A 57,671-nucleotide genomic window follows, 5' to 3' on the forward strand; every position below is an offset into this window, starting at 1 on the left:
CACCAGTTCGACAAAGTTGAAATGGTTCAGATCGTGCGTCCGGAAGATTCAATGGCGGCACTTGAAGAGATGACTGGTCATGCGGAGAAAGTCCTGCAACTGCTGGGCCTGCCGTACCGCAAAATCATCCTTTGCACTGGCGACATGGGCTTTGGCGCTTGCAAAACTTACGACCTGGAAGTATGGATCCCGGCACAGAACACCTACCGCGAGATCTCTTCCTGCTCCAACGTCTGGGATTTCCAGGCGCGTCGTATGCAGGCACGTTGCCGCAGTAAGTCTGACAAGAAAACCCGTCTGGTTCATACCCTGAACGGTTCTGGTCTGGCTGTTGGTCGTACGCTGGTTGCGGTAATGGAAAACTATCAGCAGGCTGATGGTCGTATTGAAGTACCAGAAGTTCTGCGCCCGTATATGAACGGACTGGAATATATCGGCTAATATCCAACTATTCTGAATCTAAAAAGCGCCTGCGGGCGCTTTTTTTATCTCCCTTTGATACCAAACAAGAATTACAGCTGACTTAAGCGCAATACTACTTTCGAGTGAAAATCTACCTATCCCGTTGATTTTCAAATTATTCGATGTATACAAGCCTATATAGCGTTCCGCTATGAAAATAATTACACAAGACGGTTTGTTACTGGAATCAATCGTAAGCAAGCTTGAGTGAGCCATTATGAAAACGAAAATTCCTGATGCGGTATTGGCTGCTGAGGTGAGTCGCCGTGGTTTGGTAAAAACGACAGCGATCGGCGGCCTGGCGATGGCCAGCAGCGCGTTAACATTACCCTTTAGCCGGATTGCGCACGCTGCTAATAGTGTCGCTCCGGCAAATTCAGACGAAAAGGTGATATGGAGCGCCTGTACAGTTAACTGTGGCAGCCGCTGTCCTCTGCGTATGCATGTAGTGGACGGCGAAATAAAATATGTCGAAACGGATAATACCGGGGATGACAATTACGAAGGACTGCACCAGGTGCGCGCATGCCTGCGTGGGCGTTCTATGCGTCGCCGCGTTTACAATCCCGACCGCCTGAAATATCCGATGAAACGAGTAGGTGCTCGTGGTGAAGGTAAGTTTGAGCGTATTAGTTGGGAAGAAGCCTACGATATCATCGCCACGAATATGCAGCGCCTGATCAAAGAGTACGGCAACGAATCCATCTATCTGAACTATGGCACCGGTACGCTGGGTGGCACCATGACCCGCTCCTGGCCGCCGGGAAATACTCTGGTAGCGCGTCTGATGAACTGCTGCGGCGGTTATTTGAACCATTATGGTGACTACTCCTCGGCGCAAATAGCCGAAGGTTTGAACTATACCTATGGCGGCTGGGCCGATGGCAACAGTCCGTCAGATATCGAAAACAGTAAACTGGTGGTGCTGTTTGGTAACAACCCTGGCGAGACGCGTATGAGCGGCGGCGGGGTGACCTATTACCTGGAGCAGGCGCGGCAAAAATCAAATGCACGTATGATCATTATCGATCCGCGCTATACCGATACGGGCGCCGGACGCGAAGATGAATGGATCCCGATTCGTCCGGGAACAGATGCGGCACTGGTTAACGGTCTGGCGTATGTCATGATTACCGAAAACCTGGTTGATCAGGAATTCCTCGACAAATATTGTGTCGGATACGACGAAAAAACGTTGCCTGCCAGCGCGCCGAAAAATGGTCACTACAAAGCGTATATTCTGGGTGATGGGCCAGACGGTGTTGCCAAAACACCGGAATGGGCCTCGCAAATTACCGGTATTCCGGCAGATAAAATCATCAAACTTGCTCGTGAAATCGGTAGCACCAAACCGGCATTTATCAGCCAGGGGTGGGGGCCGCAGCGCCATGCCAACGGCGAAATCGCCACGCGTGCCATTTCGATGCTGACAATCCTCACCGGGAACGTCGGTATTAACGGTGGTAACAGCGGTGCGCGAGAAGGTTCATACAGCTTACCGTTTGTGCGGATGCCTACTCTGGAAAACCCGATTCAGACCAGCATTTCCATGTTTATGTGGACCGATGCCATTGAACGTGGCCCGGAAATGACGGCACTGCGTGATGGTGTGCGCGGGAAAGATAAGCTGGATGTTCCGATCAAGATGATCTGGAACTATGCCGGTAACTGCCTGATTAACCAGCATTCGGAAATCAACCGTACCCATGAAATCCTCCAGGATGATAAGAAGTGTGAGCTGATTGTGGTTGTCGACTGCCACATGACCTCATCGGCGAAATATGCTGACATCCTGCTACCGGACTGCACTGCCTCCGAACAGATGGACTTTGCGCTGGATGCATCCTGCGGGAATATGTCTTACGTCATTTTCAACGACCAGGTCATTAAACCGCGCTTTGAATGTAAGACTATCTATGAGATGACCAGCGAACTGGCAAAACGTCTTGGCGTCGAGCAACAGTTTACTGAAGGTCGTACCCAGGAAGAGTGGATGCGTCACCTGTATGCCCAGTCGCGCGAAGCGATTCCGGAACTGCCAACCTTTGAAGAGTTCCGCAAACAGGGGATCTTTAAAAAGCGCGATCCGCAAGGGCATCACGTTGCTTACAAAGCCTTCCGTGAAGATCCGCAGGCTAATCCATTGACCACGCCATCGGGCAAAATTGAGATCTATTCACAGGCGCTGGCTGACATTGCCGCCACCTGGGAATTGCCAGAAGGCGATGTGATTGATCCTCTGCCGATCTATACACCGGGCTTTGAAAGTTATCAGGATCCGCTCAACAAACAGTATCCGCTGCAGCTTACGGGGTTCCATTACAAATCTCGTGTTCACTCGACTTACGGTAACGTAGACGTGCTGAAAGCAGCTTGCCGTCAGGAAATGTGGATCAACCCACTTGATGCGCAAAAACGTGGTATCAGTAACGGCGATAAGGTGCGGATCTTTAACGATCGTGGTGAAGTCCATATTGAGGCGAAAGTGACGCCACGAATGATGCCGGGCGTGGTCGCATTGGGCGAAGGTGCCTGGTATGACCCGGATGCGAAACGTGTCGATAAGGGCGGTTGTATTAACGTACTGACCACTCAACGTCCGTCTCCTCTTGCCAAGGGGAATCCATCACATACGAACCTTGTTCAGGTTGAAAAGGTGTAAGGAGTAACCGATGACAACCCAGTATGGATTTTTTATTGATTCCAGCCGTTGCACCGGTTGCAAAACCTGCGAGCTGGCCTGTAAAGACTACAAAGATCTGACGCCGGAAGTTAGTTTCCGCCGCATTTATGAATATGCTGGTGGAGACTGGCAGGAAGATAACGGCGTCTGGCATCAAAACGTATTTGCCTACTATTTGTCGATTTCATGCAACCACTGCGAAGATCCGGCTTGTACCAAAGTCTGCCCAAGCGGTGCGATGCATAAACGTGAAGATGGTTTTGTCGTTGTCGATGAAGATGTGTGTATTGGCTGTCGTTACTGCCATATGGCCTGCCCGTATGGCGCACCGCAGTACAACGCAACCAAAGGCCATATGACCAAATGTGATGGTTGTTATGACCGCGTCGCAGAAGGTAAAAAACCGATCTGCGTTGAATCTTGCCCGCTACGGGCGCTGGATTTCGGTCCTATCGACGAGCTGCGTAAAAAACACGGCGATCTGGCGGCTGTTGCGCCGTTGCCGCGTGCGCACTTCACCAAACCGAATATTGTGATCAAACCTAACGCCAATAGCCGTCCAACCGGGGATACCACAGGCTATCTGGCAAACCCGAAGGAGGTGTGAGATGGGAAGTGGATGGCATGAATGGCCGCTGATGATCTTCACGGTCTTCGGGCAATGTGTGGCGGGCGGTTTTATCGTTCTGGCTTTGGCACTGCTCAAAGGTGACCTGCGAGCTGAAGCCCAGCAGCGTGTTATCGCCTGCATGTTTGGCTTATGGGTTCTGATGGGCATTGGGTTTATCGCCTCTATGCTCCATCTTGGCTCACCAATGCGCGCCTTTAACTCGCTTAACCGGGTAGGGGCTTCAGCACTGAGTAACGAAATCGCCAGCGGTTCAATCTTTTTTGCCGTAGGCGGAATCGGCTGGTTGTTGGCGATGCTGAAAAAATTGTCACCGGCATTACGCACGCTTTGGCTGGTGGTGACGATGGTTCTCGGCGTGGTCTTTGTCTGGATGATGGTGCGTGTCTATAACAGCATCGATACCGTACCGACCTGGTACAGTATCTGGACGCCGATGGGCTTCTTCCTGACCATGTTTATGGGCGGCCCGTTGCTGGGTTACCTGTTGCTGAGCCTGGCTGGCGTCGATGGATGGGCGATGCGTCTGCTGCCTGCAATTTCCGTGTTGGCACTGGTGGTGAGTGGCGTGATGTCAATAATGCAGGGCGCAGAACTGACAACCATTCATAGTTCAGTGCAACAGGCTGCCGCACTGGTGCCTGACTACGGTGCGCTGATGTCCTGGCGGATTGTGCTTTTGGCCGTGGCACTGTGCTTGTGGATTGCACCACAGGTGAAAGGCTTTCAGCCTGCGGTGCCTCTGCTTTCCGTATCATTCATCCTGCTTCTCGCAGGGGAATTAATCGGCCGCGGGGTATTCTACGGTTTGCATATGACCGTTGGCATGGCCGTTGCCAGTTAAGGTGTAATAACCGGGGTTTCGGCCCCGGTTATCTCTTATTTCTGTTTCGTTAACGTGTCATAACTGGTCATCAAATTACGATAATCAGGAATGTGATTAGAGAACAACGTTGCCAGTCCCTCAATATCGTTACGCCAGTCGCGGTGCAGTTCACAAGCCACGCCGAACCATGTCATCAATTGAGCGCCAGCTTGTGACATACGATCCCACGCTGAATGCCGGGTAATCTCGTTAAAGGTTCCAGAAGCGTCGGTTACCACAAAGACATCAAACCCTTCTTCAATAGCCGAAAGCGCCGGGAATGCTACGCAAACCTCGGTTACCACCCCTGCAATAATCAGTTGTTTTTTACCTGTCGCTTTAACTGCTTTGACAAAATCTTCGTTATCCCAGGCGTTAATATTTCCAGGACGCGCAATATAAGGCGCATCCGGAAACTGTGCTTTCAGCTCGGGGACTAATGGGCCGTTAGGGCCGGTTTCAAAACTGGTGGTGAGAATGGTGGGGAGATTGAAATATTTTGCTAAGTCACCCAGCGCCAGCACGTTATTTTTGAATTTGTCGGGGTCAATATCCCGCACAAGGGAAAGCAAACCAGCCTGGTGATCAACTAACAAAACAGCAGCATCATTTTTATCGAGACGAACATACGGTTTGGTCATTCTCTTCTCCTTTCGAGAGTCAGTGGTACGCCTGAAATCGTTCAGACGCGATGCGTTGCCCTGAAAGCATAGACGGGAAATTCAGGTTTGCTGTGACCATGAAATTTTTCGACTGAACTAACCATATGAACTTTATGTTAGATCAATAAAAACAATTAGATGAGACTGATTATCTTTTCGTTATTAGTGTTATGAATGAGTAATATAAATCGATAATACAGCCGCTGCGTTATGTACGTATTTTCACCCATTGACAATGTTTTTGGCGGTGGCATGATGCGCATGAAATTTGAACTTCCTCACGGTTTTCATTCATGTCCACGTATACCCGGCCTGTCATGCTTTTGCTGTCTGGCCTACTTTTGTTGACTCTGGCGATCGCGGTGTTAAATACACTCGTGCCGCTATGGCTCGCCCAGGTACACTTGCCCACATGGCAGGTAGGCGTCGTCAGTTCGTCTTATTTTACTGGCAACCTGGTCGGTACTTTACTGACAGGGTATGTCATTAAACGCTTTGGGTTTAATCGCAGCTATTACCTTGCTTCCTTCATTTTTGCTGCGGGCTGTGCCGGGCTTGGCTTGATGATTGGCTTCTGGAGCTGGCTTGCCTGGCGTTTCGTTGCAGGCGTTGGTTGCGCAATGATTTGGGTTGTGGTGGAAAGCGCGCTGATGTGCAGTGGGACGTCCCGTAACCGTGGGCGGCTGCTTGCTGCGTATATGATGGTTTATTACGTGGGGACGTTTTTAGGCCAGTTACTGGTCAGCAAAGTGTCGACTGAGCTGATGGCCGTGTTACCGTGGGCAACGGGTTTGATACTGGCAGGCATCTTACCGTTGTTGTTTACTCGTATTCTGAATCAGCAAACGGAAAAACATCCGGCTACGCCGATTACATCAATGCTTAAACTCCGCCAGGCACGGCTTGGGGTCAATGGCTGTATTATCTCCGGGATTGTCCTGGGATCTCTGTATGGTCTGATGCCATTGTATCTTAACCATCAGGGGATCAATAACGCCAGCATCGGTTTCTGGATGGCTGTACTGGTCAGCGCAGGAATCCTTGGGCAGTGGCCTATTGGGCGTCTGGCGGATAAATTTGGTCGTCTACTGGTACTGCGCGTTCAGGTTTTTGTTGTCATTCTTGGTAGTATTGCAATGTTAAGCCAGGCTGCGATGGCGCCTTCATTGTTTATTCTCGGTGCTGCGGGGTTCACGCTGTATCCGGTAGCGATGGCCTGGGCTTGTGAGAAGGTTGAACATCATCAACTGGTGGCGATGAATCAGGCTTTACTGCTGAGTTATACAGTCGGTAGTCTGCTTGGTCCGTCTTTTACCGCCATACTGATGCAGAATTTTTCCGATAAACTGTTATTTATTATGATTGCCAGTGTGTCATTTATCTACTTGTTGATGCTGCTGCGTAACGCCGGTCATACACCCAAACCTGTCGCTCATGTGTAAATGAATTAGTGTAGAGTGTGAACATGCTGTATCGCACTCTGTTTTTTTGTTTCCTCTATACAACTTGCTTTTATCAAATTTCATTTATGGAAAAATAAATTGTGCAGCAGGTTATAATTTTTCATTCCGCTATTTTCGTACTTCTTCTTAGCCGCGCATAATCCCTCGTTTTACCGATATCTATTAAAAAAATAGCGAAGGATCGATCTATGGCTGGGAACGTTCAGGAAAAACAGTTGCGCTGGTACAACATTGCACTGATGTCTTTTATTACGGTTTGGGGATTTGGCAATGTTGTTAATAATTATGCCAACCAGGGGTTGGTCGTTGTTTTTTCATGGCTGTTTATATTTGCGCTCTATTTTACACCATATGCATTGATTGTCGGTCAGTTGGGGTCGACTTTTAAAGATGGGAAAGGCGGAGTCAGTACCTGGATTAAACATACAATGGGCCCCGGATTGGCTTATCTTGCCGCGTGGACCTATTGGGTGGTGCATATACCCTATCTGGCACAAAAACCACAGGCTATTCTGATTGCGCTCGGCTGGGCGATGAAAGGTGACGGTTCGTTAATCAAAGAATATTCAGTCGTAGCGTTACAGGGGTTAACGCTGGTGCTGTTTGTCTTCTTTATGTGGATCGCTTCACGTGGTATGAAATCGCTGAAAATCGTCGGTTCTGTGGCAGGGATTGCGATGTTTATCATGTCGCTCCTGTATGTGGCGATGGCAGTAACTGCACCTGCGATTACTGAAGTGCATATTGCGACCACGAACATTACCTGGGAAACGTTCATTCCCCATATCGATTTTACCTACATTACCACTATTTCAATGCTGGTTTTCGCGGTTGGCGGTGCAGAGAAGATTTCTCCCTACGTTAATCAAACGCGCAACCCAGGAAAAGAATTTCCAAAAGGGATGCTATGCCTGGCGGTGATGGTTGCGGTTTGTGCCATTCTGGGCTCTCTCGCAATGGGGATGATGTTTGACTCGCGTAATATTCCTGATGACTTAATGACTAACGGTCAGTATTACGCTTTTCAGAAGCTGGGCGAGTATTACAACATGGGGAATACCCTAATGGTGATTTACGCTATTGCAAATACCCTGGGACAAGTCGCCGCTCTGGTGTTCTCCATCGATGCTCCTCTGAAAGTGTTATTAGGTGATGCGGATAGTAAATATATTCCTGCCAGATTGTGCCGGACCAATGATTCAGGTACCCCGGTTAATGGTTATCTACTGACCCTGGTGCTGGTGGCGATTCTGATTATGCTACCAACACTGGGTATTGGTGACATGAATAATCTCTACAAATGGCTGCTAAATTTGAACTCAGTAGTGATGCCACTGCGTTATTTGTGGGTGTTCGTGGCGTTTATTGCAGTAGTTCGCCTGGCGCAGAAATATAAGCCGGAATATGTCTTTATTCGTAATAAGTCTCTGGCGATGACTGTCGGGATTTGGTGTTTTGCCTTTACTGCTTTTGCCTGTTTGACGGGGATCTTCCCGAAAATGGAAGCCTTCACTGCAGAGTGGACCTTCCAGCTAGCGCTGAATATCGCTACACCATTTGTGCTGGTGGGGTTGGGGTTGATATTCCCGCTGTTGGCTCGTAAAGCGAATACGAACTAATCATTGTGGTTAGTTCTGCAGAATGAAGCGCGGAATAACAAAGCGGCAACTCATTAAAGTTGCCGCTTTACGGGGAAATTAGAACATCACCTTATGACCATATTGCTCAAGAATACCTTTCACGCGTTCCATGGTCTCTTTTTTCGGTGGTTTAACACCGTCGAGTTTATACTCTTCACCCATCGCCACCCATTTGTGTTTGCCCAGCTCGTGATAGGGGAGAAGCTCGATTTTCTCAACGTTGCCCATATCACGGGTAAATTCACCGAGGCGATGCGCTGAATCGTCATCGTCAGACCAGCCTGGGACAACAACGTAGCGGATCCAGACCTTCACATTTTTGTTCGCCAGATATTTGGCGAACTCCAGCGTACGATGATTGGAAACGCCGACCAGATTCTGGTGGATCTCGTCGTTCATCTGTTTGAGATCGAGCATTACCAGATCGGTCACTTCCAACAGTTCATCAATCACTGGATCGTAACGACGAACAAAACCGTTGGTGTCCAGGCAGGTATGAATGCCTTCTTTTTTGCAGGCGCGGAACCAGTCACGAACAAATTCAGCTTGCAGGATTGCCTCACCGCCGGATGCGGTAACGCCACCGCCTGAAGCATTCATAAAGTGGCGATAGGTCACCACCTCTTTCATTAGATCTTCAACGGTAACTTCTTTGCCGCCATGCGTGTCCCAGGTGTCGCGGTTATGGCAATACAGGCAGCGCATCAGGCAGCCCTGGAAAAAGGTGATAAAGCGAATACCCGGGCCGTCTACGGTTCCACAGGATTCAAAGGAGTGAATGCGACCAATAACTGACATTGCGGTGTTTCTCCAGATGTGGCCCATCTGAGGCCGTGTTGGTGCGCAGCTCGAAGGCTACGTCGAGTCTGTTTTGGCAGTTACCCTAAAGTATAGATAGCTGACAAAAAAGGCTCACTTGCTAAAAAAGGCCCCACTTTCGTGGAGCCTTTATTGTACGCTTTTTACTGTAAGATTTCAGTCAAATCTAATTACATAGATTGAGTGAAGGTACGAGTAATAACGTCCTGCTGCTGTTCTTTAGTCAGCGAGTTGAAACGTACTGCGTAGCCAGATACACGGATGGTCAGCTGCGGATATTTTTCCGGGTTTTCCATCGCGTCGAGCAGCATTTCACGGTTCATCACGTTAACGTTCAGGTGCTGACCACCTTCGATGGACGCTTCGTGGTGGAAGTAACCATCCATCAGACCAGCCAGGTTGGTCTTACGAACTTCGTCGTCTTTACCCAGTGCGTTCGGAACGATAGAGAAGGTGTAAGAGATACCATCTTTAGCGTAAGCGAACGGCAGTTTAGCAACGGAAGTCAGGGAAGCTACAGCACCTTTCTGGTCACGGCCGTGCATCGGGTTAGCACCCGGTCCGAACGGCGCGCCAGCACGACGACCGTCTGGGGTGTTACCAGTTTTCTTACCATACACAACGTTAGAAGTGATGGTCAGAACAGACTGAGTCGGGATAGCGTCACGGTAGGTGTGCAGTTTCTGAATTTTCTTCATGAAACGTTCTACCAGGTCAACAGCCAGGTCATCTACACGCGGATCGTTGTTACCAAACTGCGGGTATTCGCCTTCGATTTCGAAGTCGATAGCCAGACCGTCTTCGTCACGAATCGGTTTAACTTTCGCATATTTGATTGCAGACAGGGAGTCAGCAGCAACGGACAGACCAGCGATACCACACGCCATGGTGCGGATAACGTCACGGTCGTGCAGCGCCATCAGAGAGGCTTCGTAGCTGTACTTGTCGTGCATGTAGTGGATGATGTTCAGTGCAGTGATGTACTGTTTAGCCAGCCAGTCCATGAAGTGATCCATGCGCTCCATCACTTCATCGTAGTTCAGAAGGTCGCCTTTGATCGGTTCAGACTTCGGACCAACCTGCATTTTCAGTTTTTCGTCAACGCCGCCGTTGATTGCGTACAGCATGGTTTTCGCCAGGTTTGCACGCGCACCGAAGAACTGCATTTGTTTACCAACGATCATCGGGCTTACACAGCAAGCGATAGCGTAGTCATCGTTGTTGAAGTCCGGACGCATCAGGTCATCGTTCTCATACTGCAGAGAAGAGGTGTCGATGGACACTTTAGCGGCGAATTTCTTGAAGTTCAGCGGCAGTTTTTCAGACCACAGAATGGTCATGTTCGGTTCCGGAGACGGACCCATGGTGTACAGGGTGTTCAGGAAACGGAAGCTGTTTTTGGTAACCAGGGTACGACCGTCGAGGCCCATACCACCGATAGATTCGGTTGCCCAGATCGGGTCGCCAGAGAATAGTTCATCGTACTCCGGAGTACGCAGGAAGCGAACCATACGCAGTTTCATGACCAGGTGGTCAACCATTTCCTGCGCTTCTTGTTCGGTGATCTTGCCAGCTTTCAGGTCACGTTCGATGTATACGTCCAGGAAGGTGGAGGTACGACCGAAGGACATTGCAGCACCGTTCTGAGACTTAACAGCAGCCAGGTACCCGAAGTAAGTCCACTGGATAGCTTCCTGAGCGTTGGTAGCCGGACCAGAAATGTCGTAGCCGTATTTCGCAGCCATTTCTTTCATCTGACCCAGAGCGCGGTGCTGTTCAGCGATTTCTTCGCGCAGACGGATAGTCTGTTCCAGGTTTACGCCGTTTTCCAGATCAGCCTGCAGAGAGGTGAACTGTGCCAGTTTGTCTTTCATCAGGTAGTCGATACCGTACAGCGCAACGCGACGGTAGTCACCGATGATACGACCACGGCCATATGCATCTGGCAGACCGGTCAGAACACCAGATTTACGGCAACGCAGGATGTCCGGAGTGTAAACGTCGAACACGCCCTGGTTGTGAGTTTTACGGTATTCAGTGAAGATTTTTTTGATCATCGGATCCAGTTCGCGGTTGTACGCTTTGCAGGAACCTTCGATCATTTTGATACCACCGAACGGGATAAGAGCACGTTTCAGCGGAGCTTCAGTCTGCAGACCAACGATTTTCTCAAGCTGCTTGTTGATGTAGCCAGCGTCGTGAGAGGTGATGGTGGAAGCAACAGCGGTGTCAAAGTCAACTGGCGCGTGAGTGCGGTTTTCCAGTTTAACGCCTTCCATTACTTTGTCCCACAGGGTGGTGGTCGCTTCAGTAGCGCCAGCCAGGAAGGACTCGTCACCCTCGTACGGAGTGTAGTTTTTCTGAATGAAGTCACGGACGTTTACTTCATTCTGCCAGTCACCTTTGGTAAAACCTTCCCAGGCTGTGGCTAACTTTTCATTAAGCTCGGACATGTAACACCTACCTTCTTAAGTGGATTTTTTATTTACTACGTACTTCGACAACCATTAATGGTGATCGTTTTCACGCAGGTAAATGACCCAGTATGTCAACCCAACCAACAAACCACCGCCGATAATATTACCGATCGTAACCGGAATCAGGTTATCAGTGATGAAGTTCATCACGGTCAGGTGAGAAAAATTTTCCGGTGCAGAACCGACAGCGGTCCAGAATTCCGGAGATGCGAAGTCGCGGATTACAATACCCATCGGGATCATAAACATGTTTGCGATACTGTGCTCAAAACCGCTGGCAACAAACATCGCGACCGGCAGCACCATGATAAACGCTTTGTCCATCAGGCTGCGGCCAGAATAACTCATCCATACTGCCAGACATACCATCAGGTTTGCCAGGATACCAAGACAGACGGCCTCAATAAAAGTATGGTGCACTTTGTGGTCGGCGGTTTGTAGGACGTTTAGTCCCCATTGACCATTCGCGGTCATATATTCGCCAGAAAGCCACATTAAAAGTACAAACAGCAGTGCGCCGACCAGGTTGCCAAAATAGACATTTAGCCAGTTTTTCGCCAACTGGCCCCAGGTGATGCGCCCACTCGCCTTGGCAACAACAATCAACACTGTGGAAGTAAAGAGATCGGCTCCGCAGACAACACAAAGAATCAGCCCCAGAGAGAAGCAAATGCCGCCAACCAGTTTTGCCATGCCGAAGGGCATTGTGCCTGTGCCAGTGGTTGCTGTGATATAGAAGACGAATGCGATTGAGATGAAAACACCGGCGGTAATCGCCAGATAGAAAGTCTTAAGCGGATGTTTCGTTGCTTTATAGACACCTGCCTCTTCGGCCACTTTGGCCATTGCAGCAGGAAGTAAAAGATCAAAAGGGTTGTCAGCTTTCACACTAACTCTCTCTTTATTAAGTCGGCGACGAGATACTAACAAAGCATTATAGATGAGAAATTGATATAGATCATATCTCGCCTGGCTTATAGGCCCGTAACTCGCATGGTTTTTATGCAAATACGGAGTAAATATTTGATTATCCAAATAAAAATAAATTTTAAAAATTAACAAATGAGTTGAATTTTTTCCGCATCCTCCGCTAAAAAAGTTAATTAAAAGGGAGCACCAGGCGAATAAAGTAACAATATCGATCGTATTTATTAAATACAAATTACCGATATTTAACTTTATAATTACAATTATTTTATTAATGCAAATATATGTAAAGCGGGGCATTAAAAAAACGCCCCGTAATATAACTCAGACGAATCATTAAGCCTACATTGCGTAGGCTATTTGATTTTATTTTGCCCAGAATGCTGCTTTGGCGCGCTGCAGCTTTTCGTAGGCCTTCAACAACGACTGATGCGCAGCAAACGCGTGAAGATCGCTATCTACTGGTTGTAGGCCATAAAATGCCGCTTCGCCGCTCATTGCCGCACTGGCGGCTTCTACGGCATCTGCGCCGTACATGCGAACAAACGCATTCAGATATTGCAGTGGCTGGCGATCTTCTTCCTGCGCCAGTAATAACAACGTTTGCAGGCAACGATAATAGTTGGCGCGTTCCGGACTAAATACTGATGAGTTAAATTCCATCGTCCATTCGGTCCAGACCAGAGCCTGTTCCAGATCGCCACCAGCCAGCGCCAGCATGGCTTTTAATTCACCGATACGCAGAGTGTACCAGCCGTTATCCGGTCCGGTCGCCAGACCCAGCAGCTCACGCACGCGGGTAAAGTCATCAAAACCTTCTTCATCCAGTTGCTCGATGAGGTTCAGGTAATCTTCCTTTTCCCACTCGCTACCGGGCAGTGACAGGATTGTTTCCCGTAAATGGCTGCCCATACCGTTATTTGCCAGCCATAAATCTTCAGCCGGATAAATATCGGACATGCCAGGCACGATAATTCGGCAAGCGTAGACACCCAGATGCTCGTAATCGGCAATATAAACTTCTTTATCTTCCTTTTTGAAGATAGCCATCAGCGTGGCGAACTCTTCTTCAGTGGTGCCGGAGAAGCTCCAGTCCACAAACGGATAATCGGCATCCTGCTTGAACAGGTCCCAAGAGATCAAACCGCTGGAGTCGATAAAGTGCGTTTCGAGGTTAGTATGTTCAGCGACTTCTTCATCATCGAAGGTTGGCGGAGTAAATACATCCAGGTCCTTAAGACCACGCCCCTGAAGCAGTTCGGTTACGGTACGTTCTAGTGCAACGCCAAAATCAGGATGCGCGCCGAAAGAGGCGAAACAGGTGCCGTTAGCTGGATTGAACAGTACCACGCAGATCACCGGATATTGACCGCCAAGCGAACCATCATAAGCAAAGATTGGGAAACCTTCTGCTTCCAGTGTTTCGATGGCTTCAACCACCGCTGGGTAACGCGCCAGCACGTCTGCCGGGATCTCTGGCAGGCTGATGCTTTCAGCAATAATGCGGTTTTTCACGTAGCGTTCGAAAACTTCAGACAATCCCTGAACGCGTGCTTCGTTGCGGGTATTACCTGCGGACATACCGTTGGAGACATACAGGTTACCAATGATATTCATCGGAATATAAACGGTCTGATTGTCGGACTGACGCGTAAACGGCAGGCCGCAAATACCACGATCTTCGTTACCGGATTGCAGGTCAATCAGCATGCTACCGGTCAGTTCATTTTCCGGATCGTAAAATGCGCGCAGACGGTCATCGAGCAGCCCATCTGGCACATCGTCATTTTCGGTCAGCGGGAACCATTTTTCGTTGGGATAATGCACGAACGGACCGTTGGCGATGGTTTCGCCCAGCCAGAAGTCTGCAAAAAAGTAGTTGGTTGAGAGACGCTCGAAATATTCACCGAGGGCAGATGCCAGCGCCGCTTTTTTGGTTGCGCCTTTACCGTTGGTAAAACACAGTGCGCACTCTTTGTCACGAATATGTACAGACCAGACGTTAGGCACGGGATTCAGCCAGGAGGCCTCTTCAATCTGAAAACCGAGGTCGGAGAGTTTTTGCTGGAAGCGAGCGATGGAATCTTCCAGTGCGGCATCTTTGCCGGGGATAAATGTTTGCGTCATGAAAATCACTTTAGTCGTACGGAAAGCGCGCAATAATACGGGTTTTATCTCAAAGGTGCTATCACCGCCGCCACGCTGATGAACTGTTAGCTATGCTTTTAGCGGATAAACTACGATAAGAGCATAAAAATGAAGGCGTTCGATCTCCACCGTATGGCATTCGATAAAGTGCCTTTTGATTTCCTTGGCGAAGTTGCACTCCGTAGTCTCTATACCTTTGTGTTGGTCTTTTTGTTTCTCAAAATGACAGGGAGACGCGGCGTGCGGCAAATGTCGCTATTTGAAGTATTAATCATTCTGACGCTGGGGTCGGCGGCGGGGGATGTGGCGTTTTATGACGATGTGCCAATGGTCCCGGTGCTTATCGTCTTTATTACTCTGGCGTTGTTATACCGCCTGGTGATGTGGTTGATGGCGCACAGTGAAAAACTGGAAGATTTGCTGGAAGGTAAACCGGTTGTCATTATTGAAGATGGCGAGCTGGCCTGGTCGAAACTCAATAACTCCAACATGACGGAATTTGAGTTCTTTATGGAACTACGGTTGCGTGGCGTGGAACAACTGGGGCAGGTACGTTTGGCTATTCTCGAAACCAACGGGCAAATTAGCGTCTATTTCTTTGAAAATGACAAAGTAAAACCGGGCTTACTTATTTTACCCAGTGACTGTACTCAGCGTTACAAAGTGGTGCCAGAGTCGGCGGACTATGCCTGCATCCGTTGCAGTGAAATCATTCATATGAACGCGGGGGAAAAACAATTATGTCCGCGCTGTGCAAATCCAGAATGGACGAAGGCAAGTCGGGCAAAACGGGTGACTTGACAGTAAAAACATCGGCTTTTTGCTAATAACTCGAGAGATTCTTTTGTGTGATGCAAGCCACATTTTTGCCCTCAACGGTTTTACTCATTGCGATGTGTGTCACTGGATGATAAAACCGATAGCCACAGGAATAATGTATTACCTGTGGTCGCAATCGGTTGACCGCGGGTTAATAGCAACGCAACGTGGTGAGGGGAAATGGCTCAAATCTTCAATTTTAGTTCTGGTCCGGCAATGCTACCGGCAGAGGTGCTTAAACAGGCTCAACAGGAACTGCGCGACTGGAACGGTCTTGGTACGTCGGTGATGGAAGTGAGTCACCGTGGCAAAGAGTTCATTCAGGTTGCAGAGGAAGCCGAGAAGGATTTTCGTGATCTTCTTAATATCCCCTCCAACTACAAAGTATTGTTCTGCCACGGCGGCGGTCGCGGTCAGTTTGCTGCTGTACCGCTGAATATTCTTGGTGATAAAACCACCGCAGATTATGTTGATGCTGGTTACTGGGCGGCAAGTGCCATTAAAGAAGCGAAAAAATACTGCACGCCAAATGTCTTTGACGCCAAAGTGACTGTTGATGGTCTTCGTGCGGTTAAGCCAATGCGCGAATGGCAACTCTCTGATAATGCTGCTTATATGCATTACTGCCCGAATGAAACCATTGATGGTATCGCCATCGACGAAACGCCAGACTTCGGCAAAGATGTGGTGGTCGCTGCCGACTTCTCTTCAACCATTCTTTCCCGTCCGATTGACGTCAGCCGTTATGGAGTAATTTACGCTGGCGCGCAGAAAAATATCGGCCCGGCTGGCCTGACAATCGTCATCGTTCGTGAAGATTTACTGGGCAAAGCGAATATCGCTTGTCCGTCGATTCTGGATTATTCCATCCTCAACGATAACGACTCCATGTTTAACACGCCGCCAACGTTTGCCTGGTATTTGTCTGGTCTGGTCTTCAAATGGCTGAAAGCGAACGGCGGTGTGGCTGCAATGGATAAGATCAATCAGCAAAAAGCAGAACTGCTGTATGGGGTGATCGATAACAGCGATTTCTACCGCAATGATGTGGCGAAAGCTAACCGTTCGCGGATGAACGTGCCGTTCCAGTTAGCAGACAGTGCGCTTGACAAGCTGTTCCTCGAAGAGTCTTTTGCCGCTGGTCTTCATGCTCTGAAAGGCCACCGTGTAGTCGGCGGAATGCGTGCTTCTATTTATAACGCCATGCCGCTGGAAGGCGTTAAAGCACTGACAGACTTCATGGTTGAGTTCGAACGTCGTCACGGCTAATGCCGACATTTTGCGTAATCCCCACAGCCAGACTGTGGGGTTTTTATTTATGTTGTAGAGAGTTGAGTTCATGGAATCCCTGACGTTGCACCCCATCGCCCGTGTCGATGGCACTATTAATCTGCCCGGTTCCAAGAGCGTTTCTAACCGCGCTTTATTGCTGGCGGCATTAGCACACGGCAAAACAGTATTAACTAATCTGCTGGATAGCGATGACGTGCGCCATATGCTGAATGCATTAACGGCGTTAGGGGTAAGTTACACGCTTTCAGCCGATCGTACGCGCTGTGAAATCATCGGTAACGGCGGTTCATTACACGCAGAAAGCGCGCTGGAGTTGTTCCTCGGTAATGCGGGGACTGCGATGCGCCCGCTGGCGGCGGCACTTTGTCTGGGAAATAATGATATCGTCCTGACTGGCGAGCCTCGCATGAAAGAGCGCCCGATAGGTCATCTGGTGGATGCGCTGCGACAGGGTGGGGCGAAAATTACTTACCTGGAACAAGAAAATTACCCACCGCTGCGTTTACAGGGTGGTTTTGTGGGAGGCAACGTAGAAGTTGATGGCTCCGTTTCCAGCCAGTTCCTGACCGCACTGTTAATGACAGCGCCTCTTGCGCCGAAAGATACAGTTATTCGTATTAAAGGTGATCTGGTTTCTAAACCTTATATCGATATCACGCTCAACCTGATGAAAACGTTTGGTGTTGAGATTGAAAATCAGCACTATCAACAATTTGTCGTAAAAGGGGGGCAGTCTTATCAGTCTCCGGGGACTTATTTGGTAGAAGGCGATGCATCTTCGGCGTCTTACTTCCTGGCAGCAGCAGCAATCAAAGGTGGCACCGTAAAAGTGACCGGCATTGGACGCAACAGTATGCAGGGCGATATTCGATTTGCTGATGTACTGGAAAAAATGGGGGCGACCATTAGCTGGGGCGATGATTATATTGCCTGCACGCGTGGTGAACTGAACGCTATCGATATGGATATGAACCATATTCCCGATGCGGCGATGACCATTGCCACGACGGCGTTATTTGCAAAAGGCACAACCACGCTGCGCAATATTTATAACTGGCGCGTAAAAGAAACGGATCGCCTGTTCGCGATGGCAACAGAGCTACGTAAAGTCGGTGCAGAAGTTGAAGAGGGGCACGATTTCATTCGCATAACGCCACCGGAAAAACTGAACTTTGCCGAGATCGCGACATACAATGATCACCGGATGGCGATGTGTTTCTCGCTGGTGGCATTGTCAGATACGCCAGTGACGATTCTTGACCCCAAATGTACGGCTAAAACCTTCCCGGATTACTTCGAACAACTGGCGCGGATAAGCCAATCCGCCTGAATGAACATCGGGCGATAAAAAAACAAAACTTTCTTTATCAAAACGTCGACACATTGCCGGCGTTTTTTTTCGGACCTTGTGAGTCATTTTGAACAGTGGTAACGTCGATTATCAATGTAAGTTATTGATACATAATATTTATATATGATTAATCAACGGATGATTCACATGAAGAATACTAAATTACTGCTGGCGATTGCGACTTCTGCAGCACTACTGACAGGGTGTCAAAATACGCACGGTATTGATACCAATATGGCTATCAGCTCCGGTTTAAATGCCTATAAAGCGGCAACGTTAAGCGACGCTGATGCAAAAGCCATTGCCAATCAGGGCTGTACCGAAATGGACAGCGGCAATCAAGTTGCAAGCAAATCCAGCAAGTACGGTAAACGTCTGGCAAAAATCGCCAAAGCATTGGGTAACAACATTAACGGTACGCCGGTCAACTATAAGGTTTATATGACCAGCGACGTTAACGCATGGGCGATGGCAAACGGCTGTGTCCGAGTCTACAGTGGGCTGATGGACATGATGAACGACAACGAAATTGAAGGCGTTCTGGGTCATGAACTGGGACACGTTGCATTGGGTCACTCACTGGCTGAAATGAAAGCATCTTATGCGATCGTTGCCGCACGCGATGCAATTTCCGCCACCAGCGGTGTTGCTTCCCAGCTTTCTCGCTCGCAACTGGGCGATATTGCAGAAGGCGCTATCAATGCTAAGTACTCCCGCGATAAAGAGTCTGAAGCAGATGATTTCTCCTTTGATCTGCTGAAGAAACGTGGCATTAATACCCAGGGACTGGTCGGTAGCTTTGAAAAACTGGCCAGCCTGGATGGCGGTCGTACTCAGTCTATGTTTGACTCTCATCCGCCATCAGCAGAGCGTGCACAGCACATCCGCGATCGTATCGCCTCCGGTAAGTAAATCATTGTCATCTTTCGGGCTGGTCTTTCGCCAGCCCGCTATAATTGCGCAATAAATCCCCATCTGAATACAGACAAAACTGGTTTTTGCACACAACGTTAACGATTTGTGGCGCCGACGCGTATAATGCGCGCGGTTATGTTAACGGTACGCCTGTTTTAAGGAGATAAAGATGACGGCAATTGCCCCGGTTATTACCATTGATGGCCCAAGCGGTGCAGGGAAAGGCACCTTGTGTAAGGCTATGGCGGAAGCGTTGCAATGGCATCTGCTGGACTCGGGTGCAATTTATCGCGTACTGGCACTGGCGGCATTACATCACCATGTTGATGTTGCGTCGGAAGATGCGCTGGTGCCGCTGGCATCCCATCTGGATGTGCGTTTTGTGTCGACCAATGGCAATCTGGAAGTGATCCTCGAAGGGGAAGATGTCAGCGGCGAAATTCGTACTCAGGAAGTGGCGAATGCTGCTTCACAAGTCGCTGCATTCCCACGCGTTCGTGAAGCATTATTGCGTCGCCAACGCGCATTCCGGGAGTTACCCGGTTTGATCGCCGATGGTCGCGATATGGGGACAGTGGTATTCCCTGATGCGCCAGTAAAAATTTTCCTTGACGCCTCCTCGGAAGAACGTGCGCATCGCCGCATGCTACAGTTGCAGGAGAAGGGCTTTAGTGTTAACTTTGAGCGCCTTTTGGCCGAGATCAAAGAACGCGACGACCGCGATCGTAATCGCGCGGTAGCGCCCCTGGTTCCGGCAGCCGATGCTTTAGTTTTGGATTCCACCACCTTAAGCATTGAGCAAGTGATTGAAAAAGCGTTACACTACGCGCGCCAAAAATTGGCTCTCGCATAAGCGACCGAATTTGCAGTACCCCCGTTGCAATGGAATGACAGCGGGTATGTTAAACAACCCCATCCGGCACGGAGCCAGGTGGACGTTAAATATAAACCTGAAGATTAAACATGACTGAATCTTTTGCTCAACTCTTTGAAGAGTCCTTAAAAGAAATCGAAACCCGCCCGGGTTCTATCGTTCGTGGCGTTGTTGTTGCTATCGACAAAGATGTAGTACTGGTTGACGCTGGTCTGAAATCTGAGTCTGCCATCCCGGCTGAGCAGTTCAAAAACGCCCAGGGCGAGCTGGAAATCCAGGTAGGTGACGAAGTTGACGTTGCTCTGGATGCAGTAGAAGACGGCTTCGGTGAAACTCTGCTGTCCCGTGAGAAAGCTAAACGTCACGAAGCCTGGATCACGCTGGAAAAAGCTTACGAAGATGCTGAAACTGTTACCGGTGTTATCAACGGCAAAGTTAAGGGCGGCTTCACTGTTGAGCTGAACGGTATTCGTGCGTTCCTGCCAGGTTCTCTGGTAGACGTTCGTCCGGTGCGTGACACTCTGCACCTGGAAGGCAAAGAGCTTGAATTCAAAGTAATCAAGCTGGATCAGAAGCGCAACAACGTTGTTGTTTCTCGTCGTGCCGTTATCGAATCCGAAAACAGCGCAGAGCGCGATCAGCTGCTGGAAAACCTGCAGGAAGGCATGGAAGTTAAAGGTATCGTTAAGAACCTCACTGACTACGGTGCATTCGTTGATCTGGGCGGCGTTGACGGCCTGCTGCACATCACTGACATGGCCTGGAAACGCGTTAAGCATCCGAGCGAAATCGTCAACGTGGGCGACGAAATCACTGTTAAAGTGCTGAAGTTCGACCGCGAACGTACCCGTGTATCCCTGGGCCTGAAACAGCTGGGCGAAGATCCGTGGGTAGCTATCGCTAAACGTTATCCGGAAGGTACCAAACTGACTGGTCGCGTGACCAACCTGACCGACTACGGCTGCTTCGTTGAAATCGAAGAAGGCGTTGAAGGCCTGGTACACGTTTCCGAAATGGATTGGACCAACAAAAACATCCACCCGTCCAAAGTTGTTAACGTTGGCGATGTAGTGGAAGTTATGGTTCTGGATATCGACGAAGAACGTCGTCGTATCTCCCTGGGTCTGAAACAGTGCAAAGCTAACCCGTGGCAGCAGTTCGCGGAAACCCACAACAAGGGCGACCGTGTTGAAGGTAAAATCAAGTCTATCACTGACTTCGGTATCTTCATCGGCCTGGACGGCGGCATCGATGGCCTGGTTCACCTGTCTGACATCTCCTGGAACGTTGCAGGTGAAGAAGCAGTTCGTGAATACAAAAAAGGCGACGAAATCGCTGCAGTTGTTCTGCAGGTTGACGCAGAACGTGAACGTATCTCCCTGGGCGTTAAACAGCTCGCAGAAGATCCGTTCAACAACTGGGTTGCTCTGAACAAGAAAGGCGCTATCGTAACCGGTAAAGTAACTGCAGTTGACGCTAAAGGCGCAACCGTAGAACTGGCTGACGGCGTTGAAGGTTACCTGCGTGCTTCTGAAGCATCCCGTGACCGCGTAGAAGACGCTACCCTGGTTCTGAGCGTTGGCGACGAAGTTGAAGCTAAATTCACTGGCGTTGATCGTAAAAACCGCGCAATCAGCCTGTCTGTTCGTGCGAAAGACGAAGCTGACGAGAAAGATGCAATTGCAACTGTTAACAAACAGGAAGATGCAAACTTCTCCAACAACGCAATGGCTGAAGCTTTCAAAGCAGCTAAAGGCGAGTAATTCTCTGACTCTTCGGGATTTTTATTCCGAAGTTTGCTGAGTTTACTTGACAGATTGCAGGTTTCGTCCTGTAATCAAGCACTAAGGGCGGCTACGGCCGCCCTTAATCAATGTAGCAACAGCAGCCGTTAAATTTGCCTTTAAGGAACCGGAGGAATCATGACCAAGTCAGAATTGATAGAAAGACTTGCCACCCAGCAATCGCACATTCCCGCCAAGACGGTTGAAGATGCAGTAAAAGAGATGCTGGAGCATATGGCCTCGACTCTTGCGCAGGGCGAGCGTATTGAAATCCGCGGTTTCGGCAGTTTCTCTTTGCACTACCGCGCACCGCGTACCGGACGTAATCCGAAGACTGGCGATAAAGTAGAGCTGGAAGGAAAATACGTTCCTCACTTTAAACCAGGTAAAGAACTGCGCGATCGCGCCAATATTTACGGTTAAGTTTTAGTAAAACTTGAACGCTGAAAAAGCACCTGTCGGGTGCTTTTTTCATTTCTGCAATATGGTTCTGGAAGCTGTCTCGCAGAGTTGTGTACAGTTTTAATCATCCTGCTAAATTCTTCTGAACGTGCCTCGGGCAACGCAAAACTCCCGCCAGACAACCACTAAACAAAGTTGCACACTTTCCAAAAACAGGGAGGAGTGCATGAAAATAACGACAGTTAGCCTGTGCATAATTTGCGGGATTTTTCCGCTGCTGATTTTGCCGCAGTTGCCTGGGACATTAACTCTCGCGAGTCTGACTGTATTCGTCTGCGTACTGGCATTGATTCCTGTTAAAGTCGTCCGTTATTTCACGCTGACATTGCTGTTTTTTCTTTGGGGCGTGTTGGCGGCGAAGCAAATTCTGTGGGCAGGAGAAAACTTAACTGGCGCGACGCAGGATGCAGTCGTCGAGATTACCGCCACTGACGGCATGACCACGCATTACGGGCAAATTACTCATCTACAAGGGCGGCGGTTATTTCCCGCGCCAGGCATCGCGCTATATGGCGAATATTTGCCACAATCGGTATGCGCTGGGCAACGATGGTCGATGAAACTCAAAGTGCGTGCTGTTCATGGTCAACTTAATGATGGCGGCTTTGACAGCCAGCGTTATGCCATTGCCCAGCATCAGCCACTTACCGGACGTTTTCTGCAAGCAAGCGTCATTGAACCAGGTTGTAGCCTACGTGCGCAATATCTGGCATCCCTGCAAACGACGCTGCAGCCGTATTCATGGCAGACGGTGATGCTCGGCTTAGGAATGGGTGAACGGTTATCGGTATCTAAAGAAATTAAAAATATAATGCGCGATACCGGTACGGCACATTTAATGGCGATATCGGGTTTACACATCGCTTTTGCAGCATTACTGGCTGCGGGGCTAATTCGTGGCGGGCAAATTTTCCTCCCCGGGCGTTGGATTTACTGGCAGATGCCATTAATCGGTGGAGTTTGCTGCGCTGCTTTTTATGCCTGGCTTACCGGTATGCAGCCGCCTGCATTGCGTACCGTGGTGGCGCTTGCGACCTGGGGAGCGCTCAAATTGAGCGGCCGGCAATGGAGTGGTTGGGATGTGTGGATATGCTGCCTGGCAGCAATTCTGCTGATGGATCCTGTCGCTATCCTCTCGCAAAGTTTGTGGCTCTCTGCCGCAGCGGTGGCAGCGCTGATATTTTGGTATCAGTGGTTTCCCTGCCCAGTCTGGCCATTGCCGCCTGTATTGCAATCTATTGTTTCACTTATCCATCTGCAACTTGGTATAACACTCCTGCTCATGCCGGTGCAAATAGTCATATTTCATGGCGTTAGTCTGACTTCATTTATAGCAAATTTGTTCGCTATTCCCTTAGTGACATTTATTTCGGTTCCGTTGATCCTCGCCGCGATGGTTGTGCATTTAAGCGGGCCATTAATCCTGGAACAAGGTATATGGTTTCTTGCCGATCGGTCCTTAGCTTTACTTTTTTGGGGGTTAAAGATTTTGCCTGAAGGGTGGATAAGCATTGCTGAACGTTGGCAATGGCTATCATTTTCGCCCTGGTTATTACTGGTGATATGGCGACTAAACGCATGGCAAACGTTGCCTGCGGTGTGTATGGCTGGAGGAATTATAATGTGTTGGCCACTGTGGCAAAAACCACGGTCTGATGAGTGGCAAGTTTATATGCTTGATGTCGGGCAAGGGTTGGCAATGGTGATCGCTCGAAATGGTAAAGCGGTTCTCTATGATACAGGGCTCGCCTGGCCGGAGGGGGACAGTGGGCAACAACTGATTATTCCCTGGCTCCGCTGGCATGACCTTGAACCGGTAGGGGTTATTCTTAGTCATGAACATCTTGATCATCGGGGTGGACTGGACTCGATATTACATGCCTGGCCGACGTTATGGGTCAGAAGCCCCTTAAACTGGGTGCATCATCAGCCCTGCGTGCGTGGCGAAGCGTGGCAGTGGCAAGGATTGCAGTTTAGTGTGCACTGGCCTTTGCAAGGGAGTAACGAAAAGGGAAATAACCATTCCTGTGTGATTAAGGTTGATGATGGAACACATAGCATTCTTTTGACTGGCGATATTGAAGCCCCCGCTGAACAAAAAATGCTAAGTCATTACTGGCAACAGGTTCAGGCAACTTTGATTCAGGTACCCCATCACGGTAGCAATACCTCGTCATCAGTGCCATTGATTCAGCGGGTAAATGGAAAAATGGCACTGGCATCGGCATCACGCTATAACGCATGGCGATTGCCCTCCAGTAAAGTTAAACTTCGCTATCAACTACAAGGATATCAATGGGTTGATACCCCACATCAGGGGCAAATAACGGTCTATTTTTCAGCGCAAGGTTGGCGGGTAAGCAGCCTAAGGGAGCAAATTTTACCTCGTTGGTATCATCAGTGGTTTGGCGTGCCAGTGGATAACGGGTAGAATATGCGGCTATTTCAACAAATGCTGGTTTTTTGAATGCATAACGACAAAGATCTCTCTACGTGGCAGACATTCCGCCGACTGTGGCCAACCATTGCGCCTTTTAAAGCGGGTCTGATCGTGGCGGGCATAGCGTTAATTCTCAACGCAGCCAGCGATACCTTCATGTTATCGCTCCTTAAGCCGCTTCTCGATGATGGCTTTGGTAAAACAGATCGCTCCGTGCTGATGTGGATGCCGCTGGTAGTTATCGGCCTGATGATTTTACGTGGTATCACCAGTTATATCTCCAGCTACTGTATCTCCTGGGTATCAGGAAAAGTGGTCATGACCATGCGTCGACGTCTGTTCGGCCACATGATGGGCATGCCAGTGTCATTTTTTGACAAACAGTCAACCGGGACACTGCTTTCACGTATTACTTACGATTCTGAACAGGTTGCTTCGTCGTCTTCCGGCGCGTTGATTACGGTGGTGCGTGAAGGTGCTTCCATTATCGGTCTGTTCGCCATGATGTTCTATTACAGCTGGCAGTTGTCGATCATTTTGATTGTGCTGGCACCGATCGTCTCGATTGCGATTCGTATCGTATCGAAGCGTTTTCGCAGCATCAGTAAAAACATGCAGAACACTATGGGGCAGGTGACCACCAGTGCTGAACAGATGCTGAAAGGCCACAAAGAAGTATTGATTTTTGGCGGCCAGGAAGTAGAAACAAAGCGTTTTGATAAGGTCAGCAACAAGATGCGTTTGCAGGGGATGAAGATGGTTTCTGCTTCTTCCATCTCTGACCCGATCATTCAGCTGATCGCCTCTCTGGCGCTGGCATTTGTTCTCTACGCTGCGAGCTTCCCAAGCGTGATGGATAGCCTGACTGCCGGTACGATTACTGTCGTCTTCTCTTCGATGATTGCACTGATGCGTCCGCTGAAATCGCTGACCAACGTTAACGCCCAGTTCCAACGCGGGATGGCAGCATGTCAGACGCTGTTTACCATTCTGGATAGTGAACAGGAGAAAGACGAAGGTAAACGCGAGATTGAGCGAGCTACTGGCGACGTCGAATTCCGTAATGTCACTTTTACCTATCCGGGGCGTGAAGTCCCTGCGCTGCGTAATATCAACCTGAAGATCCCGGCAGGGAAAACAGTGGCTCTGGTAGGGCGTTCGGGGTCGGGTAAATCGACCATCGCCAGCCTGATCACCCGTTTTTATGATATCGATGAAGGCGAGATCCTGATGGATGGTCACGATCTGCGCGAGTACACACTGGCGTCTTTACGTAACCAGGTTGCTCTGGTGTCGCAGAATGTCCATCTGTTTAATGACACGGTTGCCAACAACATTGCTTACGCCCGCACTGAACAGTACAGCCGTGAGCAGATTGAAGAAGCGGCACGTATGGCCTACGCCATGGACTTTATCAATAAGATGGATAACGGTCTTGATACGGTGATTGGTGAAAACGGCGTGTTGCTTTCTGGCGGTCAGCGCCAGCGTATTGCCATTGCCCGTGCCTTGCTGCGTGATAGCCCAATTCTGATTCTGGATGAAGCCACCTCGGCGCTGGACACCGAATCCGAACGCGCGATTCAGGCTGCGCTGGACGAGTTGCAGAAAAACCGTACCTCACTGGTGATTGCCCACCGCTTGTCTACCATTGAAAAGGCTGACGAAATTGTGGTCGTCGAGGACGGGATCATTGTGGAACGCGGTACGCATAACGATTTGCTTGAGCACCGTGGAGTCTACGCGCAACTTCATAAAATGCAGTTTGGCCAATGATCGAAAAAATCTGGTCTGGTGAATCTCCTTTGTGGCGGTTATTGCTGCCACTCTCCTGGTTGTATGGTCTGGTGAGTGGTGCTATCCGTCTTTGCTATAAACTAAAACTGAAGCGCGCCTGGCGTGCCCCTGTACCGGTTGTCGTGGTTGGTAATCTCACCGCAGGCGGCAACGGAAAAACTCCGGTGGTAGTCTGGCTGGTGGAACAACTACAAAAACGCGGTATTCGTGTTGGCGTAGTGTCCCGGGGCTATGGCGGTAAAGCCGAGTCGTATCCGCTGTTATTGTCGGCAGATACCACCACCGCACAGGCGGGCGATGAACCGGTGCTGATTTATCAGCGTACGGGTGCACCTGTTGCAGTTTCTCCTGTCCGTTCAGATGCGGTAAAAGCCATTCTTGCGCAATATCCCGATGTGCAGATTATCGTGACTGATGACGGTTTACAGCATTATCGTCTGGCGCGTGATGTGGAAATCGTCGTCATCGATGGCGTGCGTCGCTTTGGCAATGGCTGGTGGTTGCCGGCGGGGCCAATGCGCGAGCGCGCGGGGCGCTTAAAATCGGTTGATGCGGTAATCGTCAACGGCGGTGTCCCCCGCAGCGGTGAAATCCCCATGCATCTGCTGCCGGGTCAGGCGGTGAATTTACGTACCGGTACGCGTTGTGACGTTGCTCAGCTTGAACATGTGGTGGCGATGGCGGGGATTGGGCATCCGCCGCGCTTTTTTGCCACGCTGAAGATGTGCGGTGTACAACCGGAAAAATGTGTGCCGCTGGCCGATCATCAATCTTTGAATCATGCGGATGTTAGCGCGTTGGTAAGCGCCGGGCAAACGCTGGTAATGACTGAAAAAGATGCGGTGAAATGCCTGGCTTTTGCAGAAGAAAATTGGTGGTATTTGCCCGTTGACGCACAGCTTTCAGGTGATGAACCAGCAAAACTGCTTGCGCAACTAACTTCGCTGGCTTCTGGCAACTAGTTACGCCGCGGCAGCGTTCGATTGATGGAGTCATGAATGTCGCTGCCGCACCTCTCCCTTGCTGATGCGCGTAATCTTCACCTTGCCGCGCAAGGCCTGTTAAACAAACCCCGCCGTCGAGCGTCGTTGGAAGATATTCCGGCAACGATCTCCCGTATGTCTTTGCTGCAAATCGATACCATCAATATTGTTGCCCGTAGTCCATATCTGGTGCTTTTCAGTCGTCTGGGAAATTATCCTGCGCAGTGGCTGGATGAGTCTCTGGCGTGTGGCGAATTAATGGAATACTGGGCGCATGAAGCCTGCTTTATGCCGCGTAGCGATTTTCGTCTTATTCGCCACCGCATGCTGGCACCTGAAAAAATGGGCTGGAAATACAAAGATGCCTGGATGCAGGAACATGCGGCGGAAATTGCACAGTTAATTCAGCATATTCATGATAAGGGGCCGGTACGTTCAGCCGATTTTGAGCATCCTCGTAAAGGGGCGAGCGGCTGGTGGGAGTGGAAGCCGCATAAACGTCATCTGGAAGGGCTCTTTACCGCCGGAAAGGTGATGGTGATTGAACGGCGCAACTTCCAGCGCGTTTATGATTTAACCCACCGTGTCATGCCTGACTGGGATGATGAGCGCGATCTCGTTTCGCAAACAGAAGCGGAAATCATCATGCTGGATAACAGTGCGCGCAGCCTGGGAATATTTCGCGAACAGTGGCTGGCGGATTACTACCGGCTGAAACGTCCGGCGCTGTCGGCGTGGCGCGAAGCGAGGGCTGAACAGCAGCAAATCATTGCTGTGCATGTTGAAAAATTGGGTAATCTTTGGCTGCATGCTGATTTGCTGCCGCTACTCGAACGTGCGCTCGCCGGAAAGCTCACTGCAACGCACAGCGCGGTACTTTCGCCTTTTGATCCTGTTGTCTGGGATCGTAAACGGGCAGAGCAACTTTTTGATTTTAGCTACCGGCTGGAGTGCTACACGCCAGCGCCCAAACGCCAGTATGGTTATTTCGTTCTACCGTTATTGCATCGTGGGCAATTAGTTGGGCGAATGGATTCTAAGATGCATCGCCAGACTGGCATCTTTGAAGTGCTCTCTCTCTGGTTACAGGATGGGGTAAAACCAACAGTGACCCTTCAAAAAGGGCTGCGTCAGGCGATTACTGATTTTGCTCACTGGCAGCAGGCAACGCGAGTGACAATAGGGCGCTGCCCGCACGGTTTCTTTACCGATTGCCGCACCGGCTGGGAAATAGACCCCGACGCATAAATGATTATGATAAGATTTATGCATTCATAACCCGATCCATCCGGAGGAACTATGGATCATCGTCTGCTTGAAATCATTGCCTGCCCGGTTTGCAATGGCAAACTTTGGTATAACCAGGAAAAACAAGAGCTTATTTGCAAACTAGACAACCTGGCTTTTCCGCTGCGCGATGGCATTCCAGTGCTGCTGGAAACGGAAGCCCGCGTGCTGACTGCTGATGAGAGTCAATCATGAGTTTTGTGGTCATTATTCCCGCGCGCTACGCTTCCACGCGTCTGCCAGGTAAGCCGCTGGTCGATATTAACGGCAAACCCATGATTGTTCATGTACTCGAACGCGCGCGCGAATCAGGTGCCGAGCGCATCATCGTCGCAACCGATCATGAGGATGTCGCCCGCGCTGTTGAAGCTGCTGGCGGTGAAGTATGCATGACGCGTGCAGATCACCAGTCAGGTACAGAACGCCTGGCGGAAGTTGTCGAAAAATGCGCGTTCAGCGACGACACGGTGATTGTGAATGTGCAGGGTGATGAACCGATGATCCCCGCGACAATCATTCGTCAGGTTGCCGATAACCTTGCCCAGCGTCAGGTTGGAATGGCGACCTTGGCTGTGCCTATCCACAGTGCGGAAGAAGCCTTTAATCCGAATGCGGTTAAAGTTGTTCTCGACGCCGAAGGTTATGCGCTCTACTTCTCGCGCGCCACCATTCCGTGGGATCGTGACCGTTTTGCGAAAGGTCTGGAAACCGTAGGAGATAACTTCCTGCGCCATCTCGGCATTTATGGCTATCGTGCAGGTTTTATCCGCCGCTATGTTAACTGGCAGCCAAGCCCGTTAGAACATATCGAAATGCTAGAGCAGCTTCGTGTGCTGTGGTATGGAGAAAAAATCCATGTTGCTGTCGCCCAGGAGGTTCCTGGCACCGGTGTAGATACTCCCGAAGATCTTGAGCGTGTTCGCGCTGAAATGGCTTAATTTTTCCCCACGACACTCCATCTCAATTTTGGGAGGAGTGTCGTAGCGTTACGATTCTCTTCATTTTTTCCCTTCAACAATTGATCTCATTCAGGTGACATCTTTTACATTGGCGCTCATTATGAAAGCAGTAGCTTTTATGAGGGTAATCTGAATGGAACAGCTGCGTGCCGAACTAAGCCATTTACTGGGCGAAAGATTGAGTCGTATAGAGTGTGTGAATGAAAAAGCAGACACAACTCTGTGGGCGTTGTATGACAGCCAGGGAAACCCGATGCCGCTCATGGCGCGAAGTTTTTCTACCCCGGGGCAGGCCAGACAGCTGGCATGGAAAACCACCATGCTGGCTCGGAGCGGGACTGTTCGCATGCCGACTATCTATGGCGTGATGACGCATGAAGAACATCCCGGTCCCGATGTCTTGTTGCTGGAGCGGATGCGCGGTGTTTCTGTGGAAGCTCCCGCAAGAACGCCAGAGCGCTGGGAACATCTGAAAGATCAAATTGTTGAAGCGTTGCTGGCCTGGCACCGTCAGGACAGCCGCGGATGTGTTGGCGCGGTTGACAATACTCAGGAAAATTTCTGGCCCTCATGGTATCGGCAACATGTTGAAGTGCTATGGACCACGCTCAATCAGTTCAATAACACCGGTCTAACGATGCAGGATAAGCGTATCCTGTTTCGCACCCGCGAATGTCTGCCGGTGTTGTTTGAAGGTTTTAACGATAATTGTGTGCTGATTCACGGCAATTTCTGTTTGCGTAGCATGCTGAAAGATTCCCGTAGCGATCAGCTCCTGGCGATGGTCGGACCGGGGTTAATGCTCTGGGCGCCGCGTGAGTATGAATTATTCCGGTTGATGGATAACACCCTGGCGGAAGATTTGCTCTGGAGTTACCTGCAACGCGCGCCAGTGGCGGAGTCTTTCATCTGGCGGCGTTGGCTGTATGTGTTATGGGATGAAGTTGCGCAACTGGTCAACACCGGACGATTTAGTCGGCGCAACTTCGATCTGGCATCAAAATCACTCTTGCCGTGGCTCGCCTGACGAACCTTTCAGCCACTGCCAGATGCGGCCAAGCGTTTCATAGCCAACGCGGTCGCTATGCATCAACCAGACCGGAGACGGGATTGCCCGTTCCCACGGATTAAGCGGCGAGTCGATTGCCAACTGGTTAGCCGGGGCTGGCAGCGGATTTAGCCCTTCCTGCTGAAAAAAGATCATCGCGCGCGGCAAATGGGACGCAGATGTCACCAGCAGGAAAGGGGCATCGCCAATCGCCTGTTTCACTGCGGCAGCTTCTTCTTCGGTATCTTTTGGTAAATCCAGTGTGATAATTTGCTCGCGTGGGACACCCAGCGATTGCGCCACTCTGGCACCTACTTCCGCTGTACTCACCGTATTGGTTTTTGCTACGCCTCCCGTGAAGATCAGCTTTGATCCCGGATTTTCGCGCCATAAGCGAATACCTTCATTCAGGCGCGGCAGACTGTTATTGATTAAATTAGAGCTCGGTGCCCACTGCGGGTTCCAGGTATAACCACCTCCGAGCACCACGATATAGTCCACTTTTTGCGAATTATTCCATGTCGGATAGGTGCTTTCGATGGGACGCAGCAGGCGGTCGGCTACCGGTTGCAAACTCAATAACAAGAGCGCCAGCCACCCAATGCTAATAAAAATCTTCCCGGTTTTTTGAAAACGGCTAAACCACAACAGCGCCAGGCCAGCGCCAATAATCAACAACATTAGCGGAAGTGGCAGCAACATATTGCCAATCACTTTTTTCAGTGTAAAAAGCATCCTTTCTGGTTCCTTTTTTGACCATATAGCAAGGGATCGCCAGCGATATTACACCAGACGGGTTCATTCTCGCCGTGGCTGTGACAAAATAGCGTCTTTATCAGAAAACGTCTTAGCCAACCGGTGGAGAAAGCAATGCAGGATCGCAATTTTGATGATATTGCGGAAAAGTTTTCCCGTAACATTTACGGCACCACCAAAGGGCAGCTTCGACAGGCTATTCTGTGGCAGGATCTCGATCGCGTGCTGGCGGAAATGGGCCCGCAAAAACTGCGTGTGCTGGATGCTGGCGGTGGAGAAGGGCAGACCTCAATCAAAATGGCCGAGCGCGGGCATCAGGTCATTTTATGCGATCTCTCTGCGCAGATGATCGACCGCGCAAAACAGGCGGCAGAAGCAAAAGGTGTGAGCGACAACATGCAATTTATACATTGCGCCGCTCAGGATGTTGCTTCACATTTGGAAACGCCCGTTGATCTGATATTGTTCCATGCGGTGCTGGAGTGGGTGGCCGATCCCCGCAGCGTATTGCAGACCCTGTGGTCCGTGTTGCGTCCAGGCGGCGTGTTGTCATTAATGTTCTACAATGCGCACGGCTTGCTGATGCATAACATGGTCGCCGGGAATTTTGATTACGTGCAGGCGGGAATGCCGAAAAAGAAAAAACGGACGCTTTCGCCAGATTATCCACGCGACCCGGCGCAGGTTTATCTGTGGCTGGAAGAAGCTGGTTGGCAAATTATGGGTAAGACAGGCGTTCGCGTGTTTCATGATTATCTGCGTGAAAAGCACCAACAGCGCGACAGCTATGAAGCATTACTTGAATTAGAAACGCGTTATTGCCGTCAGGAACCGTATATTACCCTGGGGCGTTATATTCATGTCACCGCGCGCAAACCGCAGAGCAAGGATAAAGTATGAGTGAATTATCCCAGACAGTCCCCGAACTGGTTGCCTGGGCCAGAAAAAATGACTTCTCCATCTCGCTGCCGGTAGACCGACTCTCTTTTCTGCTGGCTGTTGCCACGCTGAATGGCGAGCGTCTTGATGGTGAGATGAGTGAAGGCGAGCTGGTGGATGCGTTCCGCCATGTGAGTGATGCGTTTGAGCAAACCAGCGAAACCATCGGCGTGCGCGCCAACAACGCGATCAACGATATGGTACGTCAACGTCTGCTGAACCGCTTTACCAGCGAGCAGGCGGAAGGGAATGCTATTTATCGCCTGACGCCGCTCGGCATCGGCATTACTGACTACTACATCCGTCAGCGCGAGTTTTCTACGTTGCGCCTTTCTATGCAGTTGTCGATTGTGGCGGGTGAGTTAAAACGTGCAGCCGATGCCGCCGAAGAGGGCGGTGATGAATTTCACTGGCACCGCAACGTCTATGCGCCGCTGAAATATTCGGTAGCGGAAATTTTCGACAGCATCGACCTGACGCAACGTCTGATGGACGAACAGCAGCAGCAGGTGAAGGACGATATCGCTCAGTTGCTGAATAAAGACTGGCGGGCGGCGATCTCCAGCTGTGAATTGTTGCTTTCGGAAACTTCCGGAACCCTGCGTGAATTGCAGGATACGCTGGAAGCCGCAGGCGACAAACTCCAGGCCAATCTGTTGCGCATTCAGGATGCGACGATGACCCATGACGACCTGCATTTTGTCGATCGTCTGGTGTTCGATCTGCAAAGTAAGCTCGATCGTATTATCAGCTGGGGCCAGCAATCCATCGACTTGTGGATTGGCTACGATCGCCACGTACACAAATTTATTCGTACCGCTATCGATATGGATAAAAACCGCGTCTTTGCCCAGCGTTTACGCCAGTCGGTACAAACCTATTTTGATGAGCCGTGGGCGCTGACTTACGCCAATGCCGATCGTCTGCTGGATATGCGTGACGAAGAGATGGCACTGCGCGATGAAGAAGTGACCGGGGAACTTCCGCCAGATTTAGAGTACGAAGAGTTTAACGAGATCCGCGAACAACTCGCCGCGATTATCGAAGAGCAGCTCGCTGTCTATAAAACCAGACAAGTACCGCTGGATCTTGGTCTGGTGGTACGCGAATATCTGGCGCAGTATCCGCGTGCGCGTCATTTTGACGTCGCACGTATTGTTATTGATCAGGCGGTACGCCTCGGCGTAGCGCAAGCAGACTTCACCGGACTGCCAGCGAAATGGCAGCCGATTAATGATTACGGAGCCAAGGTACAGGCGCATGTCATCGACAAATATTGAACAAGTGATGCCGGTTAAGCTGGCGCAGGCGCTGGCGAATCCGTTATTTCCGGCGCTGGATAGCGCCTTACGTTCAGGCCGCCATATTGGCCTCGACGAACTGGATAATCATGCTTTCCTGATGGATTTTCAGGAATATCTGGAAGAGTTTTACGCGCGTTATAACGTGGAGTTAATCCGTGCGCCGGAAGGTTTCTTCTATTTACGTCCACGTTCCACCACCATCATCCCACGTTCCGTATTGTCTGAACTGGACATGATGGTCGGTAAAATCCTCTGTTATCTCTATCTCAGCCCGGAACGGCTGGCGAACGAGGGGATTTTTACTCAGCAGGAACTGTATGACGAACTGCTCACCCTGGCCGATGAAGCAAAATTGCTGAAACTGGTGAACAATCGTTCTACCGGTTCAGACGTTGACCGCCAGAAGTTGCAGGAAAAAGTACGCTCTTCGCTCAACCGTCTGCGTCGCTTAGGCATGGTGTGGTTTATGGGCCACGACAGCAGCAAGTTCCGCATTACCGAATCGGTGTTCCGCTTTGGTGCCGATGTGCGTGCGGGCGACGATCCGCGTGAAGCACAACGTCGTCTGATTCGCGATGGTGAAGCAATGCCGATTGAAAATCACCTGCAACTCAATGACGAAACTGAAGAGAGTCAGCCAGATAGCGGAGAGGAAGAATAATGATTGAACGCGGTAAATTTCGCTCACTGACGCTGATTAACTGGAACGGCTTTTTTGCCCGAACTTTTGACCTGGATGAGCTGGTTACGACGCTTTCCGGCGGTAACGGGGCGGGCAAATCCACTACTATGGCGGCATTTGTTACGGCGCTCATTCCCGACCTGACCCTGCTGCATTTCCGTAACACTACGGAAGCCGGGGCTACCAGTGGTTCGCGCGATAAAGGTCTGCACGGTAAGCTGAAAGCGGGCGTCTGTTATTCGATGCTCGACACTATTAACTCGCGCCACCAGCGCGTGGTGGTCGGTGTGCGTCTGCAACAGGTTGCCGGACGCGATCGTAAAGTGGATATCAAGCCGTTTGCCATTCAGGGACTGCCGATGTCGGTGCAGCCGACACAGCTGGTGACCGAATCCCTGAACGAACGTCAGGCGCGCGTGCTGCCGCTTAACGAGCTGAAAGACAAGCTCGAGGCGATGGAAGGCGTGCAGTTTAAACAGTTCAACTCCATTACCGATTACCACTCGCTGATGTTCGATCTGGGCATCATCGCGCGTCGTCTGCGCTCAGCGTCTGATCGTAGTAAATTTTATCGTCTGATCGAAGCCTCGCTGTATGGCGGGATCTCCAGCGCCATTACCCGTTCTCTGCGCGACTACCTGCTGCCGGAAAACAGTGGCGTGCGTAAAGCGTTCCAGGACATGGAAGCGGCGCTGCGTGAAAACCGCATGACGCTGGAAGCGATTCGTGTCACCCAGTCGGACCGTGACCTGTTTAAGCATCTGATCAGCGAAGCCACCAACTATGTGGCGGCGGACTACATGCGTCACGCCAACGAGCGCCGTGTTCATCTCGATAAGGCCCTGGAGTTTCGTCGCGAGCTACATACTTCGCGTCAGCAACTGGCGGCGGAGCAGTACAAACACGTCGATATGGCGCGTGAGCTGGCAGAGCACAACGGTGCCGAGGGCGATCTGGAAGCGGATTATCAGGCGGCCAGCGATCACCTGAACCTGGTGCAAACCGCACTGCGTCAGCAGGAGAAGATCGAACGTTACGAAGCAGATCTCGATGAGCTGCAGATCCGTCTGGAAGAGCAAAACGAAGTGGTGGCAGAAGCCATCGAACGCCAGGAAGAGAACGAAGCGCGCGCAGAAGCCGCCGAACTGGAAGTGGACGAGCTGAAAAGCCAGCTTGCCGACTACCAGCAGGCGCTGGACGTCCAACAAACGCGCGCGATCCAGTACAACCAGGCGATTGCTGCGCTTAATCGTGCCAAAGAACTGTGTCATCTGCCGGACTTAACCGCCGACAGCGCCGCAGAATGGCTGGAAACCTTCCAGGCGAAAGAGCTGGAAGCGACTGAAAAAATGCTCTCTCTTGAGCAGAAAATGAGCATGGCGCAAACCGCGCACAGCCAGTTTGAGCAGGCTTATCAGCTGGTGGTTGCAATCAACGGCCCGCTGGCGCGTAACGAGGCGTGGGATGTCGCCCGCGAACTGTTGCGCGAAGGGGTCGATCAGCGTCACCTGGCAGAGCAGGCTCAGCCACTGCGGATGCGCTTAAGCGAACTGGAACAGCGTCTGCGCGAGCAGCAAGAAGCTGAGCGTCTGCTGGCAGATTTCTGCAAACGTCAGGGCAAGAATTTTGATATCGACGAACTGGAAGCCCTGCATCAGGAACTGGAAGCGCGTATTGCCTCTCTTTCTGACAGCGTTTCCAACGCCCGTGAAGAGCGTATGGCACTGCGTCAGGAACAGGAACAGCTGCAATCCCGTATTCAGAGCCTGATGCAGCGTGCGCCGGTTTGGCTGGCAGCGCAAAACAGCCTCAATCAGTTGAGCGAGCAGTGCGGTGAAGAGTTCACCTGCAGCCAGGATGTCACCGAATATCTGCAACAACTGCTGGAGCGTGAGCGCGAAGCGATTGTTGAACGTGATGAAGTGGGCGCGCGCAAAAACGCTGTCGATGAAGAGATCGAACGTTTAAGCCAGCCAGGCGGCTCTGAAGACCAGCGTCTGAATGCGCTGGCGGAACGCTTTGGCGGCGTGCTGCTGTCAGAAATTTATGACGACGTTAGCCTGGAAGATGCGCCGTACTTCTCGGCGCTGTATGGCCCGTCTCGCCACGCCATTGTGGTGCCGGATCTGTCTCAGGTGGCCGAACAGCTGGAAGGCTTAACCGATTGTCCGGAAGATCTCTATTTGATCGAGGGAGATCCGCAGTCGTTCGATGATAGCGTGTTCAACGCCGATGAGCTGGAAAAAGCGGTGGTGGTGAAAACCGCCGAGCGTCAATGGCGTTACTCGCGCTTCCCGGAAGTGCCGCTGTTTGGTCGCGCGGCGCGTGAAAGCCGGATCGAAAGCCTGCACGCCGAGCGCGAATTGCTCTCTGAACGCTTTGCTACGCTCTCCTTTGATGTTCAGAAAACCCAGCGACTGCATCAGGCATTCAGCCGCTTTATTGGCAGCCATCTGGCAGTGGCGTTTGAGTCCGATCCAGAAGCCGAAATTCGCCAACTGAACAGCCGTCGTGTCGAACTGGAGCGGGCGTTGAGTAATCATGAAAATGATAACCAGCAGCAGCGAATTCAGTTTGAGCAGGCGAAAGAGGGCGTTGCGGCACTGAACCGTATCCTGCCGCGTCTCAACCTGTTGGCGGATGACTCACTGGCGGATCGTGTCGATGAAATCCGCGAACGTCTTGATGAAGCTCAGGAAGCCGCGCGTTTTGTTCAGCAGTTTGGCAATCACCTGGCGAAACTGGAGCCGATCGTTTCTGTGTTGCAGAGCGACCCGGAACAGTTCGAACAGTTAAAAGAAGATTACGCGTATTCTCAGCAGATGCAGCGCGATGCCCGTCAACAGGCATTTTCCCTGACTGAAGTGGTACAGCGTCGTGCGCACTTTAGCTACTCTGACTCGGCAGAAATGCTTAGTGGGAACAGCGATCTCAACGAAAAACTGCGCGAACGTCTGGAGCAGGCGGAAGCGGAACGTACTCGTGCTCGTGAATCGTTGCGCGGACACGCTGCGCAGTTGAGTCAGTACAACCAGGTGCTGGCTTCGCTGAAAAGTTCTTACGACACCAAAAAAGAGCTGCTTAACGATCTACAACGAGAACTGCAGGATATCGGCGTGCGTGCCGATAGCGGGGCAGAAGAGCGGGCGCGTATTCGCCGTGACGAACTGCATGCGCAACTGAGCAATAACCGTTCACGCCGCAATCAACTGGAAAAAGCGCTGACCTTCTGCGAAGCGGAGATGGACAACCTGACCCGCAAACTGCGCAAGCTGGAACGTGATTACTTTGAGATGCGCGAGCAGGTAGTGACCGCCAAAGCGGGCTGGTGTGCGGTAATGCGCATGGTGAAAGATAATGGCGTTGAACGCCGCTTACACCGTCGCGAGTTGGCTTATCTCTCTGCCGATGATTTACGTTCCATGTCGGATAAGGCGTTAGGTGCGCTGCGTCTGGCGGTGGCGGATAACGAACATCTGCGCGACGTGCTGCGCATGTCGGAAGATCCAAAACGACCTGAGCGCAAAATCCAGTTCTTCGTGGCGGTTTATCAGCATCTGCGCGAACGTATTCGCCAGGATATTATTCGTACCGATGATCCGGTGGAAGCTATCGAGCAGATGGAAATCGAACTTAGCCGTCTGACCGAAGAGTTAACTTCTCGCGAACAGAAACTGGCGATCAGCTCCCGCAGTGTGGCGAACATCATTCGCAAAACCATTCAGCGCGAACAGAACCGTATCCGCATGCTCAACCAGGGCTTGCAGAGCGTATCGTTCGGTCAGGTGAACAGCGTGCGTCTGAACGTGAACGTGCGTGAAACCCACGCCATGCTGCTTGACGTGCTTTCAGAACAGCATGAGCAACATCAGGATCTGTTCAAGAGCAACCGCCTGACCTTCTCGGAAGCTCTGGCAAAACTGTATCAGCGACTTAACCCACAAATTGATATGGGCCAGCGCACGCCGCAGACCATTGGTGAAGAACTTCTGGATTACCGTAACTACCTGGAGATGGAAGTTGAGGTTAACCGTGGTTCCGATGGCTGGCTGCGCGCGGAGTCTGGCGCACTGTCGACCGGTGAGGCTATCGGTACGGGTATGTCGATTCTGGTGATGGTAGTACAGAGCTGGGAAGATGAATCTCGCCGCCTGCGCGGTAAAGATATCTCTCCTTGCCGTCTGCTATTCCTCGATGAAGCTGCGCGACTGGACGCCCGTTCTATCGCTACGCTGTTTGAATTGTGTGAACGTTTGCAAATGCAGCTCATCATCGCGGCACCTGAAAATATCAGCCCGGAGAAAGGCACCACCTATAAACTGGTGCGTAAAGTCTTCCAGAATACCGAACACGTTCACGTAGTCGGCCTGCGAGGATTTGCGCCGCAACTCCCTGAAACGCTTCCAGGAACGGACGAAGCGCCTTCTCAGGCAAGTTAAGTTCAAGGCGGCAGCGATGCCGCCTTTTTTTTCGAAAAACTCCGTTTCTGCACTAAAAAAATGCCGCATTATGGCGCGCTTTTCTTTAAACTTCTTTACATTAGGTTGTGTAAAAACGTACCGACGTTTATATACTGAAGGTAAGCCTGATAAGTAACAGGCTTGCTCGTCATACTTTCATGAGTATTGGCGTTGTAAAGGCAGTTAAGATAAAACAGCCTGGCTATTCAGAGTATGATAAAAACAGGGGGCAAGGGATGTTGCTTAACATGATGTGTGGTCGTCGGCTTTCGGCAATCAGTTTGTGCCTGGCCGTAACATTCGCTCCACTGTTCAGTGTGCAGGCTGATGAGCCTGAGGTTATCCCTGGTGACAGCCCGGTGGCTGTAAGTGAACAGGGAGATGTACTGCCGCAGGCGCAAGCCACGGCAATAATGGCGGGGATCCAACCGCTACCTGAAGGTGCGGCAGAAAAGGCCCGCACGCAAATTGAATCACAATTACCTGCAGGTTATAAGCCGGTTTATCTTAACCAGCTTCAACTCTTGTATGCAGCACGCGATATGCAGCCGATGTGGGAAAATCGTGATGCAGTTAAAGCTTTCCAGCAGCAGTTGGCGGAAGTGGCGATTGCCGGTTTTCAACCGCAGTTTAACAAATGGGTGGAGTTACTGACTGACCCTGGCGTTAACGGTATGGCGCGCGATGTGGTGCTATCGGATGCAATGATGGGGTATCTCCATTTCGTCGCAAACATTCCGGTCAAAGGTACCCGCTGGCTGTACAGTAGTAAACCTTATGCGCTCTCAACACCGCCGCTCTCGGTCATTAACCATTGGCAGGTGGCGCTGGATAACGGTCAATTGACCACGTTTGTCTCAGGGTTGGCACCACAGCATCCGCAATATTCAGCAATGCATGAATCTTTGCTGACCTTATTGAGTGATTCCAAACCGTGGCCGCAACTGACCGGTAAAGCAACGCTACGCCCTGGTCAATGGAGTAACGACGTCCCGGCGCTGCGCGAGATTTTGCAGCGTACAGGTATGCTCGAAGGTGGGCCGAAAATAGCACTGCCGGGTGATGAAACATCGACAGGCGCGGTAGTTAGTCCGTCTGCCGCTGCAATCGAAACAGTCGAAACTAAGCCGATGGATAAGCAAACTACAGCTCGCAGTAAACCTGCGCCAGCCGTCCGAGCTGCCTATGATAATGAGCTGGTGGAAGCTGTGAAACGTTTTCAGACATGGCAAGGCTTAGGGGCAGATGGCTCCATTGGCCCGGCAACGCGAGACTGGTTAAACGTCACGCCTGCACAGCGAGCGGGCGTGCTGGCGCTCAATATCCAGCGATTGCGTTTGCTGCCATCCGAGCTTTCTACTGGCATCATGGTTAACATTCCGGCCTATTCGCTGGTCTATTATCAGAACGGTAATCAAGTGCTGGATTCACGGGTCATTGTCGGTCGTCCCGATCGCAAAACGCCGATGATGAGCAGTGCCTTAAACAATGTGGTGGTAAACCCGCCGTGGAACGTACCACCGACGCTGGCACGCAAAGATATTCTGCCAAAGGTGCGTAACGATCCTGGTTATCTTGAAAGCCATGGCTATACGGTTATGCGCGGCTGGAACAGCAAAGATGCGCTTGACCCGTGGCAGATTGACTGGTCGACGATCACAGCATCGAATTTGCCGTTCCGCTTCCAGCAAGCTCCTGGCCCGCGAAATTCGCTAGGACGGTATAAATTTAATATGCCGAGTTCAGACGCTATCTATTTGCATGACACGCCGAATCACAATCTTTTCAAACGTGAAACGCGCGCGTTGAGTTCTGGCTGTGTGCGGGTGAATAAGGCGTCGGATCTGGCAAATATGCTGCTGCAGGATGCTGGCTGGAATGACAAGCGTATCTCCGATGCTCTGAAGCGGGGTGATACCCGTTACGTTAATATTCGTCAATCGATACCGGTTAATCTTTACTATCTGACCGCCTTTGTTGGTGCAGATGGTCGTACCCAATATCGTACAGATATTTACAATTATGATCTGCCTGCACGATCCAGCTCGCAAATTGTCTCAAAAGCGGAACAATTAATCAGATAAATGAAGTAGTTCGGGAAAATCTGTTGTCGTAATAATTGGCATGTTCGGGGGCTATTCTCTGTAGTCCCCGTCGCTGCTGGGGGTGAGTCATCTTGACGTCAGCTTTATGGGCGGTTAAGGTGCCTCTTGTGCGCCAGAAGTGCATATAAACGATAACATTGACCTGTAGACTTGATTATCATGGACAAATTCGACGCTAATCGCCGCAAACTACTGGCGCTTGGTGGCGTTGCACTTGGTGCCGCCATCCTGCCGACGCCTTCATTTGCGACACTCTCTACCCCACGTCCGCGCATTTTGACACTTAACAATCTCCATACCGGAGAGTCAATTAAGGCGGAGTTTTTCGATGGCAGAGGCTATATTCAGGAAGAATTGGCAAAACTAAACCATTTTTTCCGCGATTTCCGCGCGAACAAAATAAGGTCCATCGACCCAGGATTATTCGACCAGTTATATCGCCTGCAAGGGTTGTTAGGCACTCGCAAGCCAGTACAGCTCATTTCTGGCTACCGTTCTATTGACACCAATAATGAATTACGCGCCCACAGCCGTGGAGTAGCAAAGAAAAGCTATCACACTAAAGGGCAGGCGATGGACTTCCATATCGAAGGTATTGCGTTAAGCAATATACGCAAAGCAGCGTTATCTATGCGCGCAGGTGGTGTAGGATATTACCCACGCAGTAACTTTGTGCATATTGATACCGGGCCAGCGCGGCATTGGTAACAATCGCTTAACGAAACAGGGGCAGTATGAACTATCGTATTATTCCGGTCACCGCATTTTCCCAGAACTGTTCATTGATCTGGTGTGAGCAAACTCGCCTGGCCGCACTGGTCGATCCGGGCGGCGATGCGGAAAAAATCAAACAGGAAGTTGACGCCAGCGGACTGACGCTAATGCAGATCCTGCTGACGCATGGTCATCTGGACCACGTTGGCGCAGCGGCGGAACTGGCACAACATTACGGCGTGCCAGTGCTTGGCCCGGAAAAAGAAGATGAGTTCTGGCTGCAAGGCTTGCCTGCGCAGAGTCGCATGTTTGGCCTGGAAGAGTGTCAGCCATTAACGCCAGATCGCTGGCTGAATGAAGGCGACACTATCAGCATAGGGAATGTGACTTTACAGGTGTTACATTGCCCAGGGCATACGCCAGGCCATGTGGTTTTCTTTGATAATCAGGCAAAACTGTTGATTTCTGGCGACGTCCTTTTTAAAGGCGGAGTAGGGCGCAGTGACTTCCCACGGGGCGATCACAATCAACTGATTTCTTCAATCAAAGATAAATTGCTGCCATTGGGGGATGACGTGACATTTATTCCGGGTCACGGACCATTATCCACTCTTGGTTATGAGCGCCTGCATAATCCCTTCCTGCAAGACGAAATGCCCGTCTGGTAAAAGCACATAAAAAAGCCCGCTTTCAATGCGGGCCTGGATTTCTGGCAAAGTGCGCTTTGTTTATGCCGGATGCGGCGTAAACGCCTTATCCAGCCTACAAATTAGTGCAAATTCAAAATATTGCAGGGGATGCGTAGGCCTGATAAGCGTAGCGCATCAGGCAATGTTGCGTTTATCATCAGTCTCAGCCCGCTTTCAACGGGCTTCATTGGTTTTAACGCTTACAGCACAGCCACAATCGCTTCGCACAGCGGCGCCATGTTATCTGGCGTCATTCCGGCCACGTTTACGCGACCAGAAGCAACAGCATACACGCCAAACTCTTCACGCAGACGCAGTACCTGTTCTTTTGTCAGGCCACTGAAAGAGAACATACCATTCTGTTTGATGATAAAGCTAAAGTCGCGGTTTGCGCCTTTCTCCTGCAGTGTATTAACAAATAACTGACGCATACGCTGAATGCGCTGGCGCATATCGGTCAGCTCTTGTTCCCAGATCGCACGCAAAGCCTCGTTGCTCAGGATCGTAGCAACAACCGAAGCCCCGTGAGCCGGTGGGTTAGAATAGTTTGCGCGAATTACTGCTTTCATCTGGCTGAATGCACGATCGACAGTTTCACTGTCTGTGGCAACCAGAGTACAAGCGCCAACACGCTCGTTATACAGGCCAAAGTTCTTAGAGTAGGAACTGGCGACGATCAGCTCTTTATGCAGAGCCGCGAAAGCGCGCAGACCTTCAGCATCCTCTTCCAGACCACGGGCGAAACCCTGGTAAGCGAAGTCAAATAGCGGCAGCCAGCCTTTCTCAACAGAAAGCTGCGCCAGTGTTTGCCATTGCTCCAGTGTAGGATCGATGCCGGTAGGGTTATGGCAGCAGCCGTGGAACAGGACAACGTCACCAGCCTGAGCTTCGTTCAGACTGTTAACTAAAGCGTCGAAGTCCAGAGTGTGATTTTCCGCATCGTAATAAGCGTATTCACGAACTTCCAGACCCGCAGAGTTAAATACGCTCTTATGGTTTGGCCAGCTTGGGTTGCTCACCCACACGCGCTTAACGCTGGTATTTTTTGCCAGGAAATCGGCGGCTACACGTAATGCACCGGTACCACCTGGGGTCTGGGCTGTACGTGCGCGTTTGTCATTGATTAAGGCGCTACCTTTACCAAACAGCAGTTCCTGGGTACAACGACCAAATTCAGGAATACCGTCAATGCCGAGGTAGTTTTTGGTGGTTTCATTTTCGAGCAGATACTGTTCAGCCTTTTTAACGCTGGTCAATACCGGGGTTTTGCCCGTCTCATCTTTATAGACACCAATCCCGAGGTTAATTTTGCCGGGACGTTCATCGGCACGAAACAGATCGGCCAGGCCCAGAATCGGGTCGGCAGGAGCGGCGGTAATGTTCTCAAACATGACGAGGTTCCATTATGGTTACAGAAGGGAAGTCCGCTATCAGGGTAACGGGAGATTTACAAAATTCCAACTATTACTGATGAAAACGCAGGCTGTTTTTTCAAGACGTGAGATTGCTCTGGAAGGCATAAAAAAACAGGACCAAAGTCCTGTTTTTTCGGCATTTAACAAAGAGGTCTGCTATTAGAACTGGTAAACGATACCTACAGCAACGGTATCATCAGAACCTACGCCCAGTTTGTTGTCAGAATCGATCTGGTTGATGATGTAGTCAACATAGGTGGACATGTTTTTGTTGAAGTAGTAGGTTGCGCCCACTTCAACGTAGTTCACCAGATCAACATCACCGATGCCTTCTACGTCTTTTGCTTTAGATTTGGTGTAAGCGATGGACGGACGCAGACCAAAGTCAAACTGGTATTGCGCAACTAATAGAACGTCTTGCGTTTTGTTGGCAAAGCCGCCAGTGATCGGGGTGGCGTTACGGGTTTCACCGTAGTTCGCTGCCAGGTAGATGTTATTTGCATCATACTTCAGGCCAGTTGCCCACTGTTCAGCTTTTTTACCCTGGCCGAGAGGCTGAGCTTCTTGCAAGTTGGTGCGGTCAGCAGCACCATAAGCACCAACGATACCAAAGCCTTCGAATTCGTAGCTGATGGAGCCGCCAACACCGTCGCCGTTAGAACGACGTGCGGTGTCACGTTCGTTTTTACCCAGGTACTGAACAGCAAAGTTCAGGCCGTCAACCAGACCAAAGAAGTTGGAGTTACGGTAAGTTGCAACGCCGCCAACACGACCAACGAAGAAGTCATCGCTGTATGCGGTATCACCACCGAACTCTGGCAGCATATCGGTGTAGCCCAGTGCGTCATAAACAACACCATAGTTACGACCGTAATCGAAAGAACCTACGTCAGCGTATTTCAGACCAGCGAATGCCAGACGGGTTTTGTTGCCAGTTTGAGCGTCAGCACCTTCAGAGTTGTTACCCTGGAAGTTGTATTCCCACTGACCGTAACCGGTCAGATCGGAATTGATTTGAGTTTCCCCTTTAAAACCAAGACGGGCATAGGTCATGTCACCATTGCCACCGTAACTGTTTTCACCGTTATCCTTGGAAAAATAATGCAGACCGACAGCTTTGCCGTACAGATCTACTTTGTTGCCATCTTTGTTATAGATTTCTGCAGCGTTTGCAGTACCTGCTACTAACAGAGCAGGGACAATCACTGCCAGAATATTGCGCTTCATCATTATTTATTACCCTCATGGTTTTTTTTATAACACCTGCCACTGCCGCCAATAAATTCTGTCAATGAATCTTTACGGAACTATTGATGAGAGTTTGGTGTTTTATGTATCTGCAGGCATCTTTCCATTCAAACTAACGTTTCGCTACCGTGAAAGTGCTACAAAGATAAAGATGTAGTTACAAAAAGCAAAAATGTGTAACCAATAGTAAAATTTAAGGAACTTTGTGAACGCCGTCATATTTCCATTGGACTTTAATGATATTTGCAGTGGATTTGATCTATTTATATGATTTCCTTATATTTAAATTAACTAAACGAAAATTTTCTTTCTGATCATTTTTCCCCGCAGCCTCACTGAATCACGCTTTCAGGCGTCCAGAAAGCCAAAAATAAGTATAAAAATTGTGCTATCAGCTAAGAAATTGCTAATCCGCAATAAGACTGTGGGTTAATTTTTTGTTCGCAAATATTTCAGAGAAATATTCCGTAACAGGAAGAGGGGCCTTGAGGGGTTGCAAATAGATTGATTGACTTAACAAACAGATAACTTGACAGAAGGGGATAAAAAAGAGCCAGCGTGCGCTGGCTCTTTCAGGAAGTGAATTAGAAGCTGGCGTTACGCGGGGTACGTGGGAAAGGAATCACGTCACGCACGTTCTGTACGCCGGTCACGTAGGCAATGAGGCGTTCAAAGCCAAGACCGAAACCGGAATGTGGAACAGTACCGTAGCGACGCAGATCGCGATACCACCAGTAATCTTCTTTGTTCAGGCCCATCTCCAGCATACGCTCATCCAGCACGTCCAGACGCTCTTCACGCTGCGAGCCACCAATGATCTCACCGATGCCCGGGGCCAGAACGTCCATTGCTGCAACGGTTTTACCGTCTTCGTTAAGGCGCATGTAGAACGCTTTAATGTCTTTCGGATAGTTTTTCACGACTACCGGCGCTTTAAAGTGTTCTTCTGCCAGGTAACGTTCATGCTCGGAAGAGAGATCCACGCCCCAGTAAACCGGGTTTTCAAACTTCCTGCCGCAGTTTTCGAGAATGGTCACTGCTTCGGTGTAATCAACCTGGGCGAAGTCTGCGTCAATGAAGCGTTCCAGACGTGAAACGGCATCTTTATCTACGCGTTCAGCGAAGAATTTCATATCGTCAGCGCGTTCTTCGAGAACCGCTTTGAAGACGTATTTCAGCATGGCTTCAGCCAGACCGGCGATATCGTTCAGGTTAGCAAACGCGACTTCTGGCTCCAGCATCCAGAATTCCGCCAGGTGACGGCTGGTGTTGGAGTTTTCTGCACGGAAAGTCGGGCCAAAGGTATAAATTTTGGACAATGCGCAAGCGTAGGTTTCGCCGTTCAACTGGCCAGATACGGTCAGGAAAGACTCTTTACCGAAGAAGTCTTTGTCGAAATCCACTTTGCCCTGATCGTTACGTGGTAGGTTTTCCAGATCCAGCGTTGAAACGCGGAACATTTCGCCAGCGCCTTCGGTATCAGATGCGGTAATCAGTGGCGTTGAAACCCAGAAGAATCCCTGCTCGTTAAAGAAGCGATGCAGCGCCTGTGCCAGCGTGTGGCGAACGCGCGCAACAGCGCCAATCAGGTTGGTACGCGGACGCAGGTGAGCGACTTCACGCAGATACTCAATGCTGTGGCGTTTTGCTGCCATCGGGTAAGTATCTGGATCTTCAACCCAACCAGCGACTTCAACGTTGCTGGCCTGAATTTCAAATTGTTGCCCCTGGCCCGGCGACGCCACGACTTTACCCGTCACAATGACCGAGCAACCGGTGGTCAGACGCAGGACGTCTTCATTGTAATTGGGCAGAGAATTATTGATGACAGCCTGTACAGGATCAAAGCAGGAACCGTCATAAACGGCGAGGAAGGAGATGCCAGCTTTTGAATCTCGGCGGGTACGTACCCATCCGCGCACGGTGACTTCGCTGTCAACGGCTACGCGGCCCTGGAGTACGTCGGCTACAGGCACAACGCTCATAATATTCTCTCTGTTAATAGTCGGAAAAAATAAACACTTGTCCACCCGTCAATGGGGGGGATACCTATGTTACCTGGCATCTGCAATCAGACAAGCAGAATTCGCAGATGGGACAAAAGATTTCGGAATAAAAGGCAAAAAAGGGAGCCGTTATGGCTCCCTGATGATATTAACTGGCTTTTTTAATGTGCGGAAGGTCGAACGCTTTACGCAGCGCACGGACAAACGCTTTGTCGTGGCAGATAGTTTTGCCAGGACTGTCAGAAAGTTTCGCCACCGGTTTACCGTTACACTCCACCAGCTTAATCACAATATTCAGTGGTTTGACCTGGGGAATATCGCATGTCAGGCGTGTACCGATACCAAAACTTAATTGCACACGGGAAGAGAAGTGGCGATAAAGCTCGACCGCTTTGCGTAAATCCAGATTATCAGAGAAAACCAGCGTTTTGCTCTGCGGATCAATTCCCAGCTTCTCATAATGTGCAATAGCTTTTTCGCCCCATTCTACCGGGTCCCCGGAATCATGGCGAAGTCCCTGGTAACGACTGGCAAATTCCACGCCGAAATCACGCAGAAAAGCATCCATAGTAATGCAGTCGGTTAACGCAATGCCAAGTTGGTCAGGATATTCTTCCAGCCATGCGGCAAGGGCGGCACGTTGGCTGTTGGCAAGATTCGGGCTGATTTGTTGATGCGCCTGGAACCATTCATGCGCCTGCGTTCCCATCGGTGTGAGGGAAAGTCGACGCGCCAGATCGTAATTACTGGTGCCAACGAACCAGGGTTCCTGTTGCAAACGTTTAACGATGGTTTCTTGTACTTCGCGGGAAAAACGGCGGCGAGTGCCGAAATCCATCAGATGGAAGCGCGACATCTCGAGATCGGCAGTTAATGCCGAAAAGTCGACTAATTTGCTTTCCAGCGTATCGAGAGCTTGCGCAACGTCGGCCTGCGGTGAGCGATAGCGATGTACCAGTTCACTGATGACCGCCAGCAGAGGAACTTCCCAGAGGATGACTTCACGCCACGGGCCGCTTAAACGAATATCCAGCTTACCGTTATCGTTGGTGACGGTGACCTGTTCCGGGTTAAAGCGGAACTCGCGCAGCCAGTTGAGATAGTCGGCCTTAAAAAAAGGCAGGGCAGAGAGCCATTGATATTCATCATCTTGCAGGCGCAGGTGCTGCATCGCCTGAACCTGTTCACGAATAGCATCGGCATAAATACCCAGCAGATCGTCACCTCGGCAACGAAACTCCGCCGCGACATGCACATCATAATAGTGATGAAACACGGCTTGCTGCATATGCAACTTATAAGCATCTGTATCCAGCAACGAGTGCAGAACAGGAGAAGCGAATTGTGTCATAGGTGCGCAGTAGCGTCCTCGTACGGGAGCGTTTAGTACAATAAACATCTTCAGGAACTGCTGGAGTATACCTTGTTTCGCAATTTATTGAACCCCGATCACACCATATGCCACCTTTATGGTCGATGGCATTGCGCGCTGTATGTTATAAAAATGTAGCAATAAAAGCGTTTGTACCTGAAAAGATGAAGATTCTGCGTAGCGAGATTTATGCAACAGGAATAGACTGAACACCTGACTCTATAAAAGATGCTAAAGGTTATTTATGACTCAACAGCCACAAGCCAAATACCGTCACGACTACCGTGCGCCGGATTACCAGATTACTGATATTGACTTGACCTTTGACCTGAACGCGCAAAAGACGGTGGTTACCGCGATCAGCCAGGCTGTCCGTCATGGTGCATCCGATGCTCCGCTTCGTCTGGACGGCGAAGACCTTAAACTGGTCTCTATTCATATTAACGGTGAGCCGTGGACAGCCTGGAAAGAAGAAGAGGGCGCACTGATCATCAGTAATTTACCGGAACGTTTTACGCTCAAGATTGTTAATGAAATTAGCCCGGCGTCTAACACTGCGCTGGAAGGGCTTTATCAGTCAGGCGATGCGCTCTGCACCCAGTGTGAAGCTGAAGGTTTCCGGCATATTACGTACTATCTCGATCGCCCGGATGTGCTGGCGCGTTTTACCACCAAAATTATTGCTGATAAAACCAAATACCCGTTCTTGCTTTCCAATGGTAACCGTGTTGCGCAAGGCGAACTGGAAAATGGGCGTCACTGGGTACAGTGGCAGGACCCATTCCCGAAACCGAGTTATCTGTTTGCGCTGGTAGCAGGTGACTTCGATGTACTTCGTGACACCTTCACTACCCGCTCCGGTCGCGAAGTGGCGCTGGAGTTGTATGTGGATCGCGGCAATCTTGACCGTGCGCCGTGGGCGATGACCTCGCTGAAAAACTCCATGAAGTGGGATGAAGAACGCTTTGGTCTGGAATATGACCTCGACATTTATATGATCGTTGCAGTGGATTTCTTCAACATGGGTGCAATGGAGAATAAAGGCCTTAATATCTTTAACTCCAAATATGTGCTGGCGCGTACCGACACCGCAACCGACAAAGATTATCTCGACATCGAGCGTGTCATCGGTCATGAATATTTCCATAACTGGACCGGTAACCGCGTTACCTGCCGTGACTGGTTCCAGCTCAGTCTGAAAGAAGGCTTGACCGTTTTCCGCGATCAGGAGTTCAGTTCTGACCTTGGTTCCCGCGCAGTTAACCGTATCAACAACGTACGCACCATGCGCGGGTTGCAGTTTGCGGAAGACGCCAGTCCAATGGCTCACCCAATCCGTCCGGATATGGTCATTGAAATGAACAACTTCTACACCCTGACCGTTTACGAGAAGGGCGCGGAAGTGATTCGTATGATCCACACCCTGCTGGGCGAAGAAAACTTCCAGAAAGGGATGCAGCTCTATTTCGAGCGTCATGATGGTAGTGCTGCGACCTGCGACGATTTTGTTCAGGCGATGGAAGATGCGTCAAATGTCGATCTTTCCCATTTCCGTCGCTGGTACAGTCAGTCCGGTACGCCGATTGTGACCGTTAAAGACGACTACAATCCGGAAACTGAGCAGTACACTCTGACCATTAGCCAGCGCACACCAGCCACGCCGGATCAGGCTGAAAAACAGCCGCTGCATATTCCGTTTGCTATTGAATTGTATGACAACGAGGGCAAAGTAATCCCGTTGCAGAAGGACGGTCATCCGGTCAATTCGGTGCTGAATGTCACTCAGGCGGAACAGACTTTTGTTTTTGATAACGTCTACTTCCAGCCTGTGCCTGCGCTGCTGTGCGAATTTTCCGCACCGGTGAAACTGGAATATAAATGGAGCGATCAGCAACTGACCTTCCTGATGCGCCATGCACGTAATGATTTCTCTCGTTGGGATGCCGCGCAAAGCCTGCTTGCAACCTACATCAAATTGAACGTCGCCCGTCATCAGCAAGGGCAGCCGCTATCTCTGCCAGCACATGTTGCAGACGCTTTCCGTGCGGTGCTGCTCGATGAGAAGATCGACCCGGCGCTGGCGGCAGAAATCCTGACGCTGCCTTCCGTCAATGAGATGGCAGAACTGTTTGATATCATCGACCCGATTGCCATTGCTGAAGTGCGCGAAGCTCTCACCCGTACTCTGGCGACTGAACTGGTGGATGAGTTGCTGGCTATTTACAACGTGAATTACCAGAGCGAGTACCGCGTTGAGCATGAAGATATTGCGAAACGTACTCTGCGTAATGCCTGCCTGCGCTTCCTTGCTTTTGGTGAAACGCATCTGGCTGACGTGCTGGTGAGCAAGCAGTTCCACGAAGCCAACAATATGACCGATGCGTTGGCGGCGCTCTCGGCGGCGGTTGCTGCGCAGTTACCATGTCGTGACGCGCTGATGCAGGAGTACGACGATAAGTGGCATCAGGACGGTCTGGTGATGGATAAATGGTTTATCCTGCAAGCCACCAGCCCGGCGGCGAATGTGCTGGAGACGGTGCGTGGTCTGTTGCAGCATCGCTCATTTACCATGAGTAACCCGAACCGCATTCGTTCGTTGATTGGTGCGTTTGCGGGCAGCAACCCGGCAGCGTTCCATGCCGAAGATGGCAGCGGTTACCAGTTCCTGGTGGAAATGCTTACCGACCTGAACAGTCGTAACCCGCAGGTGGCTTCGCGTTTGATTGAACCGTTGATTCGCCTGAAACGCTACGATGCCAAACGCCAGGCGAAAATGCGCGCGGCGCTGGAGCAGTTAAAAGGGCTGGAAAATCTCTCTGGCGATCTGTACGAGAAAATAACTAAAGCTCTGGCTTGATACAAACATGCCTGATGCGACGCTGACGCGTCTTATCAGGCCTACAAACCCGTTGAAATTGCTGGTTTTGTGGTTCAGTTCATTCACGCCGCATCAGGCAACCGTGTCCAACTGCCTGATGCGACGCTTGACGCGTCTTATCAGGCCTACAAACCTGTTGAAATTTCTGGTTTTATGCGCCGCATCCGGCATATTAACCATGACGCCGAATCGGTTGTTCAGAATGCCCACGCTGCATCACCCGCTGCAACACTTCCGCTTCCAGTTCCGCTAATCGTACCGACCCTAACCGGCGCGGACGGGGAATATCTACTGTTAAATCCAGACCAATTTTTCCTTCTTCAATCAACAGCACCCGGTCAGCCATTGCAACCGATTCGCTAACATCATGCGTCACCAGCAGGACGGTAAAGCCGTGCTCCTGCCAAAGTGACACAATTAAATCCTGCATCTCCAGTCGAGTCAGGGCATCCAGCGCGCCAAGCGGTTCATCGAGCAACAATAAACCTGGTCGATGAATCAACGCCCTGGCCAGCGCCACACGTTGTTTCTGCCCGCCAGAAAGCGCAGCTGGCCATTCTCCCGCACGATTCTCCAGCCCTACCGCAGCCAGCGCCCGACGTGCGGCATCGCGCCACTGGCCTTTAAGGCCTAACCCAACGTTATCAATCACCGATTTCCACGGCAGCAGACGGGCATCCTGAAACATCATGCGTGTATCGTCCTGAATTTCGGCAAGTGGCGTTGTGCCCGCTAACACATCGCCTGCGGTTGGCGTTTCCAGACCAGCCAGAAGGCGCAGCAGGGTACTTTTACCACCGCCGCTGCGACCCACTACCGCCACAAACTGACCTGCCGGAATATGCAAATCCAGTTGGTTCAGGACGATATTTTCTGCGTAATGTTTGCTTACCGTATTAAGTAGCAGTGGCATACCCTGGTTCAAGCGTGCAGTATTCATACCGTGGCCTCCTTCAAATGATAAGCCGGGTTCCAGCGCAGCCAGACGCGCTCTAATAATTGGGCGCTGACGTCAGCAAGTTTGCCGAGCAGGGCGTAAAGAATAATGGCAACTACCACCACGTCCGTTTGCAGAAACTCCCGCGCATTCATTGCCAGATAACCAATGCCGGAATTAGCAGAAATGGTTTCGGCAACAATCAGCGTCAGCCACATCAAACCTAACGCAAAGCGCACACCGACCATAATTGAGGGCAGAGCTCCGGGGAGGATCACATGGATAAACAGCGGCACGCCGGATAAGCCATAGCTGCGCGCCATCTCTACCAGCCCACGATCGATATTACGAATGCCGTGCCAGGTATTGATATAAATAGGGAATAGCGTGCCAAGCGCCACCAGGAAAATCTTTGCGGACTCATCAATACCAAACCATAAAATCACTAATGGGATCAGCGCCAGATGCGGCACGTTGCGCAACATCTGAATTGAAGTGTCCAGTAGCCGTTCTCCCCAGCGTGACAGACCGCTAATCAGCCCCAGAATCAATCCCAGCGATCCGCCAATGGAAAAACCGATCAGCGCCCGCCAGGAACTGATCGCCAGATGTTGCCACAATTCACCGCTGGCTGAGAGCGTCCAGAATGCCATCACCACTCCTTCCGGAGAGGGCAAAATACGTGTCGACAGCCAGCCAACTGAGGAGGCCAGTTGCCACACCGCCACGATGCCCACCGGTAAAAACCAGGGGGCAACGCGCAATAACCACTTCTTCACTGGCGTTGCCATCATCTTATTCCTTAGCTTTGCGCGACTTTACGTGGGATAAACTCATTCGCCACCGCTTCACCTTGCAGATTTAGCGGCTGCGGCTGGGGAATTTCCGGGATGGCAACATCCAGATGTGGGAACAGTAACTCGCCGACCCGATACGCTTCTTCCAGATGCGGATAACCAGAAAGGACAAAGCTGTCGATGCCAAGCGCGGCGTATTCGTTGATTCGCGCGGCGACCGTAGGACCATCGCCCACCAGCGCCGTCCCGGCACCGCCGCGCACTAAACCAACGCCCGCCCATAAATTAGGGCTGATCTCCAGATTGTCGCGCTTGCCATTATGCAGCGCCGCCATTCGCTGTTGCCCCACGGAATCCGTCCTTGCAAAAGCGGCTTGTGCTCTGGAGATGGTGTCATCATCAAGATGGGAGATTAACCGTTCGGCGGCCTGCCACGCTTCATCGTTGGTTTCGCGGACAATCACATGCAGACGAATACCGAAACGGATTTTGCGCCCATGCGCGGCGGCTTTTTCCCGCACTTGTTCGATCTTCTCTTTTACACGCTCCGGCGGTTCGCCCCAGGTGAGATAAAGATCAACCTGTTCGGCAGCCAGATCCTGAGCAACGTCGGACGATCCGCCAAAGTAAAGAGGAGGGTACGGCTGTTGGATTGGTGGAAAGAGCAGTTTTGCTCCTCGCACATGAATGTATTTGCCGTTGAAATCGACGGTTTCACCCAGCAACAACCGCCGCCAGACCTGGGTAAATTCCGCCGAGGCTTCGTAACGTTCGCTATGGTCAAGGAACACGCCGTCGCCTGCCAGCTCTTGCGGATCGCTGCCTGTGACCAGGTTAAACAACGCGCGTCCATTAGAGAGACGATCAAGCGTGGCAGCCTGGCGAGCGGCAACGGTGGGGGACGTCACGCTGGGGCGCAGGGCGACGAGAAACTTCAGCCGTTGCGTCACCGGGATCATTGACGCCGCAACCAGCCACGCATCTTCGCAGGAACGCCCTGTTGGGATTAGCACGCCGGTATAGCCAAGACGATCCGCTGCTTGCGCAATCTGTTGCAGATACCCATGATCAACCGGGCGAGAGCCTTCTTCCGTTCCCAGATAATGACCGTCACCGTGCGTGGGTAAAAACCAGAACATATTCAGACTCATAATTGTTTTCCTTCCAGTTGAGTGGGCTGCCAGATGCGCTGGCGGATATCGACTTTTTTCGGCACCAGACGATTTTCATAAAACAGGTCGGCAGTGTGTTGCTGTAAAGCAGCAACCTCGGCGCTCACGGGGTTGATGGTGGTAATGGGGCGATGGTCAAGATATGAGGCAATGACCGGAGCCGGTAAACCCATTGTTTTTGCCAACAGGGCGATGCTTTGTTCGCGCTGGCTATGGGTTAAGGCATCGGCCTCGCTAAAGGTTGCCAGTACGCCCTGAATAAAAGCGCCGTTCTTCTCCGCATATGGACGAGCAGCAAGATAAAACGATCCTGTTTGATTGAGATCGGTACCGTCTTTTAGAACCCGCACGCCGCCCTGTAATAATGCGGCGGAGTAGTAGGGGTCCCAGATGGCCCAGGCGTCGACGTTACCTTGCTGGAACGCGGCGCGGGCATCGGCGGGCGTCAGGTAAGTGGGTTGGATATCGGTGAATTTAAGCCCGGCCTGTTGCAGGGCGCGCAGTAAAAGGTTGTGCGAACTGGAACCTTTCTGAAATGCGACTTTGTGGCCCTTTAGTTCAGCCACAGTTTTGATCGGGCTGTTTTCTGGCACCAGAATCACTTCGGCTTTGGGCTTCGGCGGCTCGACGCCCACGTACACCAAATCAGCCCCGGCGGCCTGAGCAAAAATTGGCGGAATGTCCCCCGTACTGCCCAGATCGATACTGCCGACGTTTAACGCCTCCAACATTTGCGGACCAGCGGGAAACTCCACCCACGAAATTTTGGTTTGCGGATAGCGTGTTTCCAGCAACTGGTGGCTTTTTGCCAGCACCATGCTGATGCTGCCTTTCTGATAACCTATCCGTAACGCTTCAGGAGAGGACTCCGCAGCAATCGCGAGCGTAGAGACGCTGAATAATCCCACCAGAGCCACTTTAAAAATATTACGCATGGGCGTTACCTCGCAGAGAGAGAAGGTCAGGAACCTGGACATCACGGCGGTGCAGCGCCTGCCAGAAGGTATCGAGCGCAGTATCAAGACGGGATTTCAGATTCGGCGTGAACTGCGGCTTATGTTGGAAATCAAGCACCTGTGAGTCATCGGCAAACACACCGTGCAGGATCTCCTGGGCTTTCAGCGCGCTTAAAACCGGTTTAAGGGCGTAATCGACAGCTAGTAGATGCGCCACCGTGCCGCCTGTCGCCAGCGGCAACACCACTTTTCCTTGCAGTGCGCGTTCTGGTAGCAGGTCGAGAAGCGTTTTCAGTGCACCGGAATAGGCGGCTTTGTAGACGGGAGTGGCGACAATCAGCCCATCCGCCTCTTGCAACTGCTCGGTGAAGGTCTTGAGTGCCGGACTGTCGAAACGGGCATAGAGCAAATCTTCCGGGGCGAAGTTTTGCAGATTCCAGTGATAAATCTCGACATCCAGACCATCCAATTTTTCCCGCGCATATTCCAGCAAAGAGCTGGAGCGAGAAGGAAAGCGAGGACTTCCTGCCAGGGTGATGACACGCATACTCTCTCCTTATAACCAATTGTTCTTGTTTTGTTAACATTGATAACAATTCGCTCAGTCTGTCGGAGGGAAAAGCAAATGCCAAATATAATTTTTGTGTATGTTTTTCTAAAAATGAACTAAAGAATGTTATTAACATATCACTGGTATTTATTTATTAACCTGTCGTTTTATGTTGAATCAATGTATTACTCGTACGCTCCATAAATTTATATTCACTGAATCTATAAGTTAAATGTTTTTATTTGTTAGCGTAAATACGCTTGATTTAAATAGCGGCTGATTACTGATATTATTAAGTGCGATGTCATTTAAAGGCATTATCATATTTACGAAAGATCAGGATGATAACGATGAAAAAAAGTGTATTGACGGCGTTTATAACTGTGGTATGTGCAACTTCCAGCGTTATGGCGGCTGATGATAATGCCATCACGGACGGTACAGTAACGTTTAATGGTAAAGTCATTGCTCCTGCCTGTACGCTGGTCGCCGCGACGAAAGATTCAATAGTTACATTGCCAAATGTCAGTGCAACGAAGTTGCAAAGTAATGGCGCAGTCTCCGGTGTAAAAACTGATGTACCAATTGCATTAGAAGACTGTGATGTTACTGTAACTAAAAATGCTGCTTTCACCTTTAGCGGTACGGCTGACGCCACTCAGACTACAGCATTCGCCAACCAGGCTTCTACTGATGCAGCGACTAATGTCGCTCTACAAATGTATATGCCGGATGGTACTACAGCAGTGACTCCCGGTACGGAAACTGAAAATATTCAGTTAGCGGATTCTGCGGAGCAAACAGTGACTTTTAAAGTTGATTATATTGCTACCGGTAAAGCGACAGCAGGTAATGTTAATGCGGTAACGGATTTCCATATTAACTATTATTAATAAAACCATTAAGTGTTTTATTGATTATTACCCCCTCCAATATATCTGGTTGGAGGGGATATTCCTATTTTTATCTAAGAGTAACTATTTATGAAAACTTGCATAACAAAGGGAATTGTGACCGTAAGTTTAACGGCAATATTACTAAACTGTGTACCCGTCTGGGCAGCAGGTAAAGGTGGGGTAGGACTTGCCGCCACGCGTCTTGTTTATTCTGAAAGTGAAGAGCAGATTTCACTTGGCGTGCGTAACACCAGTCCTGATGTTGCTTATCTTATTCAGTCATGGGTGATGACGCCGGATAATAAAAAATCAGCAGATTTTATTATTACGCCACCGCTATTTGTGCTGAATCCGGCAAATGAGAATCTGTTACGCATTATGTACATTGGTGCACCGTTAGCAAAAGACAGGGAAAGCCTTTTCTATACCAGTGTGCGTGCCGTTCCTGCCACAACAAAGCGGGAAGAGGGCAATACCCTGAAGATTGCCACGCAAAGTGTTATCAAACTCTTCTGGCGACCAAAAGGTTTACCATATTCCGTTAGTGAGGCTCCCGCAAAACTACGTTGCACCTCGTCAGCCGACACGATTATGGTCAGTAATCCAACGCCTTACTTCATTACCCTTACCAACCTGAAAATAGGTGGGAAAACGGTTAAAAATCAAATGATTTCCCCCTTTGATAAATATCAATTTTCCCTGCCAAAGGGAGCCAAAAACAGCAGCGTAACGTACCAAACAATCAATGACTATGGGGCGGAAACGCCGCAACTCAACTGTAAATCGTAAGTCGTCTTCAGTTAAGAGAGCGAGATGCATAGAACTCACCGACAACACAGCCTGTTAATCTCTGGATGTGTGCCATCGTTTATTGGTGGGCTGGTGGTGTTTGTGTCGGCAGTGTTTAATGCACAAGCTGAAACCTGGTTCGATCCTGCCTTTTTCAAAGATGATCCCTCAATGGTGGCCGATTTGTCTCGTTTCGAAAAAGGACAAAAAATAACGCCAG

The 57,671-nt window shown here is 50.6% G+C and carries 46 protein-coding genes (2 of these 46 cut by a window edge); 31 read left to right on the forward strand and 15 right to left on the reverse strand.

Features of this window, described 5'->3' with window-relative positions; all coding sequences use genetic code 11:
• From serS to dmsC, 4 genes are all read left to right on the forward strand, one after another.
• Positions 1 to 441, forward strand: the 3' end of a protein-coding gene (serS, locus tag FEM44_RS19050; protein WP_135522921.1) for a serine--tRNA ligase. 852 nt of this gene lie to the left of the window's left edge; 441 of the gene's 1,293 nt are visible here — the last part of the coding sequence; its start codon lies off the left edge, out of view; the stop codon is at positions 439 to 441.
• A 238-nt stretch (positions 442 to 679) separates the two neighbouring features.
• Positions 680 to 3,124, forward strand: a complete 2,445-nt coding sequence (gene dmsA, locus FEM44_RS19055) for a dimethylsulfoxide reductase subunit A (protein WP_135522920.1) — start codon at positions 680 to 682, stop codon at positions 3,122 to 3,124.
• A 10-nt stretch (positions 3,125 to 3,134) separates the two neighbouring features.
• Positions 3,135 to 3,752, forward strand: coding sequence for a dimethylsulfoxide reductase iron-sulfur subunit DmsB (gene dmsB / locus FEM44_RS19060; protein WP_000213094.1), 618 nt, complete (start codon positions 3,135 to 3,137; stop codon positions 3,750 to 3,752).
• Between the two features lies 1 nt (position 3,753).
• Positions 3,754 to 4,617, forward strand: coding sequence for a dimethyl sulfoxide reductase anchor subunit DmsC (gene dmsC / locus FEM44_RS19065; RefSeq protein ID WP_135522919.1), 864 nt, complete (start codon positions 3,754 to 3,756; stop codon positions 4,615 to 4,617).
• Positions 4,618 to 4,652: 35 nt separating this feature from the next.
• Here dmsC and ycaC read toward each other — a convergent pair whose 3' ends face one another.
• Positions 4,653 to 5,279: an isochorismate family cysteine hydrolase YcaC gene (ycaC, locus tag FEM44_RS19070; protein WP_012133028.1), complete on the reverse strand. Its 627-nt coding sequence runs from the start codon at positions 5,277 to 5,279 to the stop codon at positions 4,653 to 4,655.
• A 314-nt stretch (positions 5,280 to 5,593) separates the two neighbouring features.
• Here ycaC and FEM44_RS19075 point away from each other — a divergent pair, with 314 nt between their 5' ends.
• Both FEM44_RS19075 and FEM44_RS19080 read left to right on the forward strand, forming a co-directional pair.
• Positions 5,594 to 6,742 carry an MFS transporter gene (locus FEM44_RS19075; protein WP_138159144.1) on the forward strand — a complete coding sequence of 383 codons (1,149 nt, stop codon included), beginning with the start codon at positions 5,594 to 5,596 and terminating at the stop codon, positions 6,740 to 6,742.
• A gap of 209 nt (positions 6,743 to 6,951) precedes the next feature.
• Positions 6,952 to 8,382 (forward strand): APC family permease, encoded by a 1,431-nt coding sequence (locus tag FEM44_RS19080; protein WP_130260772.1) that lies wholly within the window; start codon positions 6,952 to 6,954, stop codon positions 8,380 to 8,382.
• A gap of 78 nt (positions 8,383 to 8,460) precedes the next feature.
• On the opposite strand, the gene pflA is transcribed toward FEM44_RS19080, so the two are convergent.
• The 4 genes from pflA to ycaO form a co-directional block, all read right to left on the reverse strand.
• The gene (gene pflA / locus FEM44_RS19085; RefSeq protein WP_000111043.1) at positions 8,461 to 9,201 is read right to left on the reverse strand and encodes a pyruvate formate lyase 1-activating protein; all 741 of its coding nucleotides are present in this window, start codon (positions 9,199 to 9,201) and stop codon (positions 8,461 to 8,463) included.
• Between the two features lie 191 nt (positions 9,202 to 9,392).
• Entirely contained in the window at positions 9,393 to 11,675 is a 2,283-nt protein-coding gene (gene pflB, locus FEM44_RS19090) for a formate C-acetyltransferase (RefSeq protein ID WP_001292820.1), read from the reverse strand.
• A gap of 54 nt (positions 11,676 to 11,729) precedes the next feature.
• Positions 11,730 to 12,587, reverse strand: a complete 858-nt coding sequence (gene focA, locus FEM44_RS19095; protein WP_000642546.1) for a formate transporter FocA — start codon at positions 12,585 to 12,587, stop codon at positions 11,730 to 11,732.
• Positions 12,588 to 12,992: 405 nt separating this feature from the next.
• The gene (gene ycaO, locus FEM44_RS19100) at positions 12,993 to 14,753 is read right to left on the reverse strand and encodes a 30S ribosomal protein S12 methylthiotransferase accessory factor YcaO (protein WP_135522917.1); all 1,761 of its coding nucleotides are present in this window, start codon (positions 14,751 to 14,753) and stop codon (positions 12,993 to 12,995) included.
• Positions 14,754 to 14,882: 129 nt separating this feature from the next.
• Between ycaO and FEM44_RS19105 the strand changes: the two genes are divergently transcribed.
• The 14 genes from FEM44_RS19105 to FEM44_RS19170 all read left to right on the forward strand — a co-directional run bounded on the left by FEM44_RS19105 (position 14,883) and on the right by FEM44_RS19170 (position 30,765).
• Positions 14,883 to 15,575 (forward strand): DUF421 domain-containing protein, encoded by a 693-nt coding sequence (locus tag FEM44_RS19105; RefSeq protein WP_130205321.1) that lies wholly within the window; start codon positions 14,883 to 14,885, stop codon positions 15,573 to 15,575.
• A gap of 198 nt (positions 15,576 to 15,773) precedes the next feature.
• Complete coding sequence (gene serC / locus FEM44_RS19110; protein ID WP_000057132.1) at positions 15,774 to 16,862, forward strand: 3-phosphoserine/phosphohydroxythreonine transaminase; 1,089 nt, start codon at positions 15,774 to 15,776, stop codon at positions 16,860 to 16,862.
• Between the two features lie 70 nt (positions 16,863 to 16,932).
• A complete protein-coding gene (gene aroA / locus FEM44_RS19115) occupies positions 16,933 to 18,216 on the forward strand; it encodes a 3-phosphoshikimate 1-carboxyvinyltransferase (protein WP_135522916.1) in 1,284 nt (427 codons plus the stop codon).
• A 168-nt stretch (positions 18,217 to 18,384) separates the two neighbouring features.
• Positions 18,385 to 19,149 (forward strand): metallopeptidase YcaL, encoded by a 765-nt coding sequence (gene ycaL / locus FEM44_RS19120; protein WP_130205325.1) that lies wholly within the window; start codon positions 18,385 to 18,387, stop codon positions 19,147 to 19,149.
• A 172-nt stretch (positions 19,150 to 19,321) separates the two neighbouring features.
• On the forward strand, positions 19,322 to 20,005 hold the full coding sequence (gene cmk / locus FEM44_RS19125) for a (d)CMP kinase (protein ID WP_000125014.1): 684 nt from the start codon (positions 19,322 to 19,324) through the stop codon (positions 20,003 to 20,005).
• Between the two features lie 110 nt (positions 20,006 to 20,115).
• Entirely contained in the window at positions 20,116 to 21,789 is a 1,674-nt protein-coding gene (rpsA, locus tag FEM44_RS19130; RefSeq protein WP_000140327.1) for a 30S ribosomal protein S1, read from the forward strand.
• A 159-nt stretch (positions 21,790 to 21,948) separates the two neighbouring features.
• A complete protein-coding gene (gene ihfB, locus FEM44_RS19135; RefSeq protein ID WP_000167336.1) occupies positions 21,949 to 22,233 on the forward strand; it encodes an integration host factor subunit beta in 285 nt (94 codons plus the stop codon).
• Positions 22,234 to 22,438: 205 nt separating this feature from the next.
• Positions 22,439 to 24,703: a ComEC family protein gene (locus FEM44_RS19140; RefSeq protein WP_138159146.1), complete on the forward strand. Its 2,265-nt coding sequence runs from the start codon at positions 22,439 to 22,441 to the stop codon at positions 24,701 to 24,703.
• A gap of 36 nt (positions 24,704 to 24,739) precedes the next feature.
• Entirely contained in the window at positions 24,740 to 26,488 is a 1,749-nt protein-coding gene (gene msbA, locus FEM44_RS19145; protein ID WP_130205329.1) for a lipid A ABC transporter ATP-binding protein/permease MsbA, read from the forward strand.
• Entirely contained in the window at positions 26,485 to 27,471 is a 987-nt protein-coding gene (gene lpxK / locus FEM44_RS19150; protein WP_138159148.1) for a tetraacyldisaccharide 4'-kinase, read from the forward strand. Before msbA ends, lpxK begins: the two co-directional genes overlap by 4 nt.
• A gap of 36 nt (positions 27,472 to 27,507) precedes the next feature.
• Positions 27,508 to 28,740, forward strand: coding sequence for a crosslink repair DNA glycosylase YcaQ (ycaQ, locus tag FEM44_RS19155; protein ID WP_135522914.1), 1,233 nt, complete (start codon positions 27,508 to 27,510; stop codon positions 28,738 to 28,740).
• 51 nt (positions 28,741 to 28,791) lie between these two features.
• A complete protein-coding gene (gene ycaR, locus FEM44_RS19160) occupies positions 28,792 to 28,974 on the forward strand; it encodes a protein YcaR (protein WP_135522913.1) in 183 nt (60 codons plus the stop codon).
• Positions 28,971 to 29,717, forward strand: coding sequence for a 3-deoxy-manno-octulosonate cytidylyltransferase (kdsB, locus tag FEM44_RS19165; protein ID WP_064528339.1), 747 nt, complete (start codon positions 28,971 to 28,973; stop codon positions 29,715 to 29,717). The genes ycaR and kdsB overlap by 4 nt, the downstream gene beginning before the upstream one ends.
• A gap of 154 nt (positions 29,718 to 29,871) precedes the next feature.
• The gene (locus FEM44_RS19170) at positions 29,872 to 30,765 is read left to right on the forward strand and encodes a YcbJ family phosphotransferase (protein ID WP_135522912.1); all 894 of its coding nucleotides are present in this window, start codon (positions 29,872 to 29,874) and stop codon (positions 30,763 to 30,765) included.
• On the opposite strand, the gene elyC is transcribed toward FEM44_RS19170, so the two are convergent.
• Positions 30,742 to 31,521 carry an envelope biogenesis factor ElyC gene (elyC, locus tag FEM44_RS19175; RefSeq protein WP_000899600.1) on the reverse strand — a complete coding sequence of 260 codons (780 nt, stop codon included), beginning with the start codon at positions 31,519 to 31,521 and terminating at the stop codon, positions 30,742 to 30,744. The two genes, FEM44_RS19170 and elyC, sit on opposite strands and share 24 nt — an antisense overlap.
• Before the next feature lie 135 nt (positions 31,522 to 31,656).
• Here elyC and cmoM point away from each other — a divergent pair, with 135 nt between their 5' ends.
• From cmoM to gloC, 7 genes are all read left to right on the forward strand, one after another.
• On the forward strand, positions 31,657 to 32,442 hold the full coding sequence (cmoM, locus tag FEM44_RS19180) for a tRNA uridine 5-oxyacetic acid(34) methyltransferase CmoM (RefSeq protein WP_135522911.1): 786 nt from the start codon (positions 31,657 to 31,659) through the stop codon (positions 32,440 to 32,442).
• Positions 32,439 to 33,761, forward strand: coding sequence for a chromosome partition protein MukF (gene mukF / locus FEM44_RS19185; RefSeq protein WP_130205341.1), 1,323 nt, complete (start codon positions 32,439 to 32,441; stop codon positions 33,759 to 33,761). Before cmoM ends, mukF begins: the two co-directional genes overlap by 4 nt.
• A complete protein-coding gene (mukE, locus tag FEM44_RS19190) occupies positions 33,742 to 34,446 on the forward strand; it encodes a chromosome partition protein MukE (protein ID WP_001602111.1) in 705 nt (234 codons plus the stop codon). The genes mukF and mukE overlap by 20 nt, the downstream gene beginning before the upstream one ends.
• Positions 34,446 to 38,906 carry a chromosome partition protein MukB gene (gene mukB, locus FEM44_RS19195; protein ID WP_135522910.1) on the forward strand — a complete coding sequence of 1,487 codons (4,461 nt, stop codon included), beginning with the start codon at positions 34,446 to 34,448 and terminating at the stop codon, positions 38,904 to 38,906. The genes mukE and mukB overlap by 1 nt, the downstream gene beginning before the upstream one ends.
• A gap of 257 nt (positions 38,907 to 39,163) precedes the next feature.
• Entirely contained in the window at positions 39,164 to 41,011 is a 1,848-nt protein-coding gene (ldtD, locus tag FEM44_RS19200) for a L,D-transpeptidase (protein ID WP_135522909.1), read from the forward strand.
• A gap of 180 nt (positions 41,012 to 41,191) precedes the next feature.
• Entirely contained in the window at positions 41,192 to 41,740 is a 549-nt protein-coding gene (locus FEM44_RS19205) for a YcbK family protein (protein ID WP_130205347.1), read from the forward strand.
• Positions 41,741 to 41,766: 26 nt separating this feature from the next.
• Entirely contained in the window at positions 41,767 to 42,414 is a 648-nt protein-coding gene (gloC, locus tag FEM44_RS19210; protein WP_130205349.1) for a hydroxyacylglutathione hydrolase GloC, read from the forward strand.
• A 221-nt stretch (positions 42,415 to 42,635) separates the two neighbouring features.
• Here the strand turns inward: gloC and aspC are convergent, their stop codons facing one another.
• From aspC to pncB, 4 genes are all read right to left on the reverse strand, one after another.
• Positions 42,636 to 43,826, reverse strand: coding sequence for an aspartate transaminase (aspC, locus tag FEM44_RS19215; RefSeq protein WP_135522908.1), 1,191 nt, complete (start codon positions 43,824 to 43,826; stop codon positions 42,636 to 42,638).
• Between the two features lie 183 nt (positions 43,827 to 44,009).
• Positions 44,010 to 45,080, reverse strand: coding sequence for a porin OmpF (gene ompF / locus FEM44_RS19220; protein WP_135522907.1), 1,071 nt, complete (start codon positions 45,078 to 45,080; stop codon positions 44,010 to 44,012).
• Positions 45,081 to 45,682: 602 nt separating this feature from the next.
• The gene (gene asnS, locus FEM44_RS19225) at positions 45,683 to 47,083 is read right to left on the reverse strand and encodes an asparagine--tRNA ligase (protein WP_135522906.1); all 1,401 of its coding nucleotides are present in this window, start codon (positions 47,081 to 47,083) and stop codon (positions 45,683 to 45,685) included.
• A 169-nt stretch (positions 47,084 to 47,252) separates the two neighbouring features.
• A complete protein-coding gene (pncB, locus tag FEM44_RS19230; RefSeq protein ID WP_135522905.1) occupies positions 47,253 to 48,455 on the reverse strand; it encodes a nicotinate phosphoribosyltransferase in 1,203 nt (400 codons plus the stop codon).
• 265 nt (positions 48,456 to 48,720) lie between these two features.
• Between pncB and pepN the strand changes: the two genes are divergently transcribed.
• Positions 48,721 to 51,333 carry an aminopeptidase N gene (pepN, locus tag FEM44_RS19235; protein WP_135522904.1) on the forward strand — a complete coding sequence of 871 codons (2,613 nt, stop codon included), beginning with the start codon at positions 48,721 to 48,723 and terminating at the stop codon, positions 51,331 to 51,333.
• A 193-nt stretch (positions 51,334 to 51,526) separates the two neighbouring features.
• On the opposite strand, the gene ssuB is transcribed toward pepN, so the two are convergent.
• The 5 genes from ssuB to ssuE are packed head-to-tail and all read right to left on the reverse strand — an operon-like array spanning position 51,527 to position 55,763.
• A complete protein-coding gene (ssuB, locus tag FEM44_RS19240) occupies positions 51,527 to 52,294 on the reverse strand; it encodes an aliphatic sulfonates ABC transporter ATP-binding protein (protein ID WP_135522903.1) in 768 nt (255 codons plus the stop codon).
• Positions 52,291 to 53,082 (reverse strand): aliphatic sulfonate ABC transporter permease SsuC, encoded by a 792-nt coding sequence (ssuC, locus tag FEM44_RS19245; RefSeq protein ID WP_135522926.1) that lies wholly within the window; start codon positions 53,080 to 53,082, stop codon positions 52,291 to 52,293. The genes ssuB and ssuC overlap by 4 nt, the downstream gene beginning before the upstream one ends.
• An 11-nt stretch (positions 53,083 to 53,093) precedes the next feature.
• Positions 53,094 to 54,239 (reverse strand): FMNH2-dependent alkanesulfonate monooxygenase, encoded by a 1,146-nt coding sequence (gene ssuD, locus FEM44_RS19250; protein WP_135522902.1) that lies wholly within the window; start codon positions 54,237 to 54,239, stop codon positions 53,094 to 53,096.
• Positions 54,236 to 55,195 carry an aliphatic sulfonate ABC transporter substrate-binding protein SsuA gene (gene ssuA / locus FEM44_RS19255; protein WP_135522901.1) on the reverse strand — a complete coding sequence of 320 codons (960 nt, stop codon included), beginning with the start codon at positions 55,193 to 55,195 and terminating at the stop codon, positions 54,236 to 54,238. Before ssuA ends, ssuD begins: the two co-directional genes overlap by 4 nt.
• On the reverse strand, positions 55,188 to 55,763 hold the full coding sequence (ssuE, locus tag FEM44_RS19260) for an NADPH-dependent FMN reductase (RefSeq protein ID WP_135522900.1): 576 nt from the start codon (positions 55,761 to 55,763) through the stop codon (positions 55,188 to 55,190). Before ssuE ends, ssuA begins: the two co-directional genes overlap by 8 nt.
• A gap of 353 nt (positions 55,764 to 56,116) precedes the next feature.
• On the opposite strand from ssuE, the gene FEM44_RS19265 reads away from it, so the two are divergent.
• The 3 genes from FEM44_RS19265 to FEM44_RS19275 all read left to right on the forward strand — a co-directional run.
• Positions 56,117 to 56,659 (forward strand): fimbrial protein, encoded by a 543-nt coding sequence (locus tag FEM44_RS19265; protein ID WP_138159150.1) that lies wholly within the window; start codon positions 56,117 to 56,119, stop codon positions 56,657 to 56,659.
• A 90-nt stretch (positions 56,660 to 56,749) separates the two neighbouring features.
• Positions 56,750 to 57,451, forward strand: coding sequence for a fimbrial biogenesis chaperone (locus FEM44_RS19270; protein WP_135522898.1), 702 nt, complete (start codon positions 56,750 to 56,752; stop codon positions 57,449 to 57,451).
• Between the two features lie 24 nt (positions 57,452 to 57,475).
• Positions 57,476 to 57,671, forward strand: partial view of a fimbrial biogenesis usher protein gene (locus tag FEM44_RS19275; protein ID WP_135522897.1) — the 5' end (the start) only. The gene runs 2,405 nt beyond the window's last position; 196 of the gene's 2,601 nt are visible here — the first part of the coding sequence; it begins with the start codon at positions 57,476 to 57,478; its stop codon lies off the right edge, out of view.

Source organism: Escherichia sp. E4742 (assembly GCF_005843885.1).
GTDB lineage: Bacteria > Pseudomonadota > Gammaproteobacteria > Enterobacterales > Enterobacteriaceae > Escherichia.

Bases quoted from the DNA above. Each gene is read 5' to 3' on its own strand.
- dmsA (WP_135522920.1), top strand. From the start codon at position 680: ATGAAAACGAAAATTCCTGATGCGGTATTGGCTGCTGAGGTGAGTCGC.
- dmsB (WP_000213094.1), top strand. From the start codon at position 3,135: ATGACAACCCAGTATGGATTTTTTATTGATTCCAGCCGTTGCACCGGT.
- dmsC (WP_135522919.1), top strand. From the start codon at position 3,754: ATGGGAAGTGGATGGCATGAATGGCCGCTGATGATCTTCACGGTCTTC.
- ycaC (WP_012133028.1), bottom strand. From the start codon at position 5,279: ATGACCAAACCGTATGTTCGTCTCGATAAAAATGATGCTGCTGTTTTG.
- FEM44_RS19075 (WP_138159144.1), top strand. From the start codon at position 5,594: ATGTCCACGTATACCCGGCCTGTCATGCTTTTGCTGTCTGGCCTACTT.
- FEM44_RS19080 (WP_130260772.1), top strand. From the start codon at position 6,952: ATGGCTGGGAACGTTCAGGAAAAACAGTTGCGCTGGTACAACATTGCA.
- pflA (WP_000111043.1), bottom strand. From the start codon at position 9,201: ATGTCAGTTATTGGTCGCATTCACTCCTTTGAATCCTGTGGAACCGTA.
- pflB (WP_001292820.1), bottom strand. From the start codon at position 11,675: ATGTCCGAGCTTAATGAAAAGTTAGCCACAGCCTGGGAAGGTTTTACC.
- ycaO (WP_135522917.1), bottom strand. From the start codon at position 14,753: ATGACGCAAACATTTATCCCCGGCAAAGATGCCGCACTGGAAGATTCC.
- FEM44_RS19105 (WP_130205321.1), top strand. From the start codon at position 14,883: ATGAAGGCGTTCGATCTCCACCGTATGGCATTCGATAAAGTGCCTTTT.
- serC (WP_000057132.1), top strand. From the start codon at position 15,774: ATGGCTCAAATCTTCAATTTTAGTTCTGGTCCGGCAATGCTACCGGCA.
- aroA (WP_135522916.1), top strand. From the start codon at position 16,933: ATGGAATCCCTGACGTTGCACCCCATCGCCCGTGTCGATGGCACTATT.
- ycaL (WP_130205325.1), top strand. From the start codon at position 18,385: ATGAAGAATACTAAATTACTGCTGGCGATTGCGACTTCTGCAGCACTA.
- cmk (WP_000125014.1), top strand. From the start codon at position 19,322: ATGACGGCAATTGCCCCGGTTATTACCATTGATGGCCCAAGCGGTGCA.
- rpsA (WP_000140327.1), top strand. From the start codon at position 20,116: ATGACTGAATCTTTTGCTCAACTCTTTGAAGAGTCCTTAAAAGAAATC.
- ihfB (WP_000167336.1), top strand. From the start codon at position 21,949: ATGACCAAGTCAGAATTGATAGAAAGACTTGCCACCCAGCAATCGCAC.
- FEM44_RS19140 (WP_138159146.1), top strand. From the start codon at position 22,439: ATGAAAATAACGACAGTTAGCCTGTGCATAATTTGCGGGATTTTTCCG.
- msbA (WP_130205329.1), top strand. From the start codon at position 24,740: ATGCATAACGACAAAGATCTCTCTACGTGGCAGACATTCCGCCGACTG.
- lpxK (WP_138159148.1), top strand. From the start codon at position 26,485: ATGATCGAAAAAATCTGGTCTGGTGAATCTCCTTTGTGGCGGTTATTG.
- ycaQ (WP_135522914.1), top strand. From the start codon at position 27,508: ATGTCGCTGCCGCACCTCTCCCTTGCTGATGCGCGTAATCTTCACCTT.
- ycaR (WP_135522913.1), top strand. From the start codon at position 28,792: ATGGATCATCGTCTGCTTGAAATCATTGCCTGCCCGGTTTGCAATGGC.
- kdsB (WP_064528339.1), top strand. From the start codon at position 28,971: ATGAGTTTTGTGGTCATTATTCCCGCGCGCTACGCTTCCACGCGTCTG.
- FEM44_RS19170 (WP_135522912.1), top strand. From the start codon at position 29,872: ATGGAACAGCTGCGTGCCGAACTAAGCCATTTACTGGGCGAAAGATTG.
- elyC (WP_000899600.1), bottom strand. From the start codon at position 31,521: ATGCTTTTTACACTGAAAAAAGTGATTGGCAATATGTTGCTGCCACTT.
- cmoM (WP_135522911.1), top strand. From the start codon at position 31,657: ATGCAGGATCGCAATTTTGATGATATTGCGGAAAAGTTTTCCCGTAAC.
- mukF (WP_130205341.1), top strand. From the start codon at position 32,439: ATGAGTGAATTATCCCAGACAGTCCCCGAACTGGTTGCCTGGGCCAGA.
- mukE (WP_001602111.1), top strand. From the start codon at position 33,742: ATGTCATCGACAAATATTGAACAAGTGATGCCGGTTAAGCTGGCGCAG.
- mukB (WP_135522910.1), top strand. From the start codon at position 34,446: ATGATTGAACGCGGTAAATTTCGCTCACTGACGCTGATTAACTGGAAC.
- ldtD (WP_135522909.1), top strand. From the start codon at position 39,164: ATGTTGCTTAACATGATGTGTGGTCGTCGGCTTTCGGCAATCAGTTTG.
- FEM44_RS19205 (WP_130205347.1), top strand. From the start codon at position 41,192: ATGGACAAATTCGACGCTAATCGCCGCAAACTACTGGCGCTTGGTGGC.
- gloC (WP_130205349.1), top strand. From the start codon at position 41,767: ATGAACTATCGTATTATTCCGGTCACCGCATTTTCCCAGAACTGTTCA.
- aspC (WP_135522908.1), bottom strand. From the start codon at position 43,826: ATGTTTGAGAACATTACCGCCGCTCCTGCCGACCCGATTCTGGGCCTG.
- ompF (WP_135522907.1), bottom strand. From the start codon at position 45,080: ATGATGAAGCGCAATATTCTGGCAGTGATTGTCCCTGCTCTGTTAGTA.
- asnS (WP_135522906.1), bottom strand. From the start codon at position 47,083: ATGAGCGTTGTGCCTGTAGCCGACGTACTCCAGGGCCGCGTAGCCGTT.
- pncB (WP_135522905.1), bottom strand. From the start codon at position 48,455: ATGACACAATTCGCTTCTCCTGTTCTGCACTCGTTGCTGGATACAGAT.
- pepN (WP_135522904.1), top strand. From the start codon at position 48,721: ATGACTCAACAGCCACAAGCCAAATACCGTCACGACTACCGTGCGCCG.
- ssuB (WP_135522903.1), bottom strand. From the start codon at position 52,294: ATGAATACTGCACGCTTGAACCAGGGTATGCCACTGCTACTTAATACG.
- ssuC (WP_135522926.1), bottom strand. From the start codon at position 53,082: ATGGCAACGCCAGTGAAGAAGTGGTTATTGCGCGTTGCCCCCTGGTTT.
- ssuD (WP_135522902.1), bottom strand. From the start codon at position 54,239: ATGAGTCTGAATATGTTCTGGTTTTTACCCACGCACGGTGACGGTCAT.
- ssuA (WP_135522901.1), bottom strand. From the start codon at position 55,195: ATGCGTAATATTTTTAAAGTGGCTCTGGTGGGATTATTCAGCGTCTCT.
- ssuE (WP_135522900.1), bottom strand. From the start codon at position 55,763: ATGCGTGTCATCACCCTGGCAGGAAGTCCTCGCTTTCCTTCTCGCTCC.
- FEM44_RS19265 (WP_138159150.1), top strand. From the start codon at position 56,117: ATGAAAAAAAGTGTATTGACGGCGTTTATAACTGTGGTATGTGCAACT.
- FEM44_RS19270 (WP_135522898.1), top strand. From the start codon at position 56,750: ATGAAAACTTGCATAACAAAGGGAATTGTGACCGTAAGTTTAACGGCA.